This window comes from Kitasatospora sp. NPDC057223, from assembly GCF_042669755.1.
Lineage (GTDB): Bacteria > Actinomycetota > Actinomycetes > Streptomycetales > Streptomycetaceae > Kitasatospora.
Window position 1 is genome coordinate 56,150 of the sequence record NZ_JBHUWW010000007.1, and the last position, 56,311, is coordinate 112,460.

The following is a 56,311-nucleotide window of genomic DNA, read 5'->3' on the forward strand; positions in this document are numbered from 1 at the left end:
GAGGAGTTCCTCGGCGCAGTCCGAGACCAGCTGGGCGATGCGGTGCCGGATGTGGACGTGACCCTCGATGTGGACGGCTTCGCTCTGCCCGTCCGAGCGGCGCGGTACGGCGTCGTAGGCGCGGGTGAGGCCGTCGAGGGCGGTGGGCAGCCCTTCGGCGCGGACGAGGAGCCGGGTGGCCTCGGAGCGCAGTTCGGCGCTCAGGCGGTCGCTCACGGCGCGGGGGCTGACGGCGGTGTAGGAGGCGTCCACGGCGTACGGCATCACCAGGCCCACGTCGATCAGCCGGCCCAGTGCCGCTTCGTCGGCTGCCGCCACCGCGCTGACCGGGATGCGTCCGCCTCTGGCCAGGATGGCCAGGTAGAGCTGCCGGGCCGCTTCGTCGGGCACCTCCGCGCCCGGATCGGCCGTCGGATCCGCAGTCACCTCGAACAACTCCCTGCCGGACGTCCCTCAACGTCCGATCATGATCGCAGCAGTCCCGTCGGGGTGCGATCCCGCGATCGCTGCCGACGGCCCCCGGGCCCCGGTGTGCGGACGCACGGCCGGGACCAGGGGGCTCGCCGGTACCCGCCGAGGTCACGGCGGCTTCCGGTGAGGCGGAGCAGCAACGCCTCACCGGCTCCGGTTCAGGTCGGCCATCACCACACATGGCCTTCCCCCGGCGCTCTCCCCCCCGAAGTACCCGGGCGCGGACGTGCCCGGTGTACTCATCTGGAGAGCAAGTCGCCGTCGTCGGGCTGCGGTTGCCCGGTCGACCTGGCGTGACTCCACCCTCACAGTGAGTCGGCCCGTGAACAAGTGGCGCCCGATTGCATGTTTCCGCAAGTGCAGGAACTTGCAGGCTGTCGCGGCTTCCTGCAGTGGCACATGTCGCGGGATTTCGGACTATTCCGAATGCGCGGCGGATGGGACCGGCGACCAAACGGTCATTCGGTATCCTGCCGGGCCGGGAGTTCGGAGCCCCCCCTCGGAGCATTTCGCGTCCATCGGGCGTGGCAGAGCCTGCGCGGAGCGGCCGGCGGTCAGGGGTAGCCGGCGGTCGGGCAGGGGTGGTGGTCAGGCGAGGGCGGTGGTGAGTGCGGTGCCGTGCACCAGGTACTGCGTCACCATGAACAGCCGGTAGGGGACCCGGCGCCGCTCCCGCGAGCCGTCGGGGGGCAGCAGGGCGAGGGAGACGGCCACGCAGCCGGCGCCGAGCAGGCAGGCGAGGGCGGCGGGCAGCAGGGAGGGGGCCCAGCGGACGGCGGCGAACACGAAGGCGGTGCCGAGGAGCAGGGCGTTCGCGGCGGCCAGTGCAGCCGTGCGGGTCTCGCCGAGGACGATGGCCCAGGTCCGGCGTCCGGTGGCGGCGTCGCCCGGGACGTCCGAGAAGTCCTTGACGAGCGCGCCCACCAGGGCCATCCAGAGCGACATCGCCAGGGCGAGGATCAGCAGCGCGGGGCCGTCCTGCCGGTCGCTGCCGGCGATGACGCTGCCGCCGTAGTAGGTGAGGCTCCCGCTGAGCAGCAGGACGGCCATGGCGCCCGCACTGGTCCGCTTGAAGGCCAGGCCGGGGGCGGAGTAGATGTAGCCGAGGACGAGGACGGCGACGACGGCCGCGACCATCCGGACGTCGACCACGGTGGCCGCCGCGATCGCGACCGCCACGAAGCCGGCGGCGGCCCGCAGGGCGGTGCGGCTGCTGAGAGCCCCCCGGGCGATCGGCCGGCCGGACTCGTTCAGCCCGTCCTCGTCGGCGTCGGCGACGCCGTTGTAGAGGTAGGCGAAGGTGGTGGCGCAGAGCCAGCCGAGCACACCCGCGAGGAGGCCGGGGAGGCCGCCGGCGGTGGAGGGGCCCCCGCAGAGCGCCACTGCGGTGAGCAGCCGGAGCAGTGCCATGGCCTGTACCGAGATTCTGGCTTCCACCAGACAGAGCCGCAGAGTTGTGAGTGTGCGGGCGCCGTACTGCCGTGCGGTTAAAGGTCTGGTGCCCAGTGCTGCGCGGCGAGTGAACTGGGCCGGCCGGTGTGTTTCCCCCGTCAACATAACTCTCAAGCTACCGACGCTCGCGCTCCGTGGCATGCCCCACTTTCGGTTTACCTCTACCACCTTAGAGTGATACCCGGGCCCGGTCCGGATGTGTCGGTAGGGGGTGGGGGCAGGCCGCCCGACTACTCCTTTCGGCACGCCTGCAAGGGAGTTCGGGGGGATCGCTCCTGCTGGGGGGCGTGGCCGGGCCGGCCGGGGGATCAGGCGCCGGGCTCCGCCGGGCCGGAGGGTTTGAAGTGGACGGTCAGCGTGGCCACGGCCGCGCCGCTCTGGTCGGTGCAGGCCGCGCGGACCTGGAAGGAGTCCGGCAGGTCCGCGCACTCGGCGTCGAGATACAGGGTGTCCCCGGGCCCGAGTATTCCGGTGAGAGCGATGGCGGGGATGTCCTCGATACGCAAAGGCTTTCCCAAGTGCGCCTCAGCGGAACGCAATACCGAGTCCAGTACGAAGGCCCCGGGATAGATCCGCCGGCCGGGATAGCGGCCGCCGAGATAACGGTCGTCGGCGAGAACCGCCCGGCGGGCCCGGAAGGCGTCGCCGGTGGAGGACACGGAAATTCCCGATGGTTTTGCCGGGGGCGGATACCGGTGGGGCATCAATTCGGCGCGGTCGGTCCGCACGACGGCGTGGGCCACGACGTAGTCGTCGACACAGGTGACGGTGGCGTCCAGGGTCAGGCCGGCCGGCAGCAGGTCCGCCGGCCAGGTCACCCGGTACGTCCGGTCCCCGGCCGGCCGGAGTTCGACGTCGAGGAATCCGGGGGGCCGGGAGGCCAGGGCCGAGACCGACTTGTAGATCGCTTCCTTCGCGGCGAACAGCCCGGTGAGGGTGCGGCCGGGGCACTTGTCGGCCAGCACCCAGTCCCGCTCGGCGGGGGTCGCCACGTAGCGGAGGCCCTCGATCGACAGCCGGACGTGGCGTTCGATGTCCACGCCGACCGCGACGACCTCCGGGCGGTCGGTGCCCAGGCAGACGCCGATCCGGCCCTGGCTGTGGCTGATGGACCCGCGCAGGCCGGGCGGGAACACCGGCCTCCTGCCGTCCGCGACGACCAGGCCGCCCACCTCGAAGATCGCCTGCGCGGCCATCACGGCGGTCCGGCTGAGGACGAAGTCGGACTGCCGTGACGGCGTGACCTCCTCGGGGACCCAGGGCGGCCGGACGTGCGGGGGCAGGGTGGTGCCCGTCGCCGGAGCGGCCATCGTCAGTACCAGGCCGGGTTCCAGGCGCAGGCAGCGGACCCGGATGTCCACTACCGGGCCGCCACGGGGTCGTGCCGGGCGGCTCGCCCGCAGCCGGCGCCCCGGAGCTGCCGGGCCGCCGGCCGCGGGCGCCGGATCACGCCGACATCTCGCTGGGCAGCATCAGGTCGCGCGCCAGCTGCGGCAGCATCTCGCTGAACAGGGCCTGCGCCCGCAGCTCCCCGTCCAGGGTGTACGGGATGTCGTCGACCGGGATCACCCGTGCGGGCAGGGCCGGCACCAGCCGTGCGCAGGCCGACCGGGCCGCGCGCTGGGTGCTCTGCTCCCGCTCCGGATCGGCCGGCACGAAGGCGACCAGCAGGATCTCCCCGTGGTCGGGGAGGTCGGCCAGCAGGAGGGCCGTCTGCCGGGCCGAGGGGAGCTCGGTGAGCGCCCGGTCCAGGGAGTGCAGGCGGGCGGCGAGGTCGGCCCTCAGTACGGCCTCGTCCTCGGTGAAGGGCGCATCCATCGTGCTCATGCGGAGATCTCCCTAACTGACTGCTCGTCCAGGTGGAGGTGGAGGTTGATCAGGGGCAGTGCCTCGGCGAGCAGCTCGCGGGTGCGGATCTTGCCGGTGGGGCTGTACGGGATGGCGGTCACCGCCACCACGTGGACCGGCAGCCCCGGTGCCCGGCGGGCGCAGGTGGCGGTCAGGGCGCGGTGGGCGGTGGCCTCCAGGTCGGCCGCGACCGGGACGAAGGGGACCGCCAGTACCTCGCCCCGGTCCGGGAGCGCGGTCCGGAGCACGGCGACGTCGCGGACGCCGGGCTGGTGCAGCAGCTCGGCCTCCAGCCGCAGGATGCCGAGCTCGCGCTCGTCGGCGGGGCCCGCGACGGGCACGCCGGCGGTCCGTCCGGTCAGCTCCAGCCGGCCCTCGTAGTCGATGACGCCGGTGTCCCCGGTGGGCAGGAAGGTGCGCCGGCCGAGGCCGTCGCCGAGGTCGACCACGGTGGTCGGCGCCGGGCCGTCGCCGTAGGCGTCCATGACGTGCGGGCCGGCGACCGCGACCCGGCCGCGGAGCCCGGGCGGCAGCGGCCGGTCCTCGGGGTCGAGGACCGCGATGGTGACCCCGGGCATCGCCCGGCCCGAGCGGCAGGGCGAGATCTGCAGCTCGTCCGGCCCGAGGACGGTGACCAGTCCGGTCTCGGTGGAGCCGTAGTAGTGGTGCAGCACCGGGCCGAGGCGGTCCCAGGCCTCGTTGACGATCCAGCGGTTGAGGTGCTGGCCGCCGGTGAGGACCAGACGCAGGCTGGAGGTGGCGTACAGCTCGGCGGAGGCGGGCGAGGCGAGCAGCCGGGAGAGCACCGGCGCCACCATCAGGGTGGCGGTCACGCTCTCCTCGACGATCAGCCGGGCCAGCTCGTCGAGGTCGTGGTAGGGGCCGAGCACCAGGGTGCCGCCGAGCGAGAGGAAGATCCGGGCCCAGCCCGGGCTGGAGGCGTGGTGCATCGGGACGGTGGCGAGGTAGGTGTCGTGCTCGTCGAGGCCGAACTCGTCGACGAGTTCGGCCTGCCGGCGGGCCTCGGAGGACTTGTGCCGGACGACCAGCCGGGCCGCGCCGTCGGCGCCGTAGCTCACCGCGAAGGACTCGAAGGGCTGGGTGAGCGGGGTGGTCACCGAGCTCTGGGCGGCCGCGAGGGTGGAGTACGCGACCGGCTCGCCCGCCTGCGGGTCCTTGACGATCGGTTCGGGCGCGGCCAACTCCTCGCCGACGCCGTGCAGATGGACCTGGAGCACGCCCTCCCGGTCGTGCCAGCCGGTGTCGATGAGCAGCGGGCGGTGCAGTCTGCTGCTGACCACGACGGTGGGCGCGAGCTGATCCAGCGCGTCGGCGGTGGCCTCTGCGCTCTCCTCGAAGTCCAGGCCGGTGACGGGTACGCCCAGGGTCTCGAAGGCGGCCGTCACGATGACCAGTTCCCAGCCGTTGCAGCAGAGGAACGCCGCTCTGGCGGGCCGGCCCGCCGGCAGTGTCCCGGCCAGTCCGCCGGCCACCTTGGCGATCTCGTCGGCCAGTTCGGACCAGGTGATTCGGCGTCCTCCGTCGACCAGGGCGATGTGATCTGGCCGTTCAGCTGCGTGCCGCAGGGCGTCTTGAAGCTTGATCATCTCTAACTCCGTTCCAGCGGGCTGGAGTTAGCCCGGTCGGATCCATCGGTGGGGACATGGGGACGGTCGAGCTCCGCCCGCGCGGCATCAGCCCGTTCTCGCCGGGCGCACGCCGAGGCGCTCACCCGATGGAAACAAACCTCTCCGGGCGGTATCAACAGCTCATCGGTACCTCTGATGGGCCGGACCGCGCCCGCGCGGCAGCACCCCACCAGCCCGGATCCGGGACGTGCGCGGATCCGCGAAGGCCGGTGCGCGGAGCCGCAATACCGGGGCCCCGCCCGTCGCTAGCTTCGAGCCACCGCCAGCGATCCGCCCCGGAAGGAACCCCATGAAGAGCCGTCTCGTCGCCGTCGCCGCAGCCATCGCCATCTCGGCCACCGGTGTCACCCTCGCCGCCGGCCAGGCCTCGGCCGACGACAGTGCGTCCGCCACCGCCTCGACCGCCCGCACCGCCCTGCCGCCGTTCGCCGGCAAGACCTACCTGGTCACCGTCGACAACGGCAACGTCTACCGCAACACCTACTCCGCGGACGGCACCGCGCTGCACTCGGAGACCGTCGCCGGCCAGGGCGTGGGCGAGGTCTTCGACGCGCCGCTGGCGACCGCCGTGGTCGGGTGGAACCTCTACTTCACCTCGTGGGTGGAGCCCAACGGCGTCACCGTCAGCCACGTCCTCAACTTCACCACCAACACGGTCAAGGTGTACTTCACCTTCGCGACCGCCACCGGCCAGCGTCTCGGCCAGCTCCACAGCGCCACCCTCACGCGCCAGTAGCAGCCGTGCGGGCGCGCGGCTCCGGCCGTGCCCACCGAAGCAGGCCATCGGGACCTCCCCGGTGGCCTGCTCGGCGTGCCCGGCCGGAGCCGCGCGCGGCGGGCACCCGCCGTCCGGGCCGGGCACCCGCCGTCCGGGCCGGGCACCCGCCGTCCGGGTCAGGTGCCGGCGGGCGCCGGGCCGCCGCGCCCGCGCCGGTAGTGCCGGGCGGCCTTCGCGCGGTTGCCGCACTCCGCCATCGAGCACCAGCGGCGCAGCCCGTTGCGCGAGGTGTCGTAGAAGTAGCGCGGGTGCAGGTGGCGGCCGGCGCAGCTGCGGATCCGGCCGGGAGCGAGGCAGAGCAGCTGCAGGTAGTCGTCGACGGCCAGCCAGGCCGCCAGCCAGGCCGGGTCCCCGACCTCGACGGTGGTCTCCGGGCCGTGCGCGGTGAGCCGGGAGCGGAGCGCGCCGTGCGCCAGCACCCGGTTGATCTCCTGGACGGCGGCCTCCCGCCCGGCGTCGGCGGGCCGCTGCCCGTGCGGGGCGGCGAGGGCCGCCGCCAGGATCTCGCGGGCGTGCCGGGTGGCGGTGAGGGCGTCCGGTCCGTCGTCGCAGAGGCCGGCGAGGCCGGCGCCGGCGAGCCAGATCCGGTAGCCGTCCGGGTCGGCGAGCAGGTCGGCGGGGCCGGCCGCGTCGTCCCATCTGGTGTTGAGCAGGTCGAGTGCCAGCGGTTCGCCGAGCAGCGGGCGCCGGTCCTGCGGGTGCGGGGTGCGGGCGAGCTGCGGGCCGGTGCCCGCGCCGCGCCAGCCCTGGCCCGGTGCGGGGCCGCCGAGGGCGAGGTCCAGCAGGGTCTCCCGGTCGTCCGCCGGTTTCGTCAGCAGGGTGCTGTGAGGCTGCATGGTGCTTCCCGTCGGCCGGCTCGGGCCGCCGTTCCTGGGCGGGAGGGCGGTCGTACACCTGAGCACTATGTCGTCGCCCGTACGAGGTCGGAAACGGCGGGCCGGAGGGTGTGCGCGGACCGGAAAGAGGCCGTGCGCAGCAGGTCAACTACCCGGGGGGACGCAGGCCTAGCTTCGTAAGTGCCAAGACCCGGACCGCAGATCCGAATGTCCGAAGGGGAGAGGAACACGATGGCTCAGGCCGAAATAGACCTGTCACAGCTGGGAGCCGAGGCGCCCAACGACCTGTTGACCGGCGACGCGTACCTGGAGAGCCTGCGCGACGGGCGTCAGGTCTACATCGACGGCGAGCTCGTCAAGGACGTCACCGAGCACCCGGCGTTCCGCAACGCCGCCCGCTCCACGGCGCACCTGTACGACGCTCTGCACCACCCCGACACCAAAGACATGATGACCACGGTGGACCGGTACACCGGTGCCCGGGTCCACCGCTTCTTCACCCCGGCCCACACGGCGGACGACCTGGTCAAGGCGCGCGACGCGATCGAGCACTGGGCCCGCCTGAGCTACGGCTTCATGAACCGGACCCCCGACTACAAGGCCTCCTTCATGGCGGGTCTCGCGGTCACGCACGACTTCTACGAGCCGTTCGGTGACAACGCCCGCGCCTGGTACGAGAAGTACGCGCGGCAGGCGCTGTCGATCAGCCACGCGATCGTGAACCCGCCGGTCGACCGCAACAAGCCCGCGCACGACATCCCGGACGTCTACCTCCGGGTCGTCGAGGAGCGCGACGACGGCATCGTGGTCGAGGGCGCCAAGCTGATGGCCACCGCCTCGGCCCTCAGCCACGTCGCCTTCGTCGGCCAGATCCACCTGGCCAACCTCGAAAAGGGCAAGGCCGAGGACATGGCGCTGGCGTTCATGGCGCCGATGAACACGCCGGGCATGAAGATCATCTGCCGCCCGTCGTACGAGAAGAAGGCCAACAGCCCGTTCGACAACCCGCTCTCCAGCCGGTTCGACGAGAACGACGCGGTGCTGATCTTCGACAAGGCGTTCATCCCGTGGGAGAACGTGCTGATCTACCGGGACACCGAGAAGATCCACCAGTACTTCCCGCGCTCGGGCCTGCTCAGCCGCGGCTTCTTCCAGGGCGCGATCCGGATGGCCGTGAAGCTGGAGTTCATGGCCGGCATCCTCGACCGCGGCACCCGCCTGAACGGCACCGACAAGTTCCGCGGCGTGCAGGCCGGTCTGGGCGAGCTGCTCGCCTGGCGCCACCAGACCTGGGCCGTCACCACCGCCATGGCGATGGACCCGGAGGCCGGCGAGAGCGGCACCGTCCTGCCGCGGATGGACTACTCGGCCGGCTACCGCGCGCTCGCCCCGATCAGCTGGGAGCGGACCCACCGCTTCTTCGAGGAGCACCTGGCCGGCGCCCTGCTGATGACCCCCTCCAGCTACGCCGACCTGCAGAGCCCGGAGCTGCGGCCGCTGTTCGACCGCTACTACCGCGGCTCGGGCACCACCGCCGAGGAGCGCGCCAAGCTCTTCAAGCTGGCCTGGGACGCGATCGGTTCGGAGTTCGGCGGCCGGCACGAGCTGTACGAGCTGAACTACGCGGGCGGCCCCGACCAGGTCCGACTGGACACCCTGAACTGGACCAGGGCGGCCGGGCTGCTCGACAACTACGGCAACTTCGTCCAGAAGGCCATGGACGACTACGACCTGGACGGCTGGCGTACGGGCCGCTGGGCCGAGCGCGACTGACCCCGTGTGGCGGGCGTCCGCACCGGCGGACGCCCGCCCGCTCTCACAGGAGGCGACACATGAACACCGACCTACGCACTGTCATGCGCCATTTCGCCACCGGGGTCTGCGTGGTCAGCACCTTCTCGGACGACTCGGGCAGCCGTCGGCACGACGCCATCACGGTCAACTCGCTGGTCTCCGTCTCGCTCGACCCGGCCATCATCACGCTCTGCTTCCGCCACGACTCGCGCTTCCTCGCGGACCTCCGCGACGCGGGTGTCTGGGGCGTCTCGATCCTCGACGGCGAGTCCGAGGGCCAGGCCCGGGCGTTCGCCAAGGACCCGGACTCCCGCCAGTCGGCGATCGCCCTGGCACCGCACCACATCGGTGAGACCACCGGGGTGCTGCTGCTGGACTCGGCCGGCTGGATGGAGGTCCGCTACCGGGACGAGATCGTCATCGGCGACCACGTGATGGTGATCGGCGAGGTCGTCCGGCTCGGCGCCGCCGACTCCAGTGTTCCGCTCATCTTCCTGCAGGGCGGCTTCCACACCCTTGAGCTCTCCCGCTCCTGATACCAGAGAAGGCACCCGATGAGTACCAAGAACCCGCTGAAGAGACCGCTGCTGGCGAGCTCCGCGGCGGTGGCCCTGCTGGGGACCGCCGCGCTGACGATCCCGGCCGGCGCCGGCGCCACGGCGAACGCGGCGGCGGTCACCACCGTGAAGATCTGTCTGGCCGTGACGACGGGCCAGAACGCCGAGGTGACGGTCGACCTGCCGCAGGCAGCGATCGACCCGCTGCTCTCGCACACCCCCTCCTACCTGGGCCCGTGCGCGTCGTACGGCACGCCGAGCGCGCTCGGCAACGGCACCGTGCGCACGTACGCGCAACTGGAGGGCTCCGGCAAGCCGGTCTCGATCGGCTTCGTCTTCCCCAAGGAGACGCTGCAGAACCTGCCGGCCACGATGACCGACCAGCACCACTGCTACGACGTCGACGGCAACGGCACCGTCGACGAGCACACCGAGTGCATGGGCGGCCACGAGCGGCCGCTCGACCTGCCCGCCGCGCTCACCAACTCGCCCGGCATCCCGTACAAGTGGGCGCTGCTCAACTTCAACAAGATGGGCCACGGCCCGACCGGCATCTACGACACCCAGCACTTCGACTTCCACTTCTACACCCAGTCGAAGGCCGAGCGGGACGCGATCCGGCCCGGTCCGTGCGCGCTGGCGATCAACTGCGACGACTTCGCGACCTCCACCAAGCCGATCCCGAGCCAGTACATGCCGGCCGGCTACATCGACAACGGCGTGTCCGAGGTTGCGATGGGCAACCACCTGATCGACCAGAGCTCCCCGGAGTGGCACAACCAGCTGTTCACCAAGACCTTCATCTACGGCGCCTACGACGCGAAGATCAGCTTCCTGGAGCCGATGATCAGCAAGGCCTACCTCGACGGCCTGGCGACCGGCGCGAACAGCAACGGCTGTTTCCCGATCCCGCAGCCGCAGGCGTGGCAGCAGTCCGGCTGGTACCCGAAGGACTACTGCATCAAGTACCGCGCCAACCGCGGTGACTACACCGTCTCGATGGAGAACTACCAGCACAGCTGAGTCGACCACCGGCCCTACAGGGCTCCCCCGCCCCGCCTGGGGCCCGGTGCTCCTGGAATGCCCCCGCCCGGAGCACCGGGCCCAGCCACCAGCCGTTCGCCGAAGCGGAGGAGACAAGCTCATGGACGGCGCCGGACATCAAAGAGCGGCAGGAAACTGACATGTCATCGGCGATCTCGATCGCGATCATCGGCGGCGGCGCCTCCGCCGTCTGCCTGATCGACGCACTGGCCCAGCGGGACACCCCCGCGGGCAGCCTCACGGTCTTCGAACCCTCGCCGCACCTGTGGCGCGGCCGGGCGTACCAGTCGGACACCACGACCGTCCGGGTCAACGCGACACCGGACGACATGTCGGTGCGCGCCGGGGACGAGCGGCACTTCGAACGCTGGCTGCGGACCCGGGACCGGATCCACGAACTGCCCGACGGCGTGGCCGGCCTCGACCCGCAGGTCGGCGCCCGCTTCGCCCCGCGCACCGAGTACGGCGAGTACCTGGAGCAGACCGCCCACGCCGGCCTGGCCAAGCTGCGGCTGCGCGGCTGGCGGGTGGACCTGGTGAGCGAGCCCGTCACGTCCGCCAGCCACGCGGCGGGCCGCGCCATGCTCCGCACCGGGGCCGGGAGGGTCCGGGCGTTCGACTACGCCGTCCTGTGCGTCGGCGGGGACAGCCCCAAGGACGTGTACGGGCTGGCCGGGGCCGAGGGCTTCGTCGCCGACCCGTACCCGATCACCCACAAGCTGCAGACCGTCGGCCCGGACCAGCACGTGGCGGTGATCGGCAGCGGCCTGACCGCCGTCGACATCATCATCTCGCTGGCCGCCCGCGGGCACCGCGGGCGGATCAGCCTGCTCTCCCGCCGGGGCATGCTGCCCGGCGTGCGCCAGAAGCCGGTGCACTTCGAGCTGAAGCACGTCACCCCGGAGCGGATGAAGCAGCTGTCGCAGCGTCAGACCAGCCTGCGGCTGCACGAGATCGCGACCGTGATCGGCAAGGAGTTCGCCGACGCCGGGGCCGATCTGACCGCTGTGCTGGAGGAGATCACCGGCGCCCACCGGGAGCACCCGGTGGAGCGGCTGCGCCGCCAACTGGCCGCCGTGGACTCCCCGGACCTCGGCCTGCGGATCCTCCAGCGGGCGGTGCCGGACACCGGCCCCGACATCTGGCCGCTGCTCTCCGAGCGGGACAAGGTCGAGCTGCTCCGCACCCACTACCGGACGATCATGAGCCTGTGCTGCCCGATGCCGCCGAGCAGCGCCTCCGAGCTGCTCCGGCTCGCCGACGCGGGCCAACTCTCCATCCACTCCGGCCTCCAGGACATCTCGGCCGGCCCGGACGGCGGCTTCCTGGTGGAGACCGCCGAGCAGGGCTTCACCGCGGACGCGGTGGTCAACGCCGTCAACGCCTCCGAGGGGAAGATCCCCTTCGCGGCCGTGCCGCTGGTCAACTCGCTGACCCGCAGCCGGATCGCCGACCGCCACCCGCACGGCGGGCTGCACATAGCGCGCGCCACCAGCCGGCTCGCGGTCGAGGGCAGGCCGGAGCCCCGCTGGTACGCGCTCGGGAACATCGCCGCCGGGACCCTGTTCTTCACCTTCGGCATCCCCTCGCTGGTGGACCGGAGCCAGGACATCGTCCGCGCCGTCCTCGCGCACTCGCAGCGGGTCAGCAGCCTGAACGCGGAGCGGGTCCTGCAGGACGCCTGACCGTACGCAACCAGTCGAAGGGAGCACCACCCGCATGACCACCACCGCCCCCAGCTATCTGGCGGACACCCACACCGGCCTGCCGCTGCCCGGCGACGCCGAGTTCGCCGGCCCCGCCGAGGAGCGCCGGTACCGCAAGCAGCGGCTCGCCGCGGCCCTGCGGCTGTTCGGCAAGTACGGCTTCGGCGAGGGCATCTCGGGCCACATATCGGTCCGCGACCCCGAGTTCCCGGAGACCTTCTGGGTCAACCCGTTCGGCGTCTCGTTCAAGCGGGTCACCGTCGGCGACCTGATCCGGGTCGACTCCGAGGGCGTCGTCGTCGAGGGCCGGCACAAGGTCAACCCCAGCGCCTTCGTCATCCACTCGGCGATCCACGAGCTGAGCCCGGGCGCGGAGGCGGCGGCCCACGGCCACACCGCGCACTCGCGGGCCCTCGGCTCGCTGGGCCGGCTGCTGGAGCCGATCGACCAGGAGTCGGCGGCCTTCTACGGCAAGCAGGTGCTCTACGGCGACTACGAGGGCCCCTCGGTCGCCGTCGAGATGGGCCGCGAAATCGCCGAGAAGCTCGGCGACAACCGGGCCATCCTGCTGCGCTACCACGGCCTGATCACGGTCGGCGGCTCCCTGGAGGAGGCCGTCCACTGGTTCTTCACCTACAACAGCTGCGCCGAGGTGCAGTTGCTCGCGCTGGCCGCCGGCACGCCCGAGAACATGTCCCACGAGCAGGCGACCGCCGCCGGTGACGGTTTCGGCGACGCCCAGCTCGGCCGCTTCAGCTTCCAGCTGCTCTGGGACGAGATCGTCCACGAGCAGCCGGACCTGCTCGACGAGTAGCAGCCCCGCTGTTCGTCGGGTGCCACACCACGACTCGATCCAAGGAGTGATCATGAAGGTTCTTCTGTTCGGCGCCAGCGGCAACATCGGCAGCGCCATCGCCGCCGAGCTGGTCTCCCGCGGCCACCAGGTCACGGGCGTCACCCGCACCGGCAAGCTCGACAACCCGGCCGTGCAGGCCGTCGCCGGCGACGTCTCCGACGCGGCCCAGGTCGCCGAACTCGCCGAGGGACACGACCTGGTGGCCTCGGCCGTCGGCCCGCGGATCGGCATCGACAACGACCGCGAGATCCTGGTCGGCGCCACCCGCGGCCTGATCGAGGGCCTGCAGAAGGCCGGCGGCAAGCGCCTGGTGGCGCTCGGCGGCGCGGGCAGCCTGCGCACCCCGGCCGGCCACCGGGTCGTCGACGACTCGCACTTCCCCGAGATGTGGAAGGCCAACGCACTGGCCCAGATCGAGGCGCTCGGCCTCTACCGCGAGACCGAGGGCCTGGACTGGACGTACATCTCGCCCGCCAAGCTCATCGAGCCCGGCGAGCGCACCGGCACCTACCGCCTCAGCGGCGAGGACCTGCTGGTGGACGAGGCCGGCCAGTGCAAGATCAGCATCCCGGACTACGCGGTGGCCTTCGTCGACCAGATCGAGGGCGGCGAGCACCTGCGCACCCGGGTATCCGTCGCCTACTGACCTGCCCCGGGCCACACTTGACGGCACGTATCCGAAAAGGCAACACCACCGTCCTCCGGCTGCCGGCCCCACCCGGCAGGTCGAGCAGGTCGGCCACCCCGGAGGGAACCCATCACCATGTCCGTACCCGAATCATCCACGGCCAAGGGCGGCGGCGCACTCGTCGCCATCCTCGGCGCACTCACCGCTCTCGGCCCGCTGTCCAACGACGCGTACCTGCCGGGCCTGCCCGACCTCACCCACGACCTCAACGCCAGCGCCTCGGCCGGCCAGCTCAGCCTGACCGCCTGCCTGCTCGGCCTCGGTCTCGGGCAGCTCTTCGCCGGCCCGATCAGTGACGCGGTCGGCCGCCGCAAGCCGCTGCTGGTCGGTCTCGCCGTCTACACGGTGGCGGCTCTGCTCTGCGCCGTCGCCCCGAACATCTGGCTGCTGGTGGCACTGCGGGCGATCCAGGGCCTGGGCGGCGCGGTCGGCATCGTCACCGCCGCCGCCGTCGTCCGGGACCGCCACGAAGGGGCCGCGGCCGCCAAGTACTTCGCCCTGCTGATGCTGATCACCGGCCTGGCGCCGGTGCTCGCCCCGGTGGCCGGCGGCCAGCTGCTGCGCTTCAGCTCCTGGCACGGCATCTTCACCGTGCTCGGCATCGTCGGCGCCCTGCTGCTGGTCGTGGTCGCCGTCGCCCTGCCGGAGACGCACCCGGTCGAGCGGCGCCGCACCGGCGGCCTGAAGGCCACCGGCCCGGTCTTCCGCAAGCTGCTGTCGGACCGCGTGTTCGTCGGCTACAACCTGGCCTGCGGGCTGGCCTTCGCCGCGATGTTCGCCTACATCGCCGGTTCGCCGTTCGTGCTCCAGGACATCCACGGTCTGTCGCCGCAGGGCTTCAGCGCGGTCTTCGCGGTGAACGCCGCCGGGCTGGTCATCGCGGCGCAGGTCTGCGGCCGGATCGTGCACCGCACCGGCCCGCGCCGGCTGCTGGCCATCGGCCTCTCCGGCTCCGCGCTCGGCGGCCTGGGCCTGCTGGTGGCGGTCCTCGCCGACGCCGGTCTGCCGGCCCTGCTGGTGGCGCTGTTCGTGGTCGTCTCCAGCGTCGGTCTGGTGATGCCCACGGCGACCGCGCTCGCCATGCAGGAGCACGGCGACTCGGCGGGCTCGGCGGCCGCGCTGCTCGGTCTGTCGCAGCACATCATCGGTGCCGCCGTGGTGCCGCTGGTCGGTCTCGCCGGCGAGGGTACGGCGGTGCCGATGGGCATCGTCATCGCCGGGCTCGGCGTCGGCGCGCTCGGCTCCTTCGTCGCGCTGACCGGTGCCCGGGCGGAGCAGCCCGGGGCGGCCCGCGAGGACACCGCCGGGGCGGCCCTGCGCTCCGAGCAGAGCGCGCACGCCTGACCCGTCCGGAAGGAGGCCGCCCCGCAGGCCGCACAGCCGGCGGGGCGGCCCCGGGCCGCACCGACCACGCCGCGAGCAGGCGGCGAGCACCTGCCGGGTCCCACCGCGAGCACGTACCGAGCCATCCCCTGAGCGATCCCCCGAGCCATCCCCCGAGCCAGACCCCGAGTCCTGTTCCGAGCACTGCCCCGAGCACCGTCCCGAGCCACTCCACGAGCCGGAGAGTCACCATGCCTTTCGGAACCTCGTTCCAGTCCTTCCCAGTGGAGGAGACCTGGCGGGCCCTGCCCGCCGCACAGCAGCCCGACTGGCCGGACCAGGGAGCCCTGGACCGGGCCTGCGCCGAGCTGCGTTCGTACCCTCCGCTGGTCTTCGCCGGGGAGTGCGACAGCCTGGCCGACCGGCTGGCGTCCGTCGCCCGCGGCGAGGCCTTCCTGCTGCAGGGCGGTGACTGCGCGGAGACCTTCGACGGGGTCTCGGCCGGCCAGGTCCGCAGCAAGCTCAAGACGATGCTGCAGATGGCCGCGGTGCTGACCTTCGGCGCCTCGGTGCCGGTGGTCAAGGTCGGCCGGATCGCCGGCCAGTACTCCAAGCCGCGCTCCCAGCCGACGGAGACCCGCGACGGCGTGACGCTGCCGACCTACCGGGGCGACTCGGTGAACGGCCTGGAGTTCACCGCCGAGGCGCGGACCCCGGACCCGGCCCGCCTGCTGCGGATGTACCACCACTCCAGCGCGACCCTGAACCTCGTCCGCGCCCTGATCTCCGGCGGCTACGCCGACCTGCGCGAAGTGCACTCCTGGAACCAGGACTTCGTCCGCGAGTCGCCCGCCGGGCAGCAGTACGAGCGGCTGGCCGAGGAGATCGACTCGGCGCTCTCCTTCATGCGGGCCTGCGGGGTCGACCCGGGGGAGCTGCACCGCACCGAGTTCTACACCAGCCACGAGGCGCTGATCCTCGACTACGAGGCGGCGATGTCGCGGCGCGACAGCCGCACCGGCGAGCTGTACGACGTCTCCGGGCACATGGTCTGGATCGGCGAGAGAACCCGCCAACTGGACGGCGCGCACCTGGAGTTCGCGGCACGCATCCGCAACCCGATCGGGGTCAAGCTGGGCCCGACCACCACCGCCGACCAGGCGCTCACGCTGATCGACCGGCTCGACCCGGACCGCCGGCCCGGCCGGCTCACCTTCATCACCCGGATGGGCGCGGAGCAGATCCGCGACCTGCTCCCCGCGCTGGTCGAGAAGGTCACCGCCGAGGGCGCCGAGGTGGCCTGGGTCTGCGACCCGATGCACGGCAACACCTTCACCGCCTCCACCGGCCACAAGACCAGAAGCTTCGACGCGGTGCTGTCGGAGGTCAGCGGGTTCTTCGAGGTGCACCGCGAGCTCGGCACCCACCCGGGCGGCATCCACGTCGAGATCACCGGTGACGACGTCACCGAGTGCGTCGGCGGCGGCGCCGGCCTGGTCGCCGAGGACCTGCACCAGCGCTACGAGTCCGCCTGCGACCCGAGGCTGAACCGCAGCCAGTCCCTCGACCTCGCCTTCCTGGTGGCCGAGATGCTGCGCCAGCGGACCGTCGTCGACACCGCCGCCGCCGCGCCGCCGCTGCTGGCGGTGAGCTGAGTGCGCGCGATCCGCGGGGCCGTCCAGGTCGACCGGGACGACCCGGCCGAGGTCCAGGACGCGACCAGAACCCTGCTCCTGGCCGTCCTCGACGCCAACGGGCTCGCCCACGACGACCTGGTCAGCATCTTCTTCACCGCCACCCCCGATCTGCGCAGCGGCTTCCCCGCCCGCGCCGCCCGCGACCTCGGACTGACCGACGTGCCGCTGATGTGCGCCCAGGAACTCGACATCGAGGGCGGACTGCCGCGCACGGTACGGGTCCTGGTCACCGCCGAGACCCCGCTCGACCGGGACGGCGTACGGCACGTCTACCTCGGCGGCGCCCAGGTGCTGCGCCCCGACCTGGTCGGTGGCGGTCCGGTCGGTGGCGACCTCGTCGGTGGCGACCTCGTCGGCGGCAACCTGGCAGCGGCACTGTGATCAGGACCGCGGCGGTGGTCGGAGCCGGGCTGATCGGCACCTCGGTGGCTCTCGCGCTCAGCCGCCGGGGGGTGCTCGTCCACCTGATCGACACCGACAAGGACGCGGTGCGGACCGCGGTCTCGCTCGGCGGCGGGGTGGCCGAGCCGCCCAGGGAGCCGGTGGACATCGCCGTCCTCGCCGTGCCGCCGAGCGCGATCGGCCGGGTGCTGGCCGAGCAGCAGGCGAAGCGGCTGGCCCACAGCTACACCGACGTGGCCAGCGTCAAGCACGAGCCGGAGCTGGCCGTCCGGTTCGGCGCCCCGGACCCGACCAGCTACGTGGGCGGCCACCCGATGGCGGGCGGCGAACGCTCCGGGCCGCTGGCGGCCTGCGCCAACCTCTTCGAGGGCCGGACCTGGGTGCTCACCACCTGCGAACTGACCTCGCGGGAGGCGCTCAACCGGGCGCTGGCACTGGTCGCGCTCTGCGGCGCGGTGCCGGTCGTCATGGAGAGCACGGCGCACGACCGGGCGGTGGCCCTGGTGTCCCACGCGCCGCACGTGGTCGCGGCGCTGATGGCGGCCCGGCTGGAGCACGCCCCCGAGGAGGCCTCCCGGTTGGCCGGGCAGGGCGTGCGCGACATGACCAGGATCGCCGGCGGCGACCCCGGCCTGTGGGGCGACATCCTGGAGTCCAACGCCGCCGCGGTGGCGGACGTCCTCGGGGAGCTCGCCGAGGACCTGGTCAGCACCGTCCGCGCCCTGCGCAGCCTCGCCGTGGTCGACGTGGCCCGCCGGGCGGAGGACATGACCAGCGTGATCGACATGCTCGGCCGGGGCAACGCCGGCCGGGCCCGGCTGCCCGGCAAGCCGGGCTCGCCGGCCGGGGCCGTGGTGCCGGTGGTGATCGGCGACAAGTCCGGCGAGCTGGCCCGGCTGCTGGCCGCCGTGCACGACAGCGGGGTGAACATCGAGGACGTGTCCATCGATCACTCGCCCGGCAAGCCGACCGGCCTGGTGGAACTGGTGGTCGCCGCCGAGGCGGCCGAGTCGCTGGCCGAGCGGCTGGTCGGCGCCAACTGGACGGTCCAACGGGTCCGCCAGGTCTTCCCCACCGCCGCCGCACCGCGCACCGCGCACCGCGAGTGGCCGCGCCCGGTGGCCGTGCCGGGCTGACGGCCCCGCAGCCGGGCCGCCCCGGACCCCCGCGCGGCGCCCGGCAGAGCCCCGCCCGGCCCGGCCCCGCCCGGGGGTCCGGTGGCGCTCCGGACCGGCGGCACCGGGCGGGCCGCCCGGCCGCAACCCCGCGGCCACCGCGAGCACCTCGCGTCCGCCCGCGCCGTCGTACCCGCCCGGGCGGCGCCATCCGTCCCAACCGGCCTGTGAGAGGGAACCACCGCGTGACCATCACCACCACCACCGATTCCGTGATCGCCCGGATTCCGGGCTCCAAGAGCATCACCAACCGGGCGCTGCTGCTCGCCGCCGCGGCGCTCGGCCCGAGCCTGCTCCGCGACCCGCTGGTCAGCGACGACACCGTGGCCTTCCGGGAGGCCCTCGGGGCCCTCGGCGTGACCGTCACCGACCGGGACGGCGGCTGGCTGGTCCAGGGCGCCGGCCGCGGCCCGCACGGCCGGGGCCGGGCCTGGTGCGCCGACGCGGGCACCGCCGCGCGCTTCCTGCCGGTGCTCGCCGCCACCGGCTTCGGCACCTTCGAGTTCGACGGCTCCGACCAGTTGCGGGCCCGCCCGCTGCGCCCGCTCGCCGAGGCACTCGGCCTGCTGGGCGCGGAGGTGGAGACCGGGCCGGACGGCGGCCTGCCGCTGACGATCCGCACGACCGGGCTGGGCGGCGGCGAGCTCGCCCTGGACTCCTCCACCAGCAGCCAGTACCTGACCGGTCTGCTGCTGTCGGCCCCGCTGATGCGCAGCCCGCTGACGGTGCACGCCGCCGGGCTGGTCAGCCGGCCGTACATCGACATGACCGTCGCACTGATGCGGCACTTCGGCGCCGAGGTGGTGGAGGGCACCGGCGGCCGGATCCGGGTCTCCGCGAGTGGCTACCGGGCCACCGACCTGCGGATCGAACCGGACGCCTCGACCGCCTCCTACGTCTTCGCGGCCGCCGCCGTGACCGGCCGTTCGGTGACCGTCCCCGGTCTCGGGCGGGACAGCCTGCAGGGCGACCTGCGCTTCGTCGAGGTGCTGCGCACCGCGGGCGCCCGGGTCGAGATCGGGCCGGACTCGACCACGGTCACCGGCACCGGGCGGCTCCGCGGCGGGTTCGAGGTCGACATGGGCGACATCTCGGACACCTTCATGACACTGGCGGCCGTCGCGCCGCTGGCGGACGGGCCGATCACGGTGCGCGGGATCGGCCACGCCCGGCTCAAGGAGTCGGACCGGATCGCCGCGGTCGCCGGAAACCTCCGTGCGCTCGGCGTCACCGTCACGGACGGCCCGGACTGGATCACCGTCCAGCCGGGACCGGTCCGCCCGGGGCGGGTGGACTGCCACCGGGACCACCGGATCGCGATGTCCTTCTCGGTGCTCGGGCTGCGCGCGGAGGGCATCGAGCTCGACGACCCGGCCTGCGTCTCCAAGACCTTCCCGGAGTTCCACCAGGAGTTCGGCCGGCTCTTCGGCTGAGCCGCGGCCCGTCGGACGGGCACAGCGAACAGGCACAGCGAACAGGCACAGCGAAGGGGCGCCGACCCGGCCGGGTCGGCGCCCCTCCGGCGTGCGCTCAGTGCCGCCAGCCGCGGGCCACCCGCAGCACCGCGTCGTTCGCCTCCGGCAGGCCCACGGTGATCCGGACGCCGTCGGCGCCGTAGGGCCGGACGGCGGCGCCGGCCGCCGCGCAGGCCCCGGTGAACTCGGCGGTGCGGTCGCCGAGCGCCAGCCAGACGAAGTTCGCCTCGCTGTCCGGCGGGGCGAACCCGAGGTCGCGCAGGCCCGCGGTGAGCCTGGACCGCTCCTTGACCAGCAGCTCGACCCGCTCCAGGAGTTCGTCCTCGGCCCGCAGCGAGGCCACCGCGGCGTCCTGGGCGAGCTGGCTCACGCCGAACGGCAGCCCGGCCTTGCGCAGCACGACGGCCACCGGCTCGTGCGCCACCACGTAGCCGATCCGCAGGCCGGCCAGGCCGTACGCCTTGGAGAAGGTGCGCAGCACGCAGACGTTGCCGCGCTCGCGGTACAGCTCGACGCCGTCGGGCACCTCGGCGTCCCGGACGAACTCGATGTACGCCTCGTCGAGCACGACCAGGACGTCGTTCGGCACCCGGTCGAGGAACCGCTCCAGCTCGGCCCGCCGCACCACGGTGCCGGTCGGGTTGTTGGGGTTGCAGACGAAGATCAGCCTGGTCCGCTCGGTGACGGCGTCCGCCATCGCCTCCAGGTCGTGGGTGTCGTCGGCGCGCAGCGGCACCCGGACGGAGGTCGCGCCGCAGATCTCGGCCATGATCGGGTACGCCTCGAACGAGCGCCAGGCGTACAGGACTTCGTCGCCCGGCCCGGCGGTCGCCCGGACCAGCAGGCGGGCCACCGAGACGGAGCCGGTGCCCACCACCAGGTGCTCGGCGGGGACGTCGAGGCGTTCGGCCAGCGCGCCGACGAGGGCGGCGCAGCCCGGGTCGGGGTAGCGGTTGACCCGGCCGGCCTGCCGCTGCACGGCGCTCACCACGGAGGGCAGCGGCGGGTAGGGGTTCTCGTTCGACGAGAGCTTGAGGTCCTCGCAGCCCTGGCTCGCGCCCTTGCCGGGGACGTAGTCCGGCAGCGCGGCCAGTCGGCCCACCAGCCGGGGGGTGTCGGATCTGCTCATGGCTTGCTTCCTCCGGTCGGTCTCAGCTGGTCGGGTTGAAGGGCGAGGGGGCCGCGAACTTCCAGCGCAGCGGGGTGAAGTCGGACACCTGGACGACCTGCTCGACGTCGAACTCGACCAGCCGCAGGGCGCCCTGGACGGCCTTGGTGCGGTCGCCGTCCCAGTCGATCCTGGCCTTGCCGCTGAGGTGCAGGGCGTGGCCGCTCTCCCAGTCGAGGAAGGTCAGGCCGCAGGCCGGGTCGAGCTGGAGGTTGCCCAGGGTCATGTAGAAGGAGTTGCCGAAGTAGTCCGGCCAGGTCAGCCTGTTCGGGCCGGCCACCTGGACGAAGCCGGGCGCGCCACCCCGGTGCGAGGCGTCGGCGCCGTGCTCGGGGGCCCGGCTGGCGATGAAGAACGTGTCGGCGCCGGTGATCCAGGCCTGCTGCTCGGTGGACAGCCCGGCCGAGCGCCGCACCGTGGCGGCGGGCGGTGTGGCCGCGTCCGCTCGCAGCACCCGCTGCTGGAGGTACTTGGGGCAGTTCCCGAGCACCTGCTCGGTCCGGACGACCAGCGCGCCGTCCTCCGCCCGCGCGACGCCGTTCATCCGGATCCGCTGGCTGCTCTGCGGTTCGATGGCGAGCATGCCGATGTCCCTGGGGCGGTCGAACACGCCCTCCAGTGGGTCGCCGGGCGCCGGCAGGGCGTCGACCCGGATGGTGTTGCGGTCGGCGGCCCGGAAGAAGCCGCGCGGCCCGGTGAGGACGGTGGACCAGGCGGCGCCGGCGTCGTCCACGGCCCCGATCACCACCATCCGCTGGCGTTCCATGAAGAGCCCGAACATCGGCGGGATCTCGGCCTCGAACATCGGCGACCCCCAGCCCGCGTGGCCTTCGCCGGCCCGCTGCTGCACGGCCTGTTCGCCCTCGTGGTACGGAGTCTTGACCATCCGTCAGGCCTTTCTCGGTTGCGTGCGGACTGCGGGCCGGGCCCGGGGATCCCCCGAGCCCGGCCCGCCGGTTCTGTTGCTCCACGGGGTGCGCGCGCCGGTCGGGCGGGCGCACCGGTCAGGTGTTCCCTGCGGTCAGGAGTGCTTGCCGATCAGCAGGACGGTGTCGACGACCCGGTTGGAGAAGCCCCACTCGTTGTCGTACCAGCCGGCGACCTTCACCTGGGTGCCGCCGATCACCTTGGTGAGGCCGGCGTCGAAGATGCAGGACGAGGGGTCGGTGACGATGTCGCTGGAGACGATCGGCTCCTCGGTGTAGCGCAGGATCCCGGCCAGCGCGCCCTCCGCCGCCTTCGCGAACAGCGCGTTGACCTCCTCGACCGTGGTCTCACGGCCGACCGTGACGGTCAGGTCGGTCACCGAGCCGACGGTCACCGGCACCCGCAGGGCGTACCCGTCGAGCTTGCCGTTGAGCTCGGGCAGCACCTGGCCGATGGCCTTGGCCGCACCGGTGCTGGTCGGCACGATGTTGCCGGCCGCCGCGCGGGCCCGGCGGAGGTCCTTGTGCGGGCCGTCCTGGAGGTTCTGGTCCTGGGTGTAGGCGTGCACGGTGGTCATCAGACCGGTCTCGATGCCGAGCGCGTCGTTGATCACCTTGGCCAGCGGGGCGAGGCAGTTGGTGGTGCAGGAGGCGTTGGACACGATGTCGTGCCGCTCCGCGTCGAACTCGCCGTCGTTGACGCCGAACGCGATGGTGAGGTCCTGGTTGGTGGCCGGGGCCGAGATGATCACCTTGCGGGCGCCGGCGGTGATGTGTGCCCTGGCCTTCTCGGCGTCGGTGAAGACACCGGTGGACTCGACGACGACGTCGACGCCCAGTTCGCCCCAGGGCAGGTCGGCCGGGTTGCGCTCGGCGGTGACCCGGATGGCGCGGCCGTCGACCACGATCCCGTCCTGGCCCTCGGCCACGGTCACCTGCAGCTTGCCCAGGGTGCTGTCGTACTTCAGCAGGTGGGCGAGGGTCGCGGCGTCGGTCAGATCGTTGATGCCCACGATCTCGATGTCGGCGTTCTGCTCAAGTGCGGCGCGGAGGAAGCTTCGGCCGATCCGGCCGAATCCGTTGATGCCTACCTTGATTGCCACGGCATGGCCCTTCTGAGTGGGTGTGCCGGGGCGCGCGCAGCGCCGGTGGTCCGCGCTCTCGGCACGTAAGTGTGGTGTCGACGCTAGTCAGCCGTCAGGTGCCCAGGTTGGCGCGGTGCGCACGGGTTCTGGTCGATTCGCGCAGGACTTCGCGGACCGTTCGGCGGCTGCCCGATTTCATCAGTGCTACCGATACGAGGCCGGGTCCTCCCCCGGGGCGTGGTGTTATCGCAGAAGGTCCCCGGGAACCGGCAGGCCGGCCTGTTCCGTGGACCGCAGGATCCGGGAGGAGAGATGGATGTTATGCGTACCGAGCCCGAACCGGCCTCGCCGCCGGTCGCCGCAGCAGTCAACGAGGTGAGCCTGGGCCGGATCCGCATCTCGGTGGTCGAGGACGAGGACCGCGAAACCTCCTCCGAAGTCCGGGTCTCCGAGCAGGCCGCCCGGACGGGTGAGGCCCATCTCCGGGTCCAGTACCCGCTCTCCGATCCGCTCGCCGTCCACGAACTGCTGCGCCAGCTCGCCGGCCAGGGCGGGCAGCCGGCCGGCCGCACCGCCGAGCTGCTGGCCCGGGGCATCACCGGTCTCGTCCAGCAGGCGTTCGTCGACTGCATGGACCGCGAGCCGGACGCCCCCGGGCCGTCCCCCGGCGCCGGCCTCGCCCGCCGGGCGATGCTCCAGCGGATCAAGCACTTCGCCCGCAGCAGGCTGGCCGATCCCGACCTCAAGCCCGAGATGCTCGCCCAGCAGCACCACATCTCACTCCGGTACCTGCAGAAGCTGTTCCAGGAGCACGGCGAGAGCCCGGCCAGCTGGATCCGCGACGAGCGGCTCATCCGCAGCTGCGCCGAACTGCGCGACCCGCGGCTGGCGCACCACACCATCGCGGTGATCGGCGAGCGCTCCGGCCTGTACGGGGCCTCGCACTTCAGCCGGCTGTTCCGGGAGCGCTACGGCGTCGGCCCGCGTGAGTACCGCCGCCTGGCGGTCCTGCACTCCGCCGCCTGACCCCCGGCCGGCTCGTTCCTCCTCCCAGGCCCGACCGGCGCTACCGGTCGCCACAGAAAGGGCTCGTCCTTTGTCCAGCTTTGAGTACCCCGGCGAGTACTACGAGGTGATCCGCAAGGATTTCCGCGACGTAGCCGGTGAGACCGAGTTCCTGGCCTCGTACCTGCCGCCCGGCGGCCGCGTGCTCGACATCGGCAGCGGCACCGGTACGAACCTGCGCGCGCTGGCGGCCCTCGGCCACTCCGGCGTGGGCGTCGACCAGAGTTCCGACTTCACGGCGTACGCCCGCGCGGCCGCGCCCGCCGGGCCCGCGGACGGCGTGGTCGAGTACGTGCACGGCCGCGCCGAGGAGTACGTCACGGACCAGCGCTTCGACCTGGTCTACAGCCTGTTCAGCACGCTCAACCAGCTGGACCGGGCGGGCCTGCGGCAGCTGCTCACCGGTGTGCGCGGCTGGCTGGCCCCGGGCGGCCACCTCGTCATCGACATCGGACACCTGCTGAACTTCGTCGACGGCTACCAGCCGAACATCATCGCCCACCACCAGGGCGACGACCTGCTGGTCACCCGGCTCGCCCGGCAGTCCGTGCACGCCCACCGGGCGGTCTGGCGCAACGAGGAGACCATCATCGCGCGCGACGGTGCGGGCAAGGTATCGATGTTCGCCAACTTCTTCGACCAGACCGTGTTCACCGCCCCCGAGGTGCGGGACCTGCTGGCCGACACCGGATTCGAGGTGGTCGCCGAGTACGGCGGCTTCCGCAAGGAGCCGGGGCCGCGCATCGGCCGCGGTCCGCTGCTGTTCGTCGCCCGCGCCGCCGGCGCCGTCCAGGAGGTCGCCGCGTGACCGCGCCCGTCATCACCGAGCCCGTCCTCCTCGCCGGCCCCGCCGCGCTGCTGGACGGCGGCCCCGCCGCCGACCTCCAGGTCGCCAACCTCGGCGCGGCCCTGGTCCGGGCCGCGGCGCGGCCCGACGCCGGCCGGATCCACTTCGTCCAGCCGGACGGCGGCGACCACAGCATCTCCTACCCGGAGCTGCTGGACGCCGCCCGGCGGATCCTCACCGGCCTGCGGGCCGGCGGGGCCCGCCCCGGCGACCGGGTGCTGCTCCAGGTGCGGGCGGAGCCCGACCTGCTGGCCGCCTTCTGGGCCGCCGTCCTCGGCGGGTTCGTCCCGATCCCCGTCCCGGCGGGCAAGGCCGACGCCCCCGACGCCGCCGCCCAGCAGCTGGAGTGGATCTGGGCCGGCTACGAGCGTCCCTGGGTGGTGGCCGGCGACGACGGCCCGCCGCCGCCCGCCGCGATGACCGAGGCCGGCTCGTGGCTCGGCCGGACGGGCGAGCTGCGCGGGCAGGCCCCCGCCGAGGAGTTCCACCCGGCCGCCGCCGACGACCTGGCGGTGCTGCTGCTCACCTCCGGCAGTACGGGCGTCCCCAAGGCGGTGGCCCTGACCCACCGCAACATCCTGGCCCGCTCCGCCGCGACGGCGGCCGTCCGCGGCCTCGACGCGGCGACCCGCTCGTTCAACTGGATGCCGCTGGACCACATCGGCGGCCTGGTGATGTTCCACGCCCGCGACGTGCTGGTCGGCTGCACCCAGGTGCACGCCAGGACGGCGTGGATCCTGGAGGACCCGACCCGCTGGTTCGACCAGATCTCCCGGCACCGGGCCGACACCACCTGGGCGCCCAACTTCGCCTTCGCACTGGTGAACGACCGGGCCGCGGCGATAGCCGGGCAGGACTGGGACCTCACGAGCCTGCGCTACATCATGAACGGCGGCGAGTCGGTCAAGGCCCGGGTGATCACCCGGTTCCTGGACCTGCTGGCGCCCTTCGGGCTGCCGCGGACGTCGATGCACCCCGGCTGGGGCATGTCGGAGACCTCGGCGGGCGTGGTGGACACCGTCTTCGACCCCGAGACCATGGGGGACGAGCGCTTCGTGCCGGTCGGCCGCCCGCACCCCGGGGTGTCCGTCCGGATCGTCGACGAGCACGACGAGCCGCTGCCGGTCGGCGTGGTCGGCCGGCTCCAGGTCACCGGCGCACCGGTGTTCTCCGGCTACTACCGCAACCCCGAGCAGAACGCGAAGTCCTTCACCGCCGACGGCTGGTTCCGCTCCGGCGACCTGGCGGTCGTCGAGGACGGCGTCCTGACCGTCACCGGCCGGGTGGACGACCTGATCGTGGTCAACGGCGCCGAGTACCACGGCCACGAGATCGAGGCCGCGGTCGAGGAACTCGCCTTCGTGGAGCCGTCCTACACCGTGGTCACGCCGGCCACCGTGCCGGGCGGGACGCGCGAGGAGCTGGTGGTGTTCTTCCACCCGCGCGGCGCGACCCCGGCGGCCGAGGCGGCCGGGCGGATCCGCGAGCTGGTCGGGGCCCGCTACGGGCTGGAGATCGGCCAGGTGGTGACGCTCGCCAAGGCGGACATCCCGAAGACCGGCATCGGCAAGCTGCGCCGGGCCGAGCTGCGCAAGGGCCACGAGCGTCGCGGGGCACAGGCCGCGAACGGCGCCTGACCGCTGGTGCGGGGCAGTTCGACGGCCCCCGGCAAGAGTGTTCCCGCCGGGGGCCGTTGGCCGTACAATGTAGTTGGCATGAATGCTTCAACTGTCGGGGGTCACCTCGGTTCGCTCAGTGCCGGGCTCGGCCGCAGTGCACCGGCCGGGGCCTCCGGGCGGCGCCGGGCCGGGTGCCGCGGGTGCTCCCGTGCGGTCAGCTCCCGGTGCGCGTGGTCGGCCAGGGCGACGATCCGCTCGGCCATCGGCCGCAGCCGCTCACCGCTGTCGGTGAGCGCGATCCGGCGGCCCTGACGGTCGAACAGGGCGACCCCGAGCGAGGCCTCCAGATGCTGGATCTGGGCGGTGACACTGGACTGCGCGTAGTTCAGGTTCCTTGCGGCTCTGGTGAAACTCAGCTCACTCGATACCTCTAGGAACGACCGGAGGTGCTGTAGTTCCATCACGCCCCCTCTGGACGGTGCGCCGGAACAGGCCGCGTGCGCTGACCTGTGGTTCGGGGATCCGGCCCGCCGAAGCGTGCGGACAGTCGGTTCCCCCCTGCTTTCTGACTGTGCGGTACCACGGCCGGATCACCCGGCGGCGCCGGCGGGTGCGGGCGTCCTCGCCGCCGCCTCGGCGGTCACGGCGGTGGCGGCCGCAGTGGCCCGCCCCGGCAGCCACCGCAGGGCGACGACCGCCGCGAGCAGGGCGACCGCGGCGGTGAGCGCCATCGTGACGTGCATGCTGTCCTGGTAGGCGGCGACCGCCTGCCCGGCCAGCCGGGGGGCCGACCCGGGCGCTGCCTCCAGCGCCCGGAACGCCCCGCCGATCGACCCGGCGGCCTGCTCGCGCAGCCCGGCCGGCAGGGCGTCGACCGCGTCACCGAGCGAGGAGCGGTAGACCGACGTCAGCACGCTGCCGACGGCCGCGACCCCCAGCGCGGTGGCCACCTGGCGGACGGTCTGCGAGACCGCCTGCCCGGCGCCCGCCTTCTCCGGCGGCACCACCGACATCAGCGCCGCCGTGCCGGGCGCCATGATGCTCCCGAAGCCCAGCCCGAACAGGAGTTGGAGCCCGGCCAGGACGAGTACCGGGGTGTCCGGCTCCGCCGCCAGGTACCCGAGGAAGGTCAGGGCCATCGCCGTCGCGCCGCCCGCCACCACGTTGCGCACGCCGAAGCGGGCCGCCAGGACGACGCTGCGGTTGGCGAGGAACACCGAGCCGGCCGCCATCGGGACCATCAGCAGGCCGGACTCCATCGGCGAGTAGCCGTGCACCAGCTGGAAGTAGAAGGTCAGGACGAACAGGGCGCCCATCATCGCGAAGAAGGCCAGCGCGATCGATCCCGTCCCGGCGGAGAACCGGGCACTGCGGAACAGCCCGACGTCCAGCGCGGGCGCCGCGATCCGGCGCTCCACCACGACCAGCAGACCGAGCAGGGCGATGCCGAGCACGACCGGCACGACGGCCCCGGCGGACAGCCAGTCGCCGCGCTCGCCGCCCGTGATGACGCCGAACACCAGCGCGCCGATCGCGAGCACCGAGACGACCACGCCGGCCGGGTCGAACCTGCTGTTCGCCGGGTTCCTGGACTCGGGCACCAGCCGGCCGATCAGCAGCACGCTCCCGATCACCAGCGGCACGTTGACCAGGAAGATCGAGCCCCACCAGAACCGGCCGAGCAGCAGCCCCCCGGTGATCGGGCCCACCGCGATCGCCACCCCGGCGGCGGTGGCCCAGGCGCCGATCGCCCTCGCCCGCTCCTGCGCCGGGAAGATGTTGATGATGATCGCCAGGGTGGTGGTCGGGATGACGGCGGCGCCCACCCCCATCAGGGCCCGCGCGGCGATCAGCTCACCGGCCGAGCCGGCGAAGGCCGCGAGCAGCGAGGCCCCGCCGAACACCAGCAGGCCGGCGGTCAGCGTCCTGCGCCGGCCGAAGCGGTCGGCGCTCACACCACCGGTGAACAGAAAGGCGGCGAACGCGACGATGTACGAGTCGAGGCACCACTGGAGATCGGCGTTGCTGGCCCCGAGGTCGTGCTGGATCGTGCGCAGTGCCACATTCATGATGGTGTTGTCCATGACCGCGACGATCAGCACGGCCGAGAGTACGGCCAGTGCCGGCCGGCGTCGCCGGTGGACCGGTCCGGATGTCGTCACCACTCTTTCCCCTCCGTGGTTCTCGGGAGCTCCGGGGCACGCGTCGTCTGCGGCGCTGCGCCCGGTGCGTGCCTGGTCACAGCCCCGGGTGAGCCGGTGGCGACCGGCTCTCCCGCCCGGCGGGAACCGGACGGCCCAAAGCTGCCGGAATCGTCCCGGGTATTTCCGGACCGGTTCTCCGATATGCTCCGCCGAATTACGGGCGGGCGAGTGGTGGAATTCTGAAGAATCATCCCCGTGCACCTTCCGGGACGGCGGCCCACGACCTCGGACCGCTGAACCTTTGAGAGGCCTGCTCGACAAATATGGCACGATCACGCTTTGATGTCAGGGTCGGCCGGTGTCCCCAAAGGGGTATTCGGTATTCCTTCGTTAAGTACACGGCAGGGTGTCCCGGAGGTGGGGCGCGGGCCCGCCGCGGGCTGCTGACGGGCCTGCTGGCCAGTGCCTTCGCCCGGCCCGCGGCCCGTCCGGGCCGACGGCGGCCGGGGCGGCACCGGCCCGGGCCCGGCGGCGGGCGCGGCGGCCGCGGCGCCCGTCCGTATGCTCCCAAAGTGAGAGCGTGCCACTTTCGGGTAAGGCCGGGCATGCGCCGGAGGACGCCTTTCTACCGCCCCGGCCGGCGGGCTACATTCGACCTGGATTCGGGAGGCCGGACCACGACGGAGGAGCTGAACCACCTTGCCCGCGCTGACGCTGAGCAATGACCTGAAGCATCGGATCCGCGAGATCGTGGCGGACGTGCTGGAGATCGGGGCGGAGGAGCTGACGGAGTCCAGCGGCTTCGAGGAGACCTACAACGCCGACTCCATCGTCGTCATCGAGATCCTGGCCCGGTTCGAGCGCCACCTCGGCGTCGTCGTCCGCCAGGACGAGGTGGAAGGGCTCACCAACCTCGGTGCGGCCTACGAGATCGTGGCCCGGAAGCTGGCCGACCGCGCCTGAGCCGACCGCTTCGCCCGGCCGGGCGGGCCCCGGCCGGGATGCCGGGCGGCGCCGCCCGGACCGTCAGCCGGCCTGGTCGGACGCCGCAGCCGCCTTGTTGACCGCGTCGATGCGCGAGACGGCGTCCAGCTTGCCGAAGATGTTGCGCATGTGGCGCTTCACGGTGCCCTCGGTGATCCCGAGCCGGGTGGCGATCTGCCGGTTGCTCAGCGCCTTGGCGACCAGCGCCAGGACTTCCAGCTCGCGGGGCGAGAGCACGCCGGGCGCGGCCGCCCTGGGGGGCTCCGGCGCGGTCAGGCCCTCGCGCGGGACGGAGACCAGGACGCTGCGGCTCATGGTGCCCTGCTGGACGACGCTGCGGATCGCCGCGATCAGCGTCGGCAGGTTCACGCTCTTGTGCAGGTAGCCGCTCACCCCGGCCGCCAGCAACTGCCGTACGGTCTCCGACTCGTCGGACATGCTGACGATGATCACGTGGATGCCGGGGCAGTTCTCCAGCAGCAGCTGCACGGTGGTCGGCGCGTGGTGGCCGGGCATCTCGACGTCGAGGAGGACCACCTGCGGCCGGTGCTGGACGGCCAGCCGGACGGCGGACTCGCCACTGTTGGCCTCGGCCACCACCGCGAGCCCCGGGTCGGTCACCAGGGCGTCCCGGAGCGCCTCGCGCAGCAGGGTGTGGTCGTCGACCAGGAGGACGCGGATCTGCTCAGCCACGGTTCGTCTCCGTCAGTGGGACGGCGATGGACACCCGGGTGCCCTGCTGCGGCACGGTGGTGATGGTGAGGGTCCCGCCCACCGACCTGGTCCGCTCGCGCATCGAGGCGAGCCCGTTGCACGACTTGCTGCGGTTCACCGCGTCGAGGTCGAAGCCGCTGCCGTCGTCCACCACTTCGGCCCGGACCTCGTGGCCGGAAATGTCCACGTCCACCGTCACGTTCTTCGCCCGGGAGTGGGTGAAGACATTGCGAAGGCACTCCCGGAGCACCAGGAACAGCTCGTCGACGATTTCCGCCGCGGCCTGCGTTTCCGCCCCCCGGACCTGCACCCGGACGGCCGGCTCGTCCAGTCGCAGCGATTGGGCGAATCCGATCAGGGCAATCTCCAGGGCCTGTCCGGAGCCCCCGCTGCGGCGCAATTCGGTAATCATGTCGCGGGCGTGCAGCAATGTCTCGGCGAGGGCTTCCTGAGCCATCATGATCGGCCTTTGCGGGCGGTGCGGCGACTCGCACTCGCAGGCGCAGCCCGGTGAGAACAGGTGCACCTCCAGCTGGCGCATGGCCAGGCTGATCCCGTTGCCGACCCGGTCGTGGACGTCGCGGGCGAGCCGGGTGCGGGCGGCGGCATTGGTCTCCCGGACCCGGCCGAAGAGGTAGGCGTCGTAGCCGATCGCGCCGGCCTCCAGGCGGGCGTCGAGGCCGCGTTGGAGGGACATCGCGCCCAACTGGATCACCTTGAGGCTCTCGGGGGCGTCCCGGGCGACCACGAGCAGCTCCTCCAGGGTCGTCTCGAACAGGACGGAGGCGGCCCGGGTGGAGTACACCGGGTGGATGCCCCGTCCGACCCGGTGCGCCGCGAGCCGGCGGGCCGACAGCGCGACCGTCTCGTTCACCTGCACGCGTCCGGTCCGCAGGCTGTACGCGCAGTCGGAGAGGATCCATTCGGCCTGCTGACGGCAGCTCCGCCAGGACACCGGGTCGGCGCCGAGCGGATTCTGCTGGGCAATCAGCCGGGCCCGGTATCGCTCGACCGTCTCGGGTATGCGGCCGGAGAACTCCTCGGCTGCGGTGTCGAGGCCGTGATTGTCGGCACCGGCCCCCCGGCGGGGTTCGAAATCATCCGAAACAGGTATCACCGGACCTCACCCCGCCCTCGTCGAAACCGGCTCAATTCGCGCCGGGATCGAACAGGGGCTTCCCCTTCCCCCACCGATCGCCGTTGCGGATTGTAGGGGAATGTGGACGTTGGTGTGAAGGTGACCACGTGCTGGACCGGTGCCGCCGGCCGCCGGGCGGGCATTCTCTCCGGCATGTTACGGCGGGCGATCGGACATTAGCCGGAATGCGCCGTCACCCGGTCACCACCAGTACGTGGGGTAACGAGGCGTCCGCCCACTGCGGCCCGCGAGGATTCCGACGAGCACCAGGACGACGGTGGCGAGGGCGAGCAGCGCCAGGAACCGGACGGCGGGCGGCTGGGTGAGGACCACGATCACCGAGGTCGCCGCGGCCGGCGAGTGCGGTGTGCGGGTGACGCCCATCGCGCCGATGGCCAGCCCGCCGGCGGCCGCCGCCGTCCACAGGGAGCCGCCGCCGACGGCGAGTGCGGCGAATCCGACCAGCGCGGAGACCAGTTGGCCGCCGATGACGTTCCGCGGCTGGGCGAGCGGGAGGGCCGGCGCGGCCAGCACGAGGGCGGCGCTGGCGGCCAGCGGCGGGATCAGCACGGGCATGGCGAGCAGCTTCCCGATCGCCACCAGCAGGACCAGTCCGGCCACGCCGGCGGTGGTGGCGACGGCGATGGCGGGGGCCGGCGGGCGGGCCGGGGCCTTGCTCCTGAACCGGGCCGTGCGGCCGGGCGGCGGCGCGGCGGCGGCGGGTGCGGGGGCGTCGGAGGGGGCGGTGGCGGTGGTGCCGGGGGTTTTGGACATGACATTCCCTGCGTCGGGGACCTGACCCGGCACAAGGTAATGGATAGAGCGATATCCACGCATTAGCAATCTGCGCACGGGCCGTGCCGGTGAAGCGCCCCGCGCGCGGCATGATGGAGCGATGGACGGCGGCAGGGTGGACTCGCGGGCGTGGTCGGCGGCGGACGGGCTGCCGCTCACCGGAGAGCCGCCGGCCCTGGACCTCGTCAACACCACCTTCGTCCGCGGCGGCGCCCGGGGCGTGCTGGTGGACGCGCTGCGCACCCCGGGCGACCTCGACCACTGGCTCACGGCCCACGCCCCGCTGCTCGGCCCGGCGCTGCGGGCCGGACTGCCCCAGGACACCGCCACCCCGACCCACCTGGCGCACTTCCGCGAACTGCGCCGGGCGCTGCGGGAGATCGCCGCGGCCCACACCGGTGGCACGGTGCCCGGCGCCGGCGCGGTCGGGCTGGTCAACGCGTCGGCCCGGCTGGCCGGCTCCTGGCAGGAGCTGGATCCGGCGGCCGGTGCGCCGCTCCGGGCGGTCACCCGCCGGGTCGAGCCGGACCCGCGGCTGGCCGCGCTCGGCGAACTGGCGGCGTCCGGGATCGCGCTCTTCACGGGCGAGGCGGCCGGCCTGGTCCGGGCCTGCCCGGCGCCCGGCTGCATCCTCTACTTCGTCCGGAGCCACGGGCGGCGGGAGTGGTGCACGGCCACCTGCGGCAACCGCGTCCGGGTGGCCCGGCACAGCCGGCGGCAGAAGGACGGCCCGGCCCGGCCGTAGCGGCCCCGCGGCACCCTGCGACGCCCCGCGACACCCTCGGCGGGCAGGTGCGTCCGGAAAACCTAACCCCTTCGATGCCTGTGAAGGGTTGAACTTTTCTGTCTAACCACTACTCTCACTAGTAACGGTTAGTCCGGGAGTGGCCCGGACCCCTCGTCACGGAGGTCCTCGATGACGCAGTCCAGTGGCCCGAAGACGCTGCAGGCCGGGCATGTCGGCCTCAACGTCACCGATCTCGACCGCTCGCTCGACTTCTACCGCCAGGTCTTCGGCTTCGAGACCCAGGGACAGGGCAGCGAGGACGGCCGGCACTGGGCCTTCCTCGGCCGCGACGGCCGGCTGCTGGTCACCCTCTGGCAGCAGAGCGAGGGCACCTTCCCCGCCGCCCTGCCCGGGCTGCACCACCTCTCCTTCGAGGTCGAGACGATCGAGGAGGTCCGCGCGGCCGAGGACACCCTGCGCGGCCTTTCGGCCGGCTTCGCCCACGAGGGCGTCGTCCCGCACCGCGAGGGCGCCTCGTCCGGCGGGATCTTCTTCACCGACCCCGACGGCATCCGGCTGGAGATCTACACCGCCACCGGCGCGGACAACGCACCCGCTCCCAGCGGAGCCGCCCCCACCTGCGGCTTCTTCTAGCCCACCAGCCCACGGAAGGGGCAGGCAGATGACGGCGACCGACTACCACCGCGGTGAGCGCACCGCGCAGGACCGGGCGGGTCAGCTCGACCACGCACGCCGTTCCGGCCGGGCCATCCGGGGGGAGATGCCGGACAAGGCCCGGGAGTTCCTCGTCGCGCAGCCGATGCTGGTGGTCGGCGCGGCCGACGGGCGGGGCCGGATCTGGGCGTCGCTGCTCACCGGGGAGCCCGGCTTCGTCCGCGCGCCGGAGCCGTCCGCCGTGACGGTCGCCGCCCGGCCGGTACCGGGGGACCCGCTCGCCGAGGTGCTGGGCGCGGCCGCCGCCCGGCCGGTCCGGGTCGGCATGATCGCCATCGAACCGGCCAGCCGGCGGCGGATGCGGATGAACGGCAGGGCCGCACCCGGCGACGCGGGGCTGCGGGTCGAACTCGACCAGGTGTACGCGAACTGCCCGAAGTACATCCAGCAGCGCGAACCGTACGTCGCCGCGCCGCGCCCGCCGGCCGCCCCCGTCCGCGGCACGGCGCTCACCGCCGCGCAGCAGGACCGGATCCGGCGCGCCGACACCTTCTTCGTCGCGACGGCCGACGAGGAGGGCAACACCGACGCCTCGCACCGGGGCGGCAACCGCGGCTTCGTCGAGGTGCTCTCGCCGACCCGGCTGCGCTGGCCCGACTACGCGGGCAACGCCATGTTCAACACGCTCGGCAACATCGAGGTCAACCCGGCCGTCGGACTGCTCGTCCCGGACTGGTCCACCGGCGGCACCCTCCAGCTCACCGGAACCGCCCGGGTCGACTGGGACGCGGAGCACGCCGCCGCCGTGCCCGGCGCCGAGCGGCTGGTCGAGTTCACCGTGACCGAGGTCGTCGAGATCGTGGACGCCACCCCGCACCGGTGGACGGCGCCGGTGTTCTCCCGCTTCAACCCCTCGCTCACGGAATCCACCGCCGCCGGTGTCGATGGGGGCGCCTCCCGTTCGACGCCCGGGTAGAGGCCGGTGTCAGGCCGGGCGCACCCGCCCGGACGCCCGGCACTCACCGGGAACCGGAGGAGACGGTCATGCGGTTCAGGCGTCGCGCTCGGCGGCGCGGGCGGCCCGCGAGCAGCACGGGCGGCCCTGAGGCCCGCGGTCCGGTGAACTCCCCGCCCACCGCCGCACCCTGCCGGGGCTTCGGTGGGCTCCCCGGAAAGGGGAGGTCACCGCCTCAACATAACAAACCGCATGGTTGGTTTGTCAATGCCCGAGGTGTCTCCGGGGCGTGCCGGGGGCGACTCAGCGCAGCAGTCGCCGCTCCTTGGCCGCCGCGACCGCGCCGGCCCGGGTGTCCACGCCCAACTTCTCGTAGATCCGCCCGAGGTGGGTCTTCACGGTGGCCTCGCTGATGAACAGCGCGCGGGCGATCTCGCGGTTGCCCACCCCCCGGGCGAGCTGGGCCAGGATCTCCTGCTCCCGTTCGGTCAACTGCGGTGCGGGCGAGCGCATCTGGGCCATCACCCGGGAGGCGACCGGAGGCGACAGCGTGGTGCGGCCCTGCGCGGCGGCGTGCACCGCCGCGAACAGCTCCTCGGGCCGCTCGGCCTTGAGCAGGTAGCCGGTCGCGCCGGCGCCGATCGCGCGGGTGATGTCGGCGTCGGTGTCGTAGGTGGTGAGGACGAGCACGTGCGGCGCGCCGGGGGAGCCGCTGATCCGCCGGGTCGCCTCCACCCCGTCGATCCCGTCGCCCAGTTGGAGGTCCATCAGGACGACCTGCGGCTCCAGCCGGGCCGCCAGCGCGACGGCCTCCTCGCCGCTGCTGGCCTCGCCGACCACCTCGATGTCGCCGGCGCTGGCGAGCAGGGCGAGCAGTCCGGCGCGCACCACGGCGTGGTCGTCGCAGACCAGCAGGCGGACGGGCGGACCGGGGTGCGGCGTCACGGGGCCTCCAGGGGGATCGCGGCGGACAGCACGGTGCCTTCGCCGGGGGTGCTCTCGATGGTCAGGGTGCCGCCGAGCTGGCGCAGCCGGGCGCGCATCGCGGGGAGTCCGTGCCCCCGGCCCGTCCCGCCGCCCGCGTCCGGGTCGCGCCCGGCGGGGGTGAAGCCCAGGCCGTCGTCGGCGATGTCCAGCACCGCCTGGTCGCCCAGGTACGAGAGGGTGATCGCGGCGGCCGAGGCGTCGGCGTGCTCGCGCACGTTGGCCAGCGCGCCCTGCGCGATCCGCAGCAGCGCGGCCTGGGCGGCGGCCGGCAGCGGGACGGGCGTGCCGTCCAGATGGAAGCGGACGGGCAGGCCGCTCTCCGCGGACTCCCGGTCGGCGAGGGCCCGCAGCGCGTGCTCCAGGGTGCGGCCGTCGGCGAGCTCGGCGGGGGCGAGGTCGTGGACGAATCGGCGCGCCTCGGCGAGGTTGCGGGCGGCCACCGCGCCCGCCGTGCGGACGTGGGCGCGGGCGGTCGACGGGTCGGCGTCCCAGGTGCGGTCGGCGGCCTGGAGCAGCATCCGCTGGCTGGACAGGCCCTGGGCGAGGGTGTCGTGGATCTCCATCGCGAGCCGTTCGCGTTCGGCCAGCGTGCCTTCGCGCCGTTCGGTGGCGGCGAGTTCGCGCCGGGTGCGGACCAGGTCGTCGATCAGCGCCTGCTGCCGGGCCGACTGCCGTTCCATGTACAGGAAGACGGCGCCGGCCAGCGCGGCCACGGCGGGCGGCACGAGCAGCGCGATCGGGTCGAGGCCGTGGGCGAGCCGGGCCTGCGCCACCACGACCAGCGCGGTGAGCGCCGCCACCAGCGGGATCGCGGCGCGGGCCGGCAGCGCCCGCAGCGCGGTGTAGACGAGCGGGACGGCGCACCACGCGAAGCTCGGCGCCAGCAGGACCAGCACCACCCAGAGGCCGACCACCACCGCCAGCGGGCCGAGGGCCCGGCCGGCCCCGGTCCGCAGCAGCCGTGAACCGGTCAGCTGGGCGGCGGCCAGGGCGCCGCTCAGGCCGAGCACCCAGGGCACCGCCGGGTTGCCCGGGTGGTGTGTCAGGTAGCGGGCGAGCGAGGCGGCGAGCAGCAGCAGGAAGGCGGAGTCCAGCACTGCGGCCAGCCGGCCCGCGTCCGGGTCGGCGGTGGGGCGGCTGAGGTCCTGCACCGGTGCTCCTCGTCCTGGGGTGCTTCGCTGGTACGGCTCTGACCTGCGCCGATATCACTATCCTGACCCGCCCGGTCCACCGCGGCATCAACCGATCGGCTGACCCTGCCGTCCTCCATCATGCCTCCGGGCCGGGGCCGGACCGCCGACCCGGCGCGGCCGGTTCCGGGCCGAGGATCGAAGCAGAGCGATCGGGGCAGAGCAGGAGCCGCACGGCTCCGGCCCCGGCCGATGAGGAAGCCGGACATGAAGAAGACCAGCATGCGCACCCGGGTACTGACCGGCGCCGTCGCCGCCGCCGCGCTCGGTGCGGGCACCTTCGGCGCGGTCTCCGCCAGTGCCGACACGGCCGGCACCCCCGCCGTGCAGGCCGCGGACAAGGCCGACACCCGGGACAAGAACCTCGTCCAGACCACCGGGCTGACCATCGAGGCCGCGACCCGGGCCGCGCAGGCCGCCCTGGACGCCGCCGAGAAGGGCGGCCAGCACGTCTCGGTCGCGGTGGTCGACCGTGACGGCATCACCCGGGTCCTGCTGAAGGGCGACGGCGCGGGCCCGCAGTCCGCCGAGTCGGCCGGGCGCAAGGCGTTCACCGCCGTCTCCTGGAACGCGCCGACCTCCGAGCTGGTGAAGCGCCTCGCGCAGGCCCCCAACCTGAAGGACATCCCCGGCACGCTGTTCCTCGGCGGCGGCGCCCCGGTGCAGGCCAAGGGCGCGCCGATCGCGGCGATCGGCGTCGCGGGCGCCCCGAGCGGCGACCTGGACGAGCAGTTCGCCCAGGCCGGCGTGGCGGCCCTCGGCAAGTAGACCGTGCCGCGCCCCGGCGCCCGTACGCCCCGTCAGCGGCATGTCGTACGGGCGTACGGGCCCGCCGGTCCAGCAGGATGGGGCGCATGGCACTGATGACCGAGCCCGAGTGGCGCGCATTCCTCACCACCGGCACCCGCACCGCGAAGGTGGCCACCACCCGGGCCGACGGGCGCCCGCACGTCGCACCGGTGTGGTTCCTGCTGGACGGCGACGAGATCGTCTTCAACACCGGCCGCGACACCGTCAAGGGCCGCACGCTGGCCCGCGACGGCCGGGTGATGCTCTGCGTGGACGACGACCGGCCGCCGTTCTCCTTCGTCCTCGTCCAGGGCACCGCGACCCTCGGCGAGGACCTGCCCGAGGTACGCGCCTGGGCCACCCGGATCGCCGCCCGCTACATGGGTGAGGAGCTCGCCGAGCAGTACGGCGCGCGCAACGGCGTACCGGGCGAGCTGCTGGTACGGGTGCGGATCGAGAAGGTCACGGCGGAGCACGGCGTCGCGCACTGAGTCCCCGCCGTTGTCGGTGCCGCGTGGCAGGCTTCGGGGCATGACGCCGTGGACCCTCACCGACATCGAACGCGCGATCCGCTCCTCCTGGGGAGTCGACACCTGTGCGCCCGAGGACTTGGGCCGCTGGCATCCGGGCAACCCGGCCCGCGGGCAGTGCGGCGTGGTCGCGATGGTGCTGAACGACCTGCTCGGCGGTGAACTGATGATGGGCGAGGTGCACGTCGACGGCGTGCGGACGGACCTGCACTGGTGGAACCGCTTCGGCCCCGGCGTCGAGATCGACCTGACCCGTGAGCAGTTCGACCCGTGCGAGCGGGTCGGCCCCGGCCGCCCGGTGGCCCGCCCCGGGCGGCCGGGCCGCCTCCAGGCGGAGTACGAACTGCTCCGCGGGCGGGTGCTCGCCGCGCTGACGGCCGCAGTCCCCGCCCGGGAGCCCGTGGCCCACTAGGGTCGGAGACCGGTGTTCGGACCAACCGGTGGGAGTGAGCGATGACCGCGATGGACGTCGGATTCGTCGGCCTCGGCGCGATGGGCCGGGGGATGGCCGGCAGCCTGCTGGCGGCGGGCCACCGGGTGCGGGTGTGGAACCGCTCGCCCGGGGCGGTCGGGGAGCTGGTGGCCCAGGGCGCCACGGCCGCCGCCGGGCTGCCGGACGCCTTCGCCGCCGACTTCGTCGTCTCGATGCTCGCCGACGACGCTGCGGTCGACGCGCTGCTCCTCGACCCGGCCCTGCTCGCCGGTGCCCGGGCCTCGGTGCACGTCAACATGGCGACGGTCTCGATCGGCCTCGCCGAACGGGCCACCGCGCTGCACGCCGAGCACGGCATCGGGTACGTGGCCGCGCCCGTCCTCGGCCGCCCGGGTGTCGCGGCCTCGGGCGAGCTGAACATCCTGGCCGCCGGCGAGGCGGCGGCGCTGGCGCAGGTCGAACCGCTGCTCACCGCGATGGGCCGCCGCACCTGGCACTTCGGTGACCGCCCGGCCCAGGCCGCCACCGCGAAGATCAGCACCAACTTCCTGCTGGCCTGCGCCATCGAGTCGCTCGCCGAGGCGTGCAGCCTGGCCGACGCCAACGGGGTGCGGCCCACCGACCTGGTCGAGATGCTGACCGGCACGCTGTTCCCCGGCCCGGTCTACTCCGGCTACGGCTCGATGGTCGCCGAACGCCGGTACGAGCCCGCCGGGTTCCGGCTGCCGCTCGGCCTGAAGGACGTCGGCCTCGCCCTCACGGCCGGCGCCGGGGCGAACGTCCCGCTGCCGTTCGGCAGCGTGCTGCGGGACGCCTTCCTGGACGCCCTCGCGCACGGGGACGGCGACAAGGACTGGGCGGCCGTGGCGGCCGTCGCCCGCCGCCGGGCGGGTCTGCCCGCCTGATTCCGGACGCGCCCGCTCCGCATCGCCGTTGACGCCCGCTCCTTCCGCAGGGTTCACGGGCGGGCGCCGGGGAGTCGATTTCCGGCCAGGGTGCCGGGCCCGGCGAGACCTTCCGGCAGGAATCGGGTTTAGCCGAGCATCGTCACAAAAGCCCCTTGAGGCGACAGAGTTGGGCTAATCGGACGTCGGATCGGCCGCGGATGGACACAAGATGGTGACCGGCTACCATGCCGGCCGGATCTTTCGGTATCGTCCGTCGAACCTTCAGCTTCGCGGGGGCTCTGCCGTCAGACGGTCGGGCCGAGCCGCGCCTCCGGGTCCGTACCCGGACTTCTCCGTGAGGTCTCCTTGTCCATACGCCGCAGTTTTGCCCTTGCCGGTGCCGTCGCGCTGGCGTCCTCCATCGTGCTGGGCGGCGCCCAGGGCGCGCTCGCCATCGGCATCGCAGCCGCCCCCGCCGCGGCCCCTGCCGCGGGCGACAAGGCGGTGCACCAGAACCTCGACCTGTCCGTCAGCGGTGTGCCGGACGAGTTCTTCGCCGGTGGCGACGCCCGCGAGTTCGCGTTCAAGATCGACAACTCGACCGCGCACGACTTCTTCCTCTACCCGCTGCTCAAGCTCAAGAGCAACGACGGCAAGCTGCGCGCGAAGGACTTCAAGGTCGAGTACCAGCTCCCGGGTGCGACCACCTGGAGCACCGGTACCAGCGTGCCGGGCGCCGACGGTGACGACGACGCCGCGCTGATCCTGCTCGGTGACGACGCCGTCGAGGAGACCAGCGCGATCACCGTCAAGCGGTCCACCGCCGCCACCATCAAGGTGCGGCTCTCCTTCACCAGCGGCTCGCCGCTGGGCAAGGCCGGCGTCGTCCCCGTCGCGTTCTTCGTGCAGCTCGACGACAAGACCGGCGAGCAGATCGGCAACGGCGAGTTCTCCTGCGACGGCATCAAGGGTGCGGCCTTCCACATCCGCGCCCCGAAGCCGAAGCCGTCCGAGTCGCCCAAGCCGTCCGAGTCGCCGAAGCCGAGCCCGTCCGCGTCGGTGACGCCCACGAAGACGCCGACCGCGAGCGCCTCCCCCTCCGCGACCGTCTCGCCGTCCGCCACGGTGAAGCCGTCGGAGACCGCCACGCCGTCGGAGAGCGCCTCGCCGTCCGCCACGGTGAAGCCGTCGGAGACGGCCGCGCCGTCCGAGACCGCGTCGCCGTCCGCCACCGCCACGGAGAGCAAGCCGGCCACGGCCGCGCCCTCCGCCAGCACCCCCGCGCCCGCCGTGAGCAGCACCAGCGCCGCCCAGCTGCCGATCGACTTCCCGGTCGCGGTCCCGACCGCCAAGCTGCCGGCCATCACCCCCGCGGTGATCGCCAAGGCCACCGTCGTCTCGGACGCCGCCAAGGGCAAGGACCTCGCGCAGACCGGTGGCGGCAGTGACAGCACGCCGATCGCCATCGGCGGCGCCGCCGTCCTGGCCGCCGGTGTCGGCACCCTCGTGGTGCTCCGCCGTCGCAAGGGTGCCCAGCAGGGCTGAACGCCCCGTGGGCCGGTGCAGCGGCCGTGAGCCGGCCGCACCGGCCCCGTGGACGCCTGGATGAAGCCCGGCCCGGGCTCCACGAACCCCCCGTACGCCGCTCGACCGAGCGGAGTACGGGGGGTTCCGCGTACCCGGTGGTGCACCTGGGCGGGCTCCGGCGAGCGCCGCCGCCCCGGCGCTCAGACCGCGGCCAGCTCCCGGGCGTCGTCCGGCACGGCGGGCAGGCCGGGGGCCGCGCGGCCGAACAGCACCGGCAGCAGCGCCAGCCCGGCCAGCGCACCGGCCAGCTGGGCGAGCACGAAGCCGGGCACCGAGCCGGGCGCGATCCCGGCGCCGCTGTCGGTGAAGACCCGTCCGAGGGTCACCGCCGGGTTGGCGAAGCTCCCGGAGGGCGTCGCCCAGCAGGCCGCACCGATCCAGCCGCCCACGGCCACCGGGACGAACCCGCCGCGCCCGCACCGCACCAGCCCGCACACCAGCAGGACCAGCACGCCGGTGGCCACCGCCTCGGCCAGCCAGAGGTGCGCGCCGTCCCGGCCCTGCACGGAGACCCGCAGGACCGGCCGCTGGAACATCAGGTTCGCCAGCCCCGTCCCGGCGACCGCCCCGGCCGACTGCGCGGCGGCGTACGCCAGGGTCGCCCGGGCGCCCGGGCCGGCCGCCCCGCGCCGGCCCGTCCACCAGGCGGCAGCCGAGACCAGCGGGTTGAAGTGGCCGCCGGACACCGGGCCGAACACGGCGACGAGCACCCCCAGGGCCGCCGCGGACGCCGTGGCGTTCGCCAGGAACCGCACGCCGCCGTCCTGGCTGAGCCCGGCCGCCCGGATGCCGGAGCCGACCACGACGGCCGCGAGCAGGGCGGTGCCGACCGCCTCCGCGGCCAGACGTCGGGGCAGGGAAGGCGCAGTCGTGGTCATGGCCACATGGTCGCGGCCGCCGGCGGGCCGCGACAATTGGCCGGTCCGTCCAATGACGGCCCTCCCCGGGGCGTCCCGCTAGGAGGGTCGCACGGCGGTGTCCGCCCCGGGGGCCCGTGGTGCCCCGGGGCCACGGCCTTGACCCTCACGCTCGACCCTCGCGCTTGACCCTCACGCGACGTGAGGGCGCAGAGTGGGGGCAGCACGAAGGGAGCCACCCGCATGAGCACCGGAACCGGCCGTACGGTGGGCCAGGTCGCCAAGGTCGCCGCCGTGACCGTCCGCACCCTGCACCACTACGACGAGATCGGCCTGCTGTCACCGCAGGGCCGCACCGCGTCCGGCTACCGCCGCTACGCGGACGCCGACCTGGACCGGCTCCAGCAGATCCTGTTCTACCGCGAACTCGGGTTCCCCCTGGAGGAGATCGCGGCCGTCCTGGACGACGGCTCGGTGAGCCCGGCCGAACACCTGCGCCGCCGGCACGAGCTGCTGACCGCACGCATCGGGCACCTCCAGGAGCTGGCCGCGGCAGTCGAACGAGCCATGGAGGCACAGAAGATGGGCATTCAGCTGACACCCGAGGAGAAGTCCGAGGTGTTCGGCCCCGGCTACCGGGAGAGCTGGGAGGCCGAGGCCGAGCGGACCTGGGGCGAGGGCGACCCCTGGAAGGAGTCCCGCCGCCGGACCGGCGGCTACCGCAAGGAGGACTGGCAGCGGATCAAGGCCGAGGCCGGCGCCCTCGACGAGCGGATGGTCCAGGCCCTCGCCGGCGGCCTCGCCCCCGGCAGCGGCCGGGCGATGGATCTCGCCGAGGCCCACCGGCAGCACATCACCGAGCACTACTACCCCTGCGGCTACGAGATCCACCGCGGCCTCGCCGCGATGTACCTCGCCGACCCGCGCTTCACCGCCACCTACGAGCAGCTCGCCCCCGGACTCGCCCATTGGCTGCACGACGCGATCATCGCCAACGCCGGACGGGCCGCCTCCCGCTAGGGTTCAACGCCGGTACGGGAGCCAGCCCTGCTGCACCACCCGGACGCCGGCCTCGAACCGGCTGCGGGCGCCCCGTACCCGTCGGCCGCCTGCCATCCGGTCCAGAACCCGTTGTTGTAGCTGGCCGGGCAGGGACCGGGGGCCCGGAACCACTGCGCCGGGCTCACCGGACTCGGATCGGACCACGCGGACCCGTACCCCTCGGCGCCGGCTCCGGCAGCGAACTCCAGTGCCCGCGAGGAGGCCGTCGCGGGCATGCCGAACGGAGACGCCAGCTGGTGGCGATCGGCAACGACGGCAGGATCCACCACAACGCCCGCTTCGACAAGGGCTCCTGCCAGGGCCGGCGGCGTACCGGCCGGGGCTCGCAGAAGGCGGCGATCGCGGCGATGCCCAACGGTGACGGCCAGATCCTCCTCGCTCGCACCTGACCCTTCCACGAGGCACGCCGTCCTGCGCCGTCGCCCCGCCCGGATCCACCGGGCGGGGCAGCGGCGTCGAGCCGGGCCGGGTCGACGATTCCCGCCGGGACCCGCGACGCCGGTCGTCGGCCCGACGCGCGGGTCAGTACTCCTACGCGGCCCCGCGCCCGAAGGAACGCCGGTAGGCCGTCGGGGACGTCCGCATGGTGCGGCCGAAGTGGTGGCGGAAGGTGGCGGCGCTCTCGAAGCCGACGGCGGCGGCGATCTCCTCCACCGTGCCGTCGGGGGATTCGAGCAGGGGGAGGCTGGCGGCGATGCGCTGGGTGATGACCCAGCGCATCGGGGTGGTGCCGTTGCGGGCGGTGAAGTGGCGCAGGTAGGAGCGGTCGGACATCCGGGCGGCGCGGGCGAGCAGGGTGACGGTGAGCGGGGCCGGGAGGTGGTCCATCGCCCACTGCATGCTGCGCGCGATACCGTCGTCCGCCTCCTCCACGGGTTTGACGGCGGCCTCGATGAACTGGGCCTGGCCGCCGTCGCGGTGCGGCGGGACGACGAAGCGGCGGGCGACGCTGTTGGCCACCTTGGCTCCGTGGTCGCGCCGGACGAGGTGCAGGCACAGGTCGATGCCGGCGGCGCTGCCGGCGCTGGTCAGCACGTCGCCGCTGTCGACGTACAGGACGTCCGGGTCGACCTTCACCAACGGGTGTCGCTGCTGGAGGAGTTCGGCGTAGCGCCAGTGGGTGGTGGCCTCGCGGCCGTCCAGCAGTCCGGCGGCGGCGAGGGCGAACGCGCCCGAGCAGATCGAGACGATCCTGGCTCCGCGCTCGTGGGCGGTCCGCAGGGCGGCGACCAGTGCGGGGGAGACCTCGCCGCTGAAGGCGTTGGGTACGCCGGTGATGATGACGGTGTCGGCCGCGGCGAGGTCGTCCAGGCCGTGGTGGGCGGTGACGGAGAAGCCGCCGACAGCGTTCAGCGCGGTGCCGGGCCGGTCGGCGCAGACCTTGAGCCCGTACCAGGGGGCGGCCAGCAGGCCGCCGAGTTCGGGCCGGGCGAGGGCGAACACCTCGACCACCACGCCGAGTTCGAACGGCGCCATGCCGTCGAACGCGTACACGGCGATGTCGTGCACCGGTTCGGGCCGCCGCCCGATGGTGACGGCCGTGGGGCCGGACTTCTGCTGCTCGGCCACGGGATCCCCTTGATCGGACGGCTGGCGGGATGTCGACGAGTGTAGTCGTCAGCGCCAGCGGAAAAGTTTTCGAACTCACCTGCAACCCCCTGAGGGGATGGACGTCTATCAGGGCGAGGGCCGACGAGGACGGCGCCGGCAGCGCCGGTGCGGTCGGGCAGTCCTCGTCCGATTCGTTTCAGAATTCACCGTTCCAGGGGGACTTGCGCCATGGCGGCACCCGGCATGACCCGTTTCATGAGCATGGTTTCGAGCGCGGCCACACAGGTGGGCGGCTCGCGGCGCTCGCGCCGGCTGGCCGTCGCGCTTCCGATGGCCGCCATCGCCGCCGTCGGTGTGATGGGTGCCATTCCGATGACCTCCGGCGCCTCGACCGGCCGGCCGGTGGCGGCACCGGTTTCCGAGCCCGCCTCCCCGTCGCCCGCGGTCACTCCGGCGGAAGCCGTCGAGACGGTCGCCCCGCAGCCGGTTGTCCCACCGGCGGCGCCCGCGGCCGCTCCGGCCGTCGCCCCGTCCACCGCCGCCCCGGCCCCCGCGGCGCAGGTGGTCACCCCGGCGCCGGCCAAGCCGGCGGCCGCCGGGCGGCCGTCCGCCGCGGCCTCGGCGCAGCCCGCGGCCGCCGCCGAGGAGCCGTCCGTGCCGTCCGCTCCGCAGTCGCCGGCTGCCGTTCAGCTCCAGCCGGGGGAGGGCGTCGGGGTTGAGATCCGCGTCCCGACGAACGGCGGGCCCGTCCAGCCGGGTGGTGGCGCGGTCGAGTTCACGGTGACCTGGACCAGTACCGCGTCCGTCGCGGTCCCGGTGTCGCCCGTGGTTCACGTGCTGCCGTTCGACCGGCCGGCGAACTGGACGGGGTTCTCGCCGGTCGCCAAGGGCGACCTCATCCGCAAGGACGAGACGGGGTGGGTGGCGGTGGACATGGCCGGCGCCGGTGCGGCCCTCCAGGGCGGGGAGTTCGAGCTGGCCCCCGGGGCCGCCCGGACGGTCCGGTACCGGTTGGAGCTGAGCGGCGAGAACGGCCCGGGTGCGCTGCCGATCGTCGCGCAGGCCTTCCTCGCGGGGGGCGGTGCCGCCCCCGCCAAGATCGGCGAGTCGCGGCTCGCGCTGGACGTCACGGTGCCGCACGCGCCGACCGTGGTGGTGCCCGTGAGGCCCACCGATCTCACCATCGGCCACGTCCCGTCCACGCTGCGGGTCGACCTCACCAACCCCGGCGGTGACGTCCTCTCCGATGTCGCCCCGTACCTGGCCATGATCGATCCCTTCGCGCCGGGCCGTACGGTCCACGTCCTGACGCCGGGGGACGTCACGGTCGAGGTCTCGGAGAACGGTGCCTGGCGCACGCTGCCGACCGCCTACGACCAGAAGGGGTTGGTCAAGGTCGACACCTCCTCCCTGCACCGGGACCTCGCGGCGGGCGAGAAGGCCTCCTTCGAGTTCCGCATCGGCATCCGGCAGTACTGGTCGGAGGGCAACGGGATCGAGTTCACCGTGGGCGCGTCCACGGAGGGCAGGGAGAGCGGATTCCAGACCGTCCGCCCGCAGACCTGGTACCCGATGGCGGACATGAAGCCCGCCAACATCTGAGCCGCGGTGGACCGCTCCCGACCGCTGAAGACTGCCGCTGCCCGGTACCACACGTGGGGATGGCACCGGGCAGCGGGCCTGAGCCTGCCGTACGGCGGAGTGGCACACTCCCAGTGATCGAATCCGACTGAGATCCGGGCGGGCCCGCCAGCCGCCCTGGGGGAAGCGAAGCGCACATGTCGATGGCCGTCAGGCCGGCAGTTGGACCCGCACGGGGCCCCGGCCGGACTCTTCGTGGCCTGGTGGGGCTGTTGTTCGGGGCTCAGGGGGCAGCGGAGCAGGAGCGGGCCCCGAAGGCGGACCCGGCGCGCCGGCGCGCCGGGCTGCGTCTGCTCGGTGGCGGGCGCAGGCCGGTGGAGGAGCGGCCGACGCTGACGGACCTGTATCACGCGCACCGGCTGGGCCTGGTGAGGATGGCCGTCCTGCTGGTCGATCATCAGGATCTGGCGGAGGACGTGGTGCAGGAGGCCTTCACGGCTCTGTACCAGCGCCACGGCGAGCAGTTGGAGGACCTCGACAATGCGTTGGGGTATCTGCGGACGTCGGTGGTGAACGGGGCCCGTTCGATGCTTCGGCGTCGGCGGACGGCGCGGGAGTACGTTCCGCCGCACGAGGCGGATGCACCGTCGGCGGAGGATCACGCGGTATTGAACGACGAGCATCGGCGAGTGCTGCTGGCCCTGCAGCAACTGACGACGCGTCAGCGCGAGGTGCTGGTGCTGCGGTACTGGTCGGACCTGTCGGAGGCGCAGATAGCCGAGACCCTGGGACTGTCCCGGGGCACTGTGAAGTCCACTGCGAGCCGAGCCCTGGACGCTCTTGAGAAGCAGCTGGAGAAGGTTCGATGACCCACAAGGATCTCCGCCCCTTCGGCGGCGACAGTTCGGGTGAGAGCCCGACCGAGCGATTGCTGCGCGAGGCGCTGACGGCCCGCGCCGGCCAGATCTCCGCGCACGACCTGCGTTCGGCCGAGCCGCCGAGCGGCCAGGTGCGCAGGCTCCGTCCGCTGTACATCGCGGCGGTGCCGCTGTTCGGCCTGGCCGCGGTGACGGCCTTCGCCCTGCTCGGTTTCCACGGTGACCCGGTGGCCAAGCGTGACGAGGGGCCGCCGGCCGCCAGCATGTCTGCGGACCCGAGTCCGAGCGCCGCCGTCACCAGCAGCCCTTCGCCGTCCGAGTCGGCCTCCGCCACGATCGGCGCCATGGCGCAGGACACCGCGCCGGCCGCCGATCCCCTCGCGACCGCGAGCAGCCCCTCCGTCCCGACCACGGCCGGTACCGCCTCGGCGACGGCCGCTCCCGGCCACCCGGCGAACGGCATCGGGCTCCGGTTCAGCGGACTCTCCGGGGTGCAGGTCGCAGCCGGTGCGGGTTCGGTGGCGTTCTCGGTGACCTGGACGAACACCACGCAGCAGCGCTACGACTCGGTCGCCCCGGTGGTGGCCGCCCGCGCCTTCGGCGCAGCGGGTGCCTCCGGCACTGCGGTGCGCGGCACTCTCCAGCGGTCCGACGCCGGCGGCTGGACGACCGTGCAGCTCAGCCAGCTGACGGGTGGGGCCTATCAGCAGTCGGGCGACGCGGCTGCGTTCGCGCTGGAACCGGGTGCCAGCAGGACGATCCAGTACCGGCTCGATCTGGCGGCCGACTCCGGTACGGGTGACCTGCCGGTCGAGGCCTTCGGCTATCTGCCGGCCGCAGAGGGCCGCGCCGTGGCCGGTTCGGCACTGGCGACCGTCACGGTGCTCAAGCCGGCCACGGCGGAGCGGCAACGGCCCGTGCTGCGGCTCGTCTCCGGACCTTCGGAACTGACGGTGGGCCGCACTCCCACGCAGTTCCAGCTGGCGGTGTCCAACCCCGGGGGCGTCAAGATGACCGCGCTGCAGCCGACGATCACGATGAACGACTCGTTCAGCCCCGGCAGCACGGAGCACCACCTGAAGCCCGAGGAGGTCGTGGCGGAGGCGCTGGTCGCCGGTGCCTGGCGCAAGCTGCCCACCTCCTTCGACGCCACCAGGATGATCGTTGTCGACACCTCCCTGCTGGACAGGTCGTTGGCACCCGGCGCGGAGGCGCTGTTCGACATCCGGATCGGGATCGTCGAGGGCTGGACGGCCGGCAACGGCCTCGACCTCGTGCTCGGTGCGGTCGGCGACGGAGCCGTCGGTGACACGATCAGCACCAGGCCTTCGAAGTTCTACTTCCCGATGTAGTCCCGATGTGCGGGGTGGTGCGGGGCAGGCGGACGGCGCGGGAGGACGGTCCGCCGTCCGAGGCGCAGGCGCCGTCGTCGGCGGATCGCACTGCGCTGGACGACGGGCATCGCCGGGTGCCGGCTGCCCTGCAGGAGTTGACCGTCCGCCGGTGCGAGGCGCCGGCGAACGGTAACGGTCGGACCTTTCGGAGGCCCGGATGGCGGAGACCCCGGGGTTGTCCCGGGGCATCGTGAAGTCCACCCGGAGCCGGGCCCTGGACACCCTCGAGAAGCAGCTGGAGAAGGTCCGATGAGTCAGAACCATCCCAGGCCGCCCGGCGGCGGCTCAGGTGACAGCCCGACCGAACGGCTGCTCCGGGCAGCACTGGGTGCCCGCGCGGAGCAGATCTCCGGGCACGACCTGCGCCCGGCGCACCCGCCGAGCCTGCGGACACGCCGGTTGCGTCCGGTGTACGTCGTGGCGGTGCCGCTGTTAGGTCTGGCCGCTGCGACGGCCTTCGCCCTGCTGGGGCCGCACACGAGCCCGCAGGCCGGGCGGGAGAAGGCGCCTCCGGCGGCCACGCTCACGGCCGTCCCGAGCCCCGCCGCGAGCGAGGCGCCCAGTCCCGGTCCATCCCCGACCGGGTCCTCCACGGTCACGGAGGCGACCCCGCAGGCGCCGCCGGAGGACGTCCCGGCCTCGCCGACCTCGGCGCCGACCGGCAACCGGCCGGTTCCGTACGACTTCCGGGGCGTCAGGTTCCAGGTCCCGGCGGGGTGGACGGTGGTTGCTCCGGATCCGGCGTCGACCACGCTGTGCGTGCTGAGCCCGGGTGCTCCGGCGGCTGCCGACACGGCCGCCTGCGTGCCGTACGGCGTCGTGCTGGCGGTCTACAACACACCGGACGAGGTCGAGCACGCGCTCTGGCCGACCATGGCGGACCTCTCCTCGGACCTGGGCTGGTCGCACCAGCCCTACTGCCCGGTCTGGGGCAACCCGCACCCGCCCGGTGCCGGTGACGCCTACCGGGCGGCGGGCAGTCCCGTCGAGACCAGGGACATCGTGGCGGGCCGCGCCGTCCACAAGACCCAGTGGCAGGGCTCCTGCGACGGCAAGGAGACTTTCACGTCGCAGATGTGGGGTCTGCGGACCGATCAGGTCTTGGTCGCGGCGAACGGCCTGAAGCCCGGCTACCAGGCCGCTCTGGTGTCGATCCTGGACACGCTGGACCTGAGCGGCCGGCCGGCCCCGCTGCTGGAGCCGCACCGGAACGACGTCGACATCACCGTGGACGGCCTCGGGGTCGGGCAGCAGGTCTCCAACGACGGTGCGGCGGTGTCGTTCTCGGTGACTTACCGCAACACCAGCCAGAGCGCGTACCCGGCCGTCCGGGCCGTGCTGTACGCCGAGGGGTACGCGGGCGTCTCGGGTGCCCCGCCGATCACGGAGGGCACGCTGGAGCGCAGGGACGGCGCGGGCTGGACGCCGCTGACGCTCGGCACCGGCGCCGCGCCCCTCCCGGGGAGCGACCTGGTGTTCCGGCTGGCCCCGGGGCAGAGCCGGACGGTGGAGTACCGGATGAGGCTGACCGCCCGGGACGGCGCGGGCGTGCTTCCGGTGACGGCCCGGGCGCAGCTGCCGTCCGACGGGCAGGGCGAGCGGGTCCTGGGGGAGAAGAGCATCCCGGTGCGGGTCGTGGTGAAGTAGCCCGCCCGGTGCCGTGGGCCGGATCCCGCCGGCCCACGGCACCGCTCCCGCGGGTCAGCCCGCCAGGGCGGCCATCCAGGCCTCGACCTCGTCGGCGCCGCGGGGCAGGGCGGCCGAGAGGTTCTCGTTGCCGTCGGCGGTGACCAGGATGTCGTCCTCGATCCGGACGCCGATGCCGCGGTACTCCTCGGGGACGGTCAGGTCGTCCTGCTGGAAGTACAGGCCGGGCTCGACGGTCAGCACCATGCCGGGCTCCAGAGCTGCGTCGACGTACGTCTCGCGGCGGGCGTGGGCGCAGTCGTGGACGTCGAGGCCGAGCATGTGGCCGGTGCCGTGCAGGGTCCAGCGGCGCTGGAGACCGAGCTCCAGGACCTTCTCGACGTCGTACACGTCGGCGTCCAGCAGGCCCCAGGCGAGCAGGCGTTCGGCGAGCACCCGCTGCGCGGCGTCGTGGAAGTCGCGGAAGCGCGCGCCGGGCTTCACCGCGGCGATGCCGGCCTCCTGGGCGTCGAGGACGGCCTGGTAGACGGCGCGCTGCAGGTCGTTGAAGCGGCCGTTGATCGGCAGCGTGCGGGTGACGTCGGCGGTGTAGAGGGTGTTGGTCTCCACGCCGGCGTCGAGCAGCAGCAGTTCGCCGGGGCGGACGTCGCCGTCGTTGCGCACCCAGTGCAGGGTGGTGGCGTGCGGGCCGGCGGCGCAGATGGAGCCGTAGCCGACGTCGTTGCCCTCGACCCGGGCGCGGCGCCAGAAGGTGCCCTCGATCCAGCGCTCGGAGGTGGCGACGGCCTGGCCCAGCTCGCGGACCACGTCGGTGAAGCCGTTGACGGTGGCCGTGCAGGCGGCGCGCAGCTCGCCGATCTCCCACGCGTCCTTGACCAGGCGCAGCCCGCTCAGGAACTCGGTGAACTCGGCGTCCCGGTCGGCGTCGAGCACGTCGGCGAGGGCGCTCTCCAGGGCGGCGTCGTAGCCGCGGACGATCCGGGTGGGGGCGGGCGCGGCGGCCCTGAGCTCCTCGGCGGCCTTGCGGACGTCGCGGGCGGGCAGGCCGAGCAGCTGCTCCGCCTCCTCCAGGCTGTGCCGGCGGCCGACCCACAGCTCGCCGTTGCCGTCGAGCCAGAACTCGCCGTTCGCCCGGTCGGAGCGGGGCAGCAGGTAGAGGCCGAAGCGGTGGCCGGTGGCGCCGGCGGGCTCGCCGACGAGCACCGCGTCCTCCGTCCGGTCGCCGGTGAGGTGGACGTACTCGCTGGCCGCGCGGAACGAGTACTCGGTGTCGTTGGCCCGCACCCGCAGGTTGCCGGCGGGGACGACGAGGCGCTCGCCGGGGTAGGCGGCGGACAGCCTGGCACGGCGCTCGGCGGCGTACGCCGCCTGCGGGAGGGGGTCGAGGCCGTGCAGTTCGGTGTCGGCCCAGCCGGACTTCATGGAGCCGGCGAGCTCCTCGGAGACCTCGCCGTAGAGGCCGTTCTTGCGGCCCTTCGGGCGCTCGTCCTCGTCGGGTCCGGCGGCCTCGGGGTTCTCGGCCACTGCCGGGGTACGGTCCTCGGTCACGTACGTCGCCTCCTTGCGAACGGTACGGCCGCCCATGGGGGTCCCCCGGCGGGAGGCCGGGGCGCGTCGGATCGCGACACGCGTGGGTGGCCGTGCGTCCCATGGTACGGACGGCCACCCGGACACAGGTTCGGGGGGCGGTGGGGCCCCGCGCGGCCGGTCACTCGAAGCGCGCGGCCAGCACCACCAGGTCGTCCGTCAGGTCGCCGGCGCCGCCGCCGGCCGCGTCGGCACAGGTCAGCAGGTGTGCGCAGAGCCGGTCGGGGTTGCCCCGCAGTTCGCGCGGGGCGTCCGCGGCGGCCCGGCGCAGGGCGCTCTGGCCGGCGTGCAGGGTCGGGCCGAAGCGCCGGGCCAGGCCCTCGGTGTAGAGCACCAGGACGTCCCCGCGCTCCGCGTCGAGCTCGACGCCGGGTGCCTCCCAGCAGCTGAGCATGCCGAGCGGCGCGGACAGCGAGGTCTCGACGAAGTTCGCGCCGTAGCGGGTGACCAGCACCGGCGGGCAGTGTCCGGCGCCGGCCAGGGTGATCCGGCGCTCGTCCGGCTCCACCCAGGCGTAGACGGCGGTGGCACTGCGGGCCGGTTCGGTGGTTTTGAGCAGCAGTTCGAGGTCGCCGAGGACGGAGACCGGGTCCTCGCCCTCCAGCACCGCGTACGCCCGCAGCGCGGCCCGGACCCGGCCCATCGCGGCGGCCGCCCCGGGCGCCGACCCGGGACCGGCGCCCGGCCCGTCGCCCGAGACGCTGCCGACGCTCAGGCCGAGCGAGCCGTCGGGCAGGGCGATCGCGTCGTACCAGTCGCCGGCGGCCGAGCGGTCGAGCCCGGCGGGCACGCAGCGGGCGGCCAGCCGGACGCCGGGGAGCTGCGGCAGGTGGTCGGGCAGCAGGCCCCGGCGCAGTGCCTCGGCCGTCCGCCGGGAGCGTTCGGCCGCCAGCTGGCCGGCCAGCAGCGGGGCGGCGACCTCGCAGTAGGCCGCGGCGAGCCGCAGCCGCCGCTCGGTGGGCTCGGTGGGCTCGTCGTAGAACCAGACGGCGGCGGCCAGCGGGCCGTCCTCCTCGGTGGCGAGCGGCAGGCCGACGCAGGCGCCGAGGCCGAGCTGGCCGGCCACCTCGCGCAGTCGCGGGCCGGTGGCCGGGTCGCCGGCCAGGTCGGTGTGCAGCAGCCGGTCCGGGCGGTCGTGCGGGCGCAGCAGCCCGTCGAGGGGGCCCTGGCCGGACGGGACGGTCTCCAGTGCGCCGAGGGCGGCCCGGTCCAGGCCGAGGCCCACCGGCCGGCCGCCGCCGCCGGGCGTGGCGGTGACGACGAATCCCCGGCGGGCGCCGAGCAGGGCGGCACCGGAGTCGAGCAGGGTCGCGAGGGCGGCGTCCAGTCCGCGCGCGCGGACGAGCAGCGTGGTGTGCCCGGTCAGCTCGGTCAGGTCCGACAGCTCGGTCAGGTCGGCGAGGTCGGCGGGGCCCCGGTCGGGCTGGTCCCCGGCGGCCGCGGGGCGGCAGGCGGTGACCGCCGCGGGCGCCGCGGCCGGGAGGGCCGGCAGCACCGGGGCGCTGCGGCCGGGGGCGGTCGCGCAGAGCTGGGCGGTGGCGGACGGCGCGGTGGCGGACGGTGTCGCCAGCTGCGCCGCGGACGGGTGGGACTCGGTCATGCCGTTGCTCCCAGCACGGTGGTACGGGTCATGCGAAACCCCCTGGTCCGGCCCGGGCCGGTCGGTTCACCGCCGATCGCCGCGAACCTCGCCGCGAATCGTCGTCGTACGTCGTTTCTCGTCATTGATCGTCATGAACGGCACCACTTCTGGACAGGCCATTCGGGGCATTTCCGGGAGCGGGCCGGGCGGCCGGCCGGTGTTCCGGGACGGCACCGGGATGTCCTGCCCGTCCTGCATGGAACCCGCGGGAGCGGGCAGAGTGGCAGGGACGGCGTTCACCCGCCGGTCGCCCCGCAGGTCGCCCCGTCGGCCGCCTCGCCGGTCACGGGACGGCCCCACCGAAGCCGAGCCGAAGCCGCACCGAAGCCCGGAACGACGGCCGTCCGGATCGTATGCTTCCGCTGCCCGCGGGCCGGTCCGGTTGCGGGCCACTCACTCGTACGGTGGAACCAGCAGCGTCTGAGCAGCGTCCATCTGGTCGCATGAGGGATTCTCGTTCCAGGGGCCGACCTTCCAGGGGCCCTTTTCAAGTCCTGTTCCATGTCGTGTTCCACGTCGCGTGCCGTCCGGCGCGACTGCGGTGATGGCCGGCCCTCGTGGCCGAACGGCTCCGGTGGGGCCGGCAAGCCCCAGCGGTCACGGAAAGGAACGAGCGCCCATGCGTGAGACCAGGAGAGACCGGCGAGAGGCCCGCTCCGCCAGGCTGGCCGCAGCTCTGGCAGCCGCCGTCGAGTACCGCTGGCCGGTGGTGCCCGGTGCACAGGCACCCGGCGGCCACTGCGCCTGCGAGAGTTCCGACTGCCCGGTTCCCGGCGCGCATCCGCACGACCCACCGCTGCTGGCGGCCACCACGGACGCCCGGATGGTGCAGTGGTGGTGGGAGCGGCGGTGCCCGGACGCGCCCGTCCTGGTCGCCACCGGCCGCGCGGTCTCGGCGGTCAGCCTGCCGGCCGAGCCCGCGGCCCGCGCACTGGCCTACTTCGGTGCCCTGCGGATGCCGCTCGGCCCGGTGCTGGCCATGCCCGGCCGGTACGCGCTGCTGGTCGCCCCGTACTCGATGGAGACGCTCGCCGAGCTGCTCGCGCAGCAGCCCTGGGTGCCGGGCTCGATGCGCTACCACGGGCCCGGCGGGTACCTGGCGCTGCCGCCGGGGTCGGGCCGGGAGCCGGTGCGCTGGGTGTCGCCGCCCGGGCGGGCGGAGGACGGCGGGGTGTGGCTGCCGGAGGTCGGCCCGCTGCTGGAGGAGCTGGTCACCGCGACCGCGAAGCAGGACAGCGGCCGTCCGAGGTACTAGGGATACCCGGGGTACTGCAGATACCCGGGGTGTCAGAGGTACCCGAGGTGTGCGAGGTACCGGTCGTCCGGCAGGCCGTGAGCGGCCTCGTCCGGGGCAATGAGAAATCCGGCCGCTGGCGACGGGGGATGCACCAGCGACCGGACTCATTGAAACAGTAACAAGGATCGGCGGCCGCGCCAATTTCCAAAACCCGGCCGCCGCCCGGAAATTGCGGGCGGCGGCCGGAATGTGACGCGTATCACGCCGGATCAGTTCAGCGTGACCTGACGGTTCACCAGGTTGGCGCGGGCCCGCCGCTCCTCGCCGGTCAGCGGCGCGTCGTCCTTGAGCGCCCCGGCCAGCCGCTCGGCGAACTCGGCCGCCGGCTTCTCGCAGTCGGCGGCGGTCATCGCCAGCGGCAGGTCCCACACCGGCACGGTCAGCCCGTGCGCCCGGAACGAGCCGACCAGGCGGGTGTCCGCACCGATCGAGGAGAGGTCGGCGGCGGTCAGCCGGGCCAGTGCGTCCAGCAGCTGCTCCTCGGGGATGGTCATCACCCAGCGCAGGTGGTTCTTGTCCGGGGTGGCGCACCAGTACGCGGCGTCCACGCTCGCCAGCTTCTCGGTCGGGATCGCCGAGGCGTTGGCCCGCTCCAGGGAGGCGGCGACCTCGCCGGTGGCGGACTCCGCGTCCTCCAGCCAGAACTCGAAGCCGGTGTGCACGGCCGGGACGAACTCGGCGGCCGGGTCCAGCAGGTCCTGCAGGCGGCGCCCGCCGGGCACCGTCCGGCGGGACGGCACCGGGGCGCCGGGCTCGGCGGCGAGGGCCAGCTCCAGCGCGTCCGCGAGGTCGCGGCTGAGGTCGCCGGAGGCGGACTGGGTCTGCAGGCCCAGCAGGATCGAGCCGTCCTGGCGGCGCAGCGCGGGCCAGGCCAGCGGCAGTACGGTCGCCAGCGTCACCGACGGGACGTCCCCCGTCGCGCTGTCGGCGACCCCGGCCGCGAGCTTCAGCGGCACCGTCGCGGCCGGCACCAGCTCGCGCAGGGCCACCCAGTCGGCCTCTCCCGCCAGACCCTCGAACGGGCGGTGCACCAGCTCCTGGACGGCGTGCGAGGCCTCCCGGCCGTGACACGCCTTGTACCGGCGGCCCGATCCGCAGGGGCAGTCCTCGCGGGCGCCGACCACCGGGACGGTACCCGTGGCGGACGCGGCGGATCCTGCGGTGGCGGACTGGCTGCGCTGCGGCGCCTTCTTGGCGGCGGCCTTCTTGCCCATGGTGCGGCTCTCCCGGGAACGGTGACTTCTTGCCCCGGCAGCCTACTGAGGTTTCCTCACGCGCTTCGCGCGTCGCTCCCGCCCCGCCGGGCGTGCCGGGCCCGCGCGGGCAGTGCCGCCCAGACCGTGACCTCGCCGGGGGCGTCCCGTACGCCCCAGTCGCCCGCCAGTTGGCCGACGATGCTCAGTCCGCGCCCGCCCCGCGAGGTCAGTGAGGGGCTGGACGGCATCGGCCGGGTCGGCGCGCCGCCGTCGGTGACCTCCAGGGTCAGCATGCCGTCCGCCTGCAGGTGCCAGCGCACCAGTACGCCGCCGGGTTCGTCCCCGTCCGCGGCGCGGCCGGCCGGCGGACAGCCGTTCCCGGCCGTGCCCGAGGGGCCTCCGGACGGCAGGCCCACCAGCACGGCGTCCACCACCTCGGCGTCGGTCTGCTCGCCCAGATCGAGCAGCCGCCCGAGCGGTCTCGCGTACCGGCACGCGTTGCTGAGCAGTTCGGAGAGAATCAGAACCGCGTCGTCGACCACCGTGTCCGGTATCTGCCGGTCGCCCAGATCCCGACGCAGCCGACGTCGCGCGACCCCGACGCTGGCCGGGCCGTGCGGCAC

The 56,311-nt window shown here is 73.5% G+C and carries 52 protein-coding genes and 1 pseudogene (2 of these 53 cut by a window edge); 31 read left to right on the forward strand and 22 right to left on the reverse strand.

The genetic code is table 11. The features are described from left to right. The 5 genes from ACFUK0_RS04870 to ACFUK0_RS04890 form a co-directional block, all read right to left on the reverse strand. Positions 1–426: the 5' portion of a helix-turn-helix domain-containing protein gene (locus ACFUK0_RS04870; protein ID WP_380246619.1), read on the reverse strand. The gene continues 552 nt to the left of window position 1, outside the view; the window shows 426 of its 978 coding nt (coding positions 1–426); its start codon is at positions 424–426; its stop codon lies off the left edge, out of view. Between the two features lie 633 nt (positions 427–1,059). Further along, entirely contained in the window at positions 1,060–1,881 is an 822-nt protein-coding gene (locus tag ACFUK0_RS04875; RefSeq protein ID WP_380246620.1) for a UbiA family prenyltransferase, read from the reverse strand. 350 nt (positions 1,882–2,231) lie between these two features. Next, positions 2,232–3,284 (reverse strand): 4'-phosphopantetheinyl transferase superfamily protein, encoded by a 1,053-nt coding sequence (locus ACFUK0_RS04880; RefSeq protein ID WP_380246621.1) that lies wholly within the window; start codon positions 3,282–3,284, stop codon positions 2,232–2,234. Between the two features lie 85 nt (positions 3,285–3,369). Further along, positions 3,370–3,750 carry a hypothetical protein gene (locus ACFUK0_RS04885; RefSeq protein ID WP_380246622.1) on the reverse strand — a complete coding sequence of 127 codons (381 nt, stop codon included), beginning with the start codon at positions 3,748–3,750 and terminating at the stop codon, positions 3,370–3,372. Further along, on the reverse strand, positions 3,747–5,378 hold the full coding sequence (locus tag ACFUK0_RS04890) for a class I adenylate-forming enzyme family protein (RefSeq protein WP_380246623.1): 1,632 nt from the start codon (positions 5,376–5,378) through the stop codon (positions 3,747–3,749). Before ACFUK0_RS04890 ends, ACFUK0_RS04885 begins: the two co-directional genes overlap by 4 nt. 331 nt (positions 5,379–5,709) lie before the next feature. Here ACFUK0_RS04890 and ACFUK0_RS04895 point away from each other — a divergent pair, with 331 nt between their 5' ends. Continuing rightward, positions 5,710–6,156, forward strand: a complete 447-nt coding sequence (locus tag ACFUK0_RS04895; protein WP_380246624.1) for a hypothetical protein — start codon at positions 5,710–5,712, stop codon at positions 6,154–6,156. A gap of 158 nt (positions 6,157–6,314) precedes the next feature. Here the strand turns inward: ACFUK0_RS04895 and ACFUK0_RS04900 are convergent, their stop codons facing one another. Continuing rightward, on the reverse strand, positions 6,315–7,034 hold the full coding sequence (locus ACFUK0_RS04900) for a CGNR zinc finger domain-containing protein (protein ID WP_380246625.1): 720 nt from the start codon (positions 7,032–7,034) through the stop codon (positions 6,315–6,317). Between the two features lie 231 nt (positions 7,035–7,265). On the opposite strand from ACFUK0_RS04900, the gene ACFUK0_RS04905 reads away from it, so the two are divergent. From ACFUK0_RS04905 to aroA, 11 genes and pseudogenes are all read left to right on the forward strand, one after another. Further along, a complete protein-coding gene (locus tag ACFUK0_RS04905) occupies positions 7,266–8,807 on the forward strand; it encodes a 4-hydroxyphenylacetate 3-hydroxylase family protein (RefSeq protein WP_380246626.1) in 1,542 nt (513 codons plus the stop codon). A 59-nt stretch (positions 8,808–8,866) separates the two neighbouring features. Further along, on the forward strand, positions 8,867–9,364 hold the full coding sequence (locus ACFUK0_RS04910; RefSeq protein WP_380246627.1) for a flavin reductase family protein: 498 nt from the start codon (positions 8,867–8,869) through the stop codon (positions 9,362–9,364). Between the two features lie 18 nt (positions 9,365–9,382). Beyond that, entirely contained in the window at positions 9,383–10,408 is a 1,026-nt protein-coding gene (locus tag ACFUK0_RS04915) for a hypothetical protein (RefSeq protein ID WP_380246628.1), read from the forward strand. A gap of 161 nt (positions 10,409–10,569) precedes the next feature. Then, complete coding sequence (locus ACFUK0_RS04920) at positions 10,570–12,114, forward strand: FAD/NAD(P)-binding protein (RefSeq protein WP_380246629.1); 1,545 nt, start codon at positions 10,570–10,572, stop codon at positions 12,112–12,114. A gap of 34 nt (positions 12,115–12,148) precedes the next feature. Continuing rightward, positions 12,149–12,949 carry a class II aldolase/adducin family protein gene (locus ACFUK0_RS04925; RefSeq protein ID WP_380246630.1) on the forward strand — a complete coding sequence of 267 codons (801 nt, stop codon included), beginning with the start codon at positions 12,149–12,151 and terminating at the stop codon, positions 12,947–12,949. 52 nt (positions 12,950–13,001) lie between these two features. Then, on the forward strand, positions 13,002–13,637 hold the full coding sequence (locus ACFUK0_RS04930) for an NAD(P)-dependent oxidoreductase (protein WP_380246631.1): 636 nt from the start codon (positions 13,002–13,004) through the stop codon (positions 13,635–13,637). Positions 13,638–13,754: 117 nt separating this feature from the next. Continuing rightward, positions 13,755–15,023: a multidrug effflux MFS transporter gene (locus ACFUK0_RS04935; protein WP_380246632.1), complete on the forward strand. Its 1,269-nt coding sequence runs from the start codon at positions 13,755–13,757 to the stop codon at positions 15,021–15,023. 230 nt (positions 15,024–15,253) lie between these two features. Continuing rightward, complete coding sequence (locus tag ACFUK0_RS04940) at positions 15,254–16,657, forward strand: class II 3-deoxy-7-phosphoheptulonate synthase (RefSeq protein ID WP_380246633.1); 1,404 nt, start codon at positions 15,254–15,256, stop codon at positions 16,655–16,657. Further along, a pseudogene (gene aroH / locus ACFUK0_RS04945) lies at positions 16,658–17,005 on the forward strand (chorismate mutase); the annotation flags it as partial. 71 nt (positions 17,006–17,076) lie between these two features. Continuing rightward, positions 17,077–18,237, forward strand: a complete 1,161-nt coding sequence (locus ACFUK0_RS04950) for a prephenate dehydrogenase (RefSeq protein WP_380246634.1) — start codon at positions 17,077–17,079, stop codon at positions 18,235–18,237. A gap of 224 nt (positions 18,238–18,461) precedes the next feature. Then, positions 18,462–19,709 (forward strand): 3-phosphoshikimate 1-carboxyvinyltransferase, encoded by a 1,248-nt coding sequence (gene aroA, locus ACFUK0_RS04955; RefSeq protein WP_380246635.1) that lies wholly within the window; start codon positions 18,462–18,464, stop codon positions 19,707–19,709. A 97-nt stretch (positions 19,710–19,806) separates the two neighbouring features. On the opposite strand, the gene hisC is transcribed toward aroA, so the two are convergent. From hisC to gap, 3 genes are all read right to left on the reverse strand, one after another. Then, positions 19,807–20,880 carry a histidinol-phosphate transaminase gene (gene hisC, locus ACFUK0_RS04960; protein WP_380246636.1) on the reverse strand — a complete coding sequence of 358 codons (1,074 nt, stop codon included), beginning with the start codon at positions 20,878–20,880 and terminating at the stop codon, positions 19,807–19,809. A gap of 22 nt (positions 20,881–20,902) precedes the next feature. Continuing rightward, positions 20,903–21,805: a pyridoxamine 5'-phosphate oxidase family protein gene (locus ACFUK0_RS04965; RefSeq protein WP_380246637.1), complete on the reverse strand. Its 903-nt coding sequence runs from the start codon at positions 21,803–21,805 to the stop codon at positions 20,903–20,905. 135 nt (positions 21,806–21,940) lie between these two features. Further along, on the reverse strand, positions 21,941–22,948 hold the full coding sequence (gap, locus tag ACFUK0_RS04970) for a type I glyceraldehyde-3-phosphate dehydrogenase (protein ID WP_380246638.1): 1,008 nt from the start codon (positions 22,946–22,948) through the stop codon (positions 21,941–21,943). Positions 22,949–23,251: 303 nt separating this feature from the next. On the opposite strand from gap, the gene ACFUK0_RS04975 reads away from it, so the two are divergent. From ACFUK0_RS04975 to ACFUK0_RS04985, 3 genes are all read left to right on the forward strand, one after another. Then, a complete protein-coding gene (locus ACFUK0_RS04975; protein ID WP_380246639.1) occupies positions 23,252–23,956 on the forward strand; it encodes a helix-turn-helix domain-containing protein in 705 nt (234 codons plus the stop codon). Between the two features lie 70 nt (positions 23,957–24,026). After that, the gene (locus ACFUK0_RS04980) at positions 24,027–24,803 is read left to right on the forward strand and encodes a class I SAM-dependent methyltransferase (protein ID WP_380246640.1); all 777 of its coding nucleotides are present in this window, start codon (positions 24,027–24,029) and stop codon (positions 24,801–24,803) included. Continuing rightward, entirely contained in the window at positions 24,800–26,479 is a 1,680-nt protein-coding gene (locus ACFUK0_RS04985) for an AMP-binding protein (protein WP_380246641.1), read from the forward strand. The genes ACFUK0_RS04980 and ACFUK0_RS04985 overlap by 4 nt, the downstream gene beginning before the upstream one ends. Positions 26,480–26,580: 101 nt before the next feature. On the opposite strand, the gene ACFUK0_RS04990 is transcribed toward ACFUK0_RS04985, so the two are convergent. Next, complete coding sequence (locus tag ACFUK0_RS04990; protein WP_380246642.1) at positions 26,581–26,922, reverse strand: LysR family transcriptional regulator; 342 nt, start codon at positions 26,920–26,922, stop codon at positions 26,581–26,583. Positions 26,923–27,051: 129 nt separating this feature from the next. Further along, the gene (locus ACFUK0_RS04995) at positions 27,052–28,941 is read right to left on the reverse strand and encodes an MFS transporter (RefSeq protein WP_380246643.1); all 1,890 of its coding nucleotides are present in this window, start codon (positions 28,939–28,941) and stop codon (positions 27,052–27,054) included. A gap of 363 nt (positions 28,942–29,304) precedes the next feature. Here ACFUK0_RS04995 and ACFUK0_RS05000 point away from each other — a divergent pair, with 363 nt between their 5' ends. Next, on the forward strand, positions 29,305–29,568 hold the full coding sequence (locus ACFUK0_RS05000) for an acyl carrier protein (protein ID WP_380246644.1): 264 nt from the start codon (positions 29,305–29,307) through the stop codon (positions 29,566–29,568). A gap of 63 nt (positions 29,569–29,631) precedes the next feature. Here the strand turns inward: ACFUK0_RS05000 and ACFUK0_RS05005 are convergent, their stop codons facing one another. From ACFUK0_RS05005 to ACFUK0_RS05015, 3 genes are all read right to left on the reverse strand, one after another. Further along, the gene (locus ACFUK0_RS05005) at positions 29,632–30,282 is read right to left on the reverse strand and encodes a response regulator (RefSeq protein ID WP_380246645.1); all 651 of its coding nucleotides are present in this window, start codon (positions 30,280–30,282) and stop codon (positions 29,632–29,634) included. Continuing rightward, positions 30,275–31,420 carry a sensor histidine kinase gene (locus ACFUK0_RS05010; RefSeq protein WP_380246646.1) on the reverse strand — a complete coding sequence of 382 codons (1,146 nt, stop codon included), beginning with the start codon at positions 31,418–31,420 and terminating at the stop codon, positions 30,275–30,277. The genes ACFUK0_RS05005 and ACFUK0_RS05010 overlap by 8 nt, the downstream gene beginning before the upstream one ends. Positions 31,421–31,642: 222 nt before the next feature. Beyond that, a complete protein-coding gene (locus ACFUK0_RS05015) occupies positions 31,643–32,215 on the reverse strand; it encodes an HPP family protein (protein ID WP_380246647.1) in 573 nt (190 codons plus the stop codon). A 121-nt stretch (positions 32,216–32,336) separates the two neighbouring features. Here ACFUK0_RS05015 and ACFUK0_RS05020 point away from each other — a divergent pair, with 121 nt between their 5' ends. From ACFUK0_RS05020 to ACFUK0_RS05030, 3 genes are all read left to right on the forward strand, one after another. Continuing rightward, the gene (locus ACFUK0_RS05020) at positions 32,337–32,981 is read left to right on the forward strand and encodes a CGNR zinc finger domain-containing protein (RefSeq protein WP_380246648.1); all 645 of its coding nucleotides are present in this window, start codon (positions 32,337–32,339) and stop codon (positions 32,979–32,981) included. Between the two features lie 171 nt (positions 32,982–33,152). Further along, positions 33,153–33,617, forward strand: coding sequence for a VOC family protein (locus ACFUK0_RS05025; RefSeq protein WP_380246649.1), 465 nt, complete (start codon positions 33,153–33,155; stop codon positions 33,615–33,617). A 28-nt stretch (positions 33,618–33,645) separates the two neighbouring features. After that, on the forward strand, positions 33,646–34,614 hold the full coding sequence (locus ACFUK0_RS05030; protein WP_380246650.1) for a pyridoxamine 5'-phosphate oxidase family protein: 969 nt from the start codon (positions 33,646–33,648) through the stop codon (positions 34,612–34,614). A gap of 282 nt (positions 34,615–34,896) precedes the next feature. Here the strand turns inward: ACFUK0_RS05030 and ACFUK0_RS05035 are convergent, their stop codons facing one another. Both ACFUK0_RS05035 and ACFUK0_RS05040 read right to left on the reverse strand, forming a co-directional pair. Next, positions 34,897–35,538 (reverse strand): response regulator, encoded by a 642-nt coding sequence (locus ACFUK0_RS05035; protein ID WP_380246651.1) that lies wholly within the window; start codon positions 35,536–35,538, stop codon positions 34,897–34,899. Then, positions 35,535–36,731 carry a sensor histidine kinase gene (locus ACFUK0_RS05040; protein ID WP_380246652.1) on the reverse strand — a complete coding sequence of 399 codons (1,197 nt, stop codon included), beginning with the start codon at positions 36,729–36,731 and terminating at the stop codon, positions 35,535–35,537. Before ACFUK0_RS05040 ends, ACFUK0_RS05035 begins: the two co-directional genes overlap by 4 nt. Before the next feature lie 246 nt (positions 36,732–36,977). Here ACFUK0_RS05040 and ACFUK0_RS05045 point away from each other — a divergent pair, with 246 nt between their 5' ends. From ACFUK0_RS05045 to ACFUK0_RS05065, 5 genes are all read left to right on the forward strand, one after another. Further along, entirely contained in the window at positions 36,978–37,538 is a 561-nt protein-coding gene (locus ACFUK0_RS05045) for a heme-binding protein (RefSeq protein WP_380246653.1), read from the forward strand. A gap of 95 nt (positions 37,539–37,633) precedes the next feature. After that, entirely contained in the window at positions 37,634–38,050 is a 417-nt protein-coding gene (locus ACFUK0_RS05050) for a PPOX class F420-dependent oxidoreductase (protein WP_380246684.1), read from the forward strand. Between the two features lie 40 nt (positions 38,051–38,090). Further along, a complete protein-coding gene (locus tag ACFUK0_RS05055) occupies positions 38,091–38,501 on the forward strand; it encodes a hypothetical protein (protein WP_380246654.1) in 411 nt (136 codons plus the stop codon). 41 nt (positions 38,502–38,542) lie between these two features. After that, entirely contained in the window at positions 38,543–39,427 is an 885-nt protein-coding gene (locus tag ACFUK0_RS05060; protein ID WP_380246655.1) for an NAD(P)-dependent oxidoreductase, read from the forward strand. A gap of 348 nt (positions 39,428–39,775) precedes the next feature. Next, positions 39,776–40,954, forward strand: a complete 1,179-nt coding sequence (locus ACFUK0_RS05065; RefSeq protein ID WP_380246656.1) for an LPXTG cell wall anchor domain-containing protein — start codon at positions 39,776–39,778, stop codon at positions 40,952–40,954. Positions 40,955–41,136: 182 nt separating this feature from the next. Here the strand turns inward: ACFUK0_RS05065 and ACFUK0_RS05070 are convergent, their stop codons facing one another. Next, the gene (locus ACFUK0_RS05070) at positions 41,137–41,874 is read right to left on the reverse strand and encodes an aquaporin (protein ID WP_380246657.1); all 738 of its coding nucleotides are present in this window, start codon (positions 41,872–41,874) and stop codon (positions 41,137–41,139) included. Positions 41,875–42,096: 222 nt separating this feature from the next. Between ACFUK0_RS05070 and ACFUK0_RS05075 the strand changes: the two genes are divergently transcribed. Both ACFUK0_RS05075 and ACFUK0_RS05080 read left to right on the forward strand, forming a co-directional pair. Next, positions 42,097–42,873 (forward strand): MerR family transcriptional regulator, encoded by a 777-nt coding sequence (locus ACFUK0_RS05075; RefSeq protein ID WP_380246658.1) that lies wholly within the window; start codon positions 42,097–42,099, stop codon positions 42,871–42,873. Positions 42,874–43,151: 278 nt separating this feature from the next. Further along, on the forward strand, positions 43,152–43,304 hold the full coding sequence (locus tag ACFUK0_RS05080; protein WP_380246659.1) for a hypothetical protein: 153 nt from the start codon (positions 43,152–43,154) through the stop codon (positions 43,302–43,304). 142 nt (positions 43,305–43,446) lie between these two features. Here the strand turns inward: ACFUK0_RS05080 and ACFUK0_RS05085 are convergent, their stop codons facing one another. After that, positions 43,447–44,484, reverse strand: a complete 1,038-nt coding sequence (locus ACFUK0_RS05085; RefSeq protein ID WP_380246660.1) for a helix-turn-helix domain-containing protein — start codon at positions 44,482–44,484, stop codon at positions 43,447–43,449. A gap of 237 nt (positions 44,485–44,721) precedes the next feature. Between ACFUK0_RS05085 and ACFUK0_RS05090 the strand changes: the two genes are divergently transcribed. The 4 genes from ACFUK0_RS05090 (at position 44,722) to ACFUK0_RS05105 (ending at position 49,966) form a co-directional block, all read left to right on the forward strand. Beyond that, on the forward strand, positions 44,722–46,068 hold the full coding sequence (locus ACFUK0_RS05090; RefSeq protein ID WP_380246661.1) for a hypothetical protein: 1,347 nt from the start codon (positions 44,722–44,724) through the stop codon (positions 46,066–46,068). Positions 46,069–46,316: 248 nt separating this feature from the next. Then, positions 46,317–46,916, forward strand: a complete 600-nt coding sequence (locus tag ACFUK0_RS05095) for an RNA polymerase sigma factor (RefSeq protein ID WP_380246685.1) — start codon at positions 46,317–46,319, stop codon at positions 46,914–46,916. Next, complete coding sequence (locus tag ACFUK0_RS05100) at positions 46,913–48,277, forward strand: hypothetical protein (protein ID WP_380246662.1); 1,365 nt, start codon at positions 46,913–46,915, stop codon at positions 48,275–48,277. The genes ACFUK0_RS05095 and ACFUK0_RS05100 overlap by 4 nt, the downstream gene beginning before the upstream one ends. A gap of 291 nt (positions 48,278–48,568) precedes the next feature. Further along, positions 48,569–49,966, forward strand: coding sequence for a hypothetical protein (locus tag ACFUK0_RS05105; protein ID WP_380246663.1), 1,398 nt, complete (start codon positions 48,569–48,571; stop codon positions 49,964–49,966). A 54-nt stretch (positions 49,967–50,020) separates the two neighbouring features. Here ACFUK0_RS05105 and ACFUK0_RS05110 read toward each other — a convergent pair whose 3' ends face one another. Together ACFUK0_RS05110 and ACFUK0_RS05115 are read right to left on the reverse strand one after the other, a co-directional pair. Further along, positions 50,021–51,514, reverse strand: a complete 1,494-nt coding sequence (locus ACFUK0_RS05110) for an aminopeptidase P family protein (protein WP_380246664.1) — start codon at positions 51,512–51,514, stop codon at positions 50,021–50,023. 160 nt (positions 51,515–51,674) lie between these two features. After that, the gene (locus ACFUK0_RS05115; RefSeq protein WP_380246665.1) at positions 51,675–53,153 is read right to left on the reverse strand and encodes a PP2C family protein-serine/threonine phosphatase; all 1,479 of its coding nucleotides are present in this window, start codon (positions 53,151–53,153) and stop codon (positions 51,675–51,677) included. Positions 53,154–53,814: 661 nt separating this feature from the next. Here ACFUK0_RS05115 and ACFUK0_RS05120 point away from each other — a divergent pair. After that, the gene (locus ACFUK0_RS05120) at positions 53,815–54,450 is read left to right on the forward strand and encodes a bifunctional DNA primase/polymerase (RefSeq protein WP_380246666.1); all 636 of its coding nucleotides are present in this window, start codon (positions 53,815–53,817) and stop codon (positions 54,448–54,450) included. A 251-nt stretch (positions 54,451–54,701) separates the two neighbouring features. Here the strand turns inward: ACFUK0_RS05120 and ACFUK0_RS05125 are convergent, their stop codons facing one another. Both ACFUK0_RS05125 and ACFUK0_RS05130 read right to left on the reverse strand, forming a co-directional pair. Then, a complete protein-coding gene (locus ACFUK0_RS05125; RefSeq protein ID WP_380246667.1) occupies positions 54,702–55,706 on the reverse strand; it encodes a DUF5926 family protein in 1,005 nt (334 codons plus the stop codon). A gap of 56 nt (positions 55,707–55,762) precedes the next feature. Continuing rightward, positions 55,763–56,311, reverse strand: partial view of an ATP-binding protein gene (locus ACFUK0_RS05130; RefSeq protein ID WP_380246668.1) — the 3' portion only. Its footprint extends 48 nt past the window's final position; only the last 549 of its 597 coding nucleotides appear in the window; its start codon lies off the right edge, out of view; the stop codon is at positions 55,763–55,765.

Coding starts and splice junctions, on each gene's coding strand:
- ACFUK0_RS05060 (WP_380246655.1), top strand. CDS start 38,543: ATGACCGCGATGGACGTCGGATTCGTCGGCCTCGGCGCGATGGGCCGG.
- ACFUK0_RS04900 (WP_380246625.1), bottom strand. CDS start 7,034: ATGCAGCCTCACAGCACCCTGCTGACGAAACCGGCGGACGACCGGGAG.
- ACFUK0_RS05020 (WP_380246648.1), top strand. CDS start 32,337: ATGGACGGCGGCAGGGTGGACTCGCGGGCGTGGTCGGCGGCGGACGGG.
- ACFUK0_RS05070 (WP_380246657.1), bottom strand. CDS start 41,874: ATGACCACGACTGCGCCTTCCCTGCCCCGACGTCTGGCCGCGGAGGCG.
- ACFUK0_RS04875 (WP_380246620.1), bottom strand. CDS start 1,881: ATGGCACTGCTCCGGCTGCTCACCGCAGTGGCGCTCTGCGGGGGCCCC.
- ACFUK0_RS05125 (WP_380246667.1), bottom strand. CDS start 55,706: ATGGGCAAGAAGGCCGCCGCCAAGAAGGCGCCGCAGCGCAGCCAGTCC.
- ACFUK0_RS04915 (WP_380246628.1), top strand. CDS start 9,383: ATGAGTACCAAGAACCCGCTGAAGAGACCGCTGCTGGCGAGCTCCGCG.
- ACFUK0_RS04895 (WP_380246624.1), top strand. CDS start 5,710: ATGAAGAGCCGTCTCGTCGCCGTCGCCGCAGCCATCGCCATCTCGGCC.
- ACFUK0_RS05075 (WP_380246658.1), top strand. CDS start 42,097: ATGAGCACCGGAACCGGCCGTACGGTGGGCCAGGTCGCCAAGGTCGCC.
- ACFUK0_RS04925 (WP_380246630.1), top strand. CDS start 12,149: ATGACCACCACCGCCCCCAGCTATCTGGCGGACACCCACACCGGCCTG.
- ACFUK0_RS05090 (WP_380246661.1), top strand. CDS start 44,722: ATGAGCATGGTTTCGAGCGCGGCCACACAGGTGGGCGGCTCGCGGCGC.
- ACFUK0_RS04990 (WP_380246642.1), bottom strand. CDS start 26,922: ATGGAACTACAGCACCTCCGGTCGTTCCTAGAGGTATCGAGTGAGCTG.
- ACFUK0_RS05030 (WP_380246650.1), top strand. CDS start 33,646: ATGACGGCGACCGACTACCACCGCGGTGAGCGCACCGCGCAGGACCGG.
- ACFUK0_RS05055 (WP_380246654.1), top strand. CDS start 38,091: ATGACGCCGTGGACCCTCACCGACATCGAACGCGCGATCCGCTCCTCC.
- ACFUK0_RS05120 (WP_380246666.1), top strand. CDS start 53,815: ATGCGTGAGACCAGGAGAGACCGGCGAGAGGCCCGCTCCGCCAGGCTG.
- ACFUK0_RS04935 (WP_380246632.1), top strand. CDS start 13,755: ATGTCCGTACCCGAATCATCCACGGCCAAGGGCGGCGGCGCACTCGTC.
- ACFUK0_RS05105 (WP_380246663.1), top strand. CDS start 48,569: ATGAGTCAGAACCATCCCAGGCCGCCCGGCGGCGGCTCAGGTGACAGC.
- ACFUK0_RS04965 (WP_380246637.1), bottom strand. CDS start 21,805: ATGGTCAAGACTCCGTACCACGAGGGCGAACAGGCCGTGCAGCAGCGG.
- ACFUK0_RS05100 (WP_380246662.1), top strand. CDS start 46,913: ATGACCCACAAGGATCTCCGCCCCTTCGGCGGCGACAGTTCGGGTGAG.
- ACFUK0_RS04975 (WP_380246639.1), top strand. CDS start 23,252: ATGCGTACCGAGCCCGAACCGGCCTCGCCGCCGGTCGCCGCAGCAGTC.
- hisC (WP_380246636.1), bottom strand. CDS start 20,880: ATGAGCAGATCCGACACCCCCCGGCTGGTGGGCCGACTGGCCGCGCTG.
- ACFUK0_RS04930 (WP_380246631.1), top strand. CDS start 13,002: ATGAAGGTTCTTCTGTTCGGCGCCAGCGGCAACATCGGCAGCGCCATC.
- ACFUK0_RS05015 (WP_380246647.1), bottom strand. CDS start 32,215: ATGTCCAAAACCCCCGGCACCACCGCCACCGCCCCCTCCGACGCCCCC.
- ACFUK0_RS04885 (WP_380246622.1), bottom strand. CDS start 3,750: ATGAGCACGATGGATGCGCCCTTCACCGAGGACGAGGCCGTACTGAGG.
- ACFUK0_RS04890 (WP_380246623.1), bottom strand. CDS start 5,378: ATGATCAAGCTTCAAGACGCCCTGCGGCACGCAGCTGAACGGCCAGAT.
- ACFUK0_RS05115 (WP_380246665.1), bottom strand. CDS start 53,153: ATGACCGAGTCCCACCCGTCCGCGGCGCAGCTGGCGACACCGTCCGCC.
- ACFUK0_RS05025 (WP_380246649.1), top strand. CDS start 33,153: ATGACGCAGTCCAGTGGCCCGAAGACGCTGCAGGCCGGGCATGTCGGC.
- ACFUK0_RS04905 (WP_380246626.1), top strand. CDS start 7,266: ATGGCTCAGGCCGAAATAGACCTGTCACAGCTGGGAGCCGAGGCGCCC.
- ACFUK0_RS04920 (WP_380246629.1), top strand. CDS start 10,570: ATGTCATCGGCGATCTCGATCGCGATCATCGGCGGCGGCGCCTCCGCC.
- ACFUK0_RS05045 (WP_380246653.1), top strand. CDS start 36,978: ATGAAGAAGACCAGCATGCGCACCCGGGTACTGACCGGCGCCGTCGCC.
- ACFUK0_RS04940 (WP_380246633.1), top strand. CDS start 15,254: ATGCCTTTCGGAACCTCGTTCCAGTCCTTCCCAGTGGAGGAGACCTGG.
- ACFUK0_RS04910 (WP_380246627.1), top strand. CDS start 8,867: ATGAACACCGACCTACGCACTGTCATGCGCCATTTCGCCACCGGGGTC.
- ACFUK0_RS05050 (WP_380246684.1), top strand. CDS start 37,634: ATGACCGAGCCCGAGTGGCGCGCATTCCTCACCACCGGCACCCGCACC.